Annotated in this window: 47 protein-coding genes and 2 riboswitches (2 of these 49 only partly in view); of the genes, 17 read left to right on the top strand and 30 right to left on the bottom strand. The window is 63.0% G+C overall.

What is annotated here, in order from left to right; genetic code table 11:
- The 8 genes from ACH2DG_RS04545 to ACH2DG_RS04580 form a co-directional block, all read left to right on the top strand.
- On the top strand, positions 1 to 608 hold the 3' portion of the coding sequence (locus ACH2DG_RS04545; protein WP_395024505.1) for a sterol desaturase family protein. Its footprint begins 451 nt before the window's first position; the window shows 608 of its 1059 coding nt (coding positions 452–1059); its start codon lies beyond the left edge, outside the window; the stop codon is at positions 606 to 608.
- Between the two features lie 122 nt (positions 609 to 730).
- Positions 731 to 1624, top strand: a complete 894-nt coding sequence (locus ACH2DG_RS04550; RefSeq protein WP_395024506.1) for an EI24 domain-containing protein — start codon at positions 731 to 733, stop codon at positions 1622 to 1624.
- Positions 1625 to 1953: 329 nt separating this feature from the next.
- Positions 1954 to 3369 carry a type I glutamate--ammonia ligase gene (gene glnA, locus ACH2DG_RS04555; RefSeq protein WP_224149274.1) on the top strand — a complete coding sequence of 472 codons (1416 nt, stop codon included), beginning with the start codon at positions 1954 to 1956 and terminating at the stop codon, positions 3367 to 3369.
- A 345-nt stretch (positions 3370 to 3714) separates the two neighbouring features.
- Positions 3715 to 4242, top strand: coding sequence for a hypothetical protein (locus ACH2DG_RS04560; RefSeq protein WP_395024507.1), 528 nt, complete (start codon positions 3715 to 3717; stop codon positions 4240 to 4242).
- Between the two features lie 27 nt (positions 4243 to 4269).
- A complete protein-coding gene (gene glnL, locus ACH2DG_RS04565; protein WP_395024508.1) occupies positions 4270 to 5352 on the top strand; it encodes a nitrogen regulation protein NR(II) in 1083 nt (360 codons plus the stop codon).
- A 67-nt stretch (positions 5353 to 5419) separates the two neighbouring features.
- Positions 5420 to 6982: a nitrogen regulation protein NR(I) gene (gene ntrC, locus ACH2DG_RS04570; protein WP_395024509.1), complete on the top strand. Its 1563-nt coding sequence runs from the start codon at positions 5420 to 5422 to the stop codon at positions 6980 to 6982.
- A gap of 158 nt (positions 6983 to 7140) precedes the next feature.
- Positions 7141 to 8067: a hypothetical protein gene (locus tag ACH2DG_RS04575; protein WP_395024510.1), complete on the top strand. Its 927-nt coding sequence runs from the start codon at positions 7141 to 7143 to the stop codon at positions 8065 to 8067.
- 387 nt (positions 8068 to 8454) lie between these two features.
- Entirely contained in the window at positions 8455 to 9783 is a 1329-nt protein-coding gene (locus ACH2DG_RS04580) for a dicarboxylate/amino acid:cation symporter (protein WP_395024511.1), read from the top strand.
- Between the two features lie 209 nt (positions 9784 to 9992).
- Here the strand turns inward: ACH2DG_RS04580 and xth are convergent, their stop codons facing one another.
- Positions 9993 to 10769: an exodeoxyribonuclease III gene (gene xth, locus ACH2DG_RS04585; protein ID WP_395024512.1), complete on the bottom strand. Its 777-nt coding sequence runs from the start codon at positions 10767 to 10769 to the stop codon at positions 9993 to 9995.
- A gap of 631 nt (positions 10770 to 11400) precedes the next feature.
- Between xth and ACH2DG_RS04590 the strand changes: the two genes are divergently transcribed.
- Complete coding sequence (locus ACH2DG_RS04590; RefSeq protein WP_395024513.1) at positions 11401 to 12114, top strand: nitroreductase; 714 nt, start codon at positions 11401 to 11403, stop codon at positions 12112 to 12114.
- Positions 12115 to 12264: 150 nt separating this feature from the next.
- Here ACH2DG_RS04590 and ACH2DG_RS04595 read toward each other — a convergent pair whose 3' ends face one another.
- From ACH2DG_RS04595 to ACH2DG_RS04620, 6 genes are all read right to left on the bottom strand, one after another.
- Positions 12265 to 13443, bottom strand: a complete 1179-nt coding sequence (locus ACH2DG_RS04595) for an acetyl-CoA C-acyltransferase (protein ID WP_395024514.1) — start codon at positions 13441 to 13443, stop codon at positions 12265 to 12267.
- Between the two features lie 89 nt (positions 13444 to 13532).
- On the bottom strand, positions 13533 to 15086 hold the full coding sequence (locus ACH2DG_RS04600; protein ID WP_395024515.1) for an AMP-binding protein: 1554 nt from the start codon (positions 15084 to 15086) through the stop codon (positions 13533 to 13535).
- On the bottom strand, positions 15083 to 15694 hold the full coding sequence (locus ACH2DG_RS04605) for a biotin transporter BioY (RefSeq protein WP_395024516.1): 612 nt from the start codon (positions 15692 to 15694) through the stop codon (positions 15083 to 15085). The genes ACH2DG_RS04600 and ACH2DG_RS04605 overlap by 4 nt, the downstream gene beginning before the upstream one ends.
- A gap of 33 nt (positions 15695 to 15727) precedes the next feature.
- Complete coding sequence (locus ACH2DG_RS04610; protein ID WP_395024517.1) at positions 15728 to 16321, bottom strand: CbiQ family ECF transporter T component; 594 nt, start codon at positions 16319 to 16321, stop codon at positions 15728 to 15730.
- 5 nt (positions 16322 to 16326) lie between these two features.
- On the bottom strand, positions 16327 to 17109 hold the full coding sequence (locus ACH2DG_RS04615; RefSeq protein WP_395024518.1) for an energy-coupling factor ABC transporter ATP-binding protein: 783 nt from the start codon (positions 17107 to 17109) through the stop codon (positions 16327 to 16329).
- A gap of 102 nt (positions 17110 to 17211) precedes the next feature.
- A complete protein-coding gene (locus ACH2DG_RS04620; RefSeq protein ID WP_395024519.1) occupies positions 17212 to 17607 on the bottom strand; it encodes a hypothetical protein in 396 nt (131 codons plus the stop codon).
- Positions 17608 to 17645: 38 nt separating this feature from the next.
- On the opposite strand from ACH2DG_RS04620, the gene ACH2DG_RS04625 reads away from it, so the two are divergent.
- The 4 genes from ACH2DG_RS04625 (at position 17646) to ACH2DG_RS04640 (ending at position 23806) form a co-directional block, all read left to right on the top strand.
- Positions 17646 to 17816, top strand: a complete 171-nt coding sequence (locus ACH2DG_RS04625; RefSeq protein ID WP_224149264.1) for a hypothetical protein — start codon at positions 17646 to 17648, stop codon at positions 17814 to 17816.
- Positions 17817 to 18063: 247 nt separating this feature from the next.
- Positions 18064 to 18693 carry a hypothetical protein gene (locus ACH2DG_RS04630; RefSeq protein ID WP_395024520.1) on the top strand — a complete coding sequence of 210 codons (630 nt, stop codon included), beginning with the start codon at positions 18064 to 18066 and terminating at the stop codon, positions 18691 to 18693.
- A gap of 238 nt (positions 18694 to 18931) precedes the next feature.
- Entirely contained in the window at positions 18932 to 19762 is an 831-nt protein-coding gene (locus tag ACH2DG_RS04635; RefSeq protein ID WP_395024521.1) for a MetQ/NlpA family ABC transporter substrate-binding protein, read from the top strand.
- Positions 19763 to 19954: 192 nt separating this feature from the next.
- Complete coding sequence (locus ACH2DG_RS04640; protein ID WP_395024522.1) at positions 19955 to 23806, top strand: ExeM/NucH family extracellular endonuclease; 3852 nt, start codon at positions 19955 to 19957, stop codon at positions 23804 to 23806.
- Positions 23807 to 23859: 53 nt separating this feature from the next.
- On the opposite strand, the gene ACH2DG_RS04645 is transcribed toward ACH2DG_RS04640, so the two are convergent.
- The 20 genes from ACH2DG_RS04645 to ACH2DG_RS04740 form a co-directional block, all read right to left on the bottom strand.
- Positions 23860 to 25074: a leucine-rich repeat-containing protein kinase family protein gene (locus ACH2DG_RS04645; RefSeq protein ID WP_395024523.1), complete on the bottom strand. Its 1215-nt coding sequence runs from the start codon at positions 25072 to 25074 to the stop codon at positions 23860 to 23862.
- Between the two features lie 56 nt (positions 25075 to 25130).
- Positions 25131 to 25496, bottom strand: a complete 366-nt coding sequence (locus tag ACH2DG_RS04650) for a copper-binding protein (protein WP_395024524.1) — start codon at positions 25494 to 25496, stop codon at positions 25131 to 25133.
- 29 nt (positions 25497 to 25525) lie between these two features.
- On the bottom strand, positions 25526 to 26020 hold the full coding sequence (locus tag ACH2DG_RS04655; RefSeq protein WP_395024525.1) for a DUF411 domain-containing protein: 495 nt from the start codon (positions 26018 to 26020) through the stop codon (positions 25526 to 25528).
- A gap of 19 nt (positions 26021 to 26039) precedes the next feature.
- Entirely contained in the window at positions 26040 to 26522 is a 483-nt protein-coding gene (locus ACH2DG_RS04660; protein ID WP_395024526.1) for a plastocyanin/azurin family copper-binding protein, read from the bottom strand.
- Positions 26523 to 26538: 16 nt separating this feature from the next.
- Positions 26539 to 27936, bottom strand: a complete 1398-nt coding sequence (locus ACH2DG_RS04665; protein WP_395024527.1) for a multicopper oxidase family protein — start codon at positions 27934 to 27936, stop codon at positions 26539 to 26541.
- 1 nt (position 27937) lies between these two features.
- Positions 27938 to 29371 (bottom strand): TolC family protein, encoded by a 1434-nt coding sequence (locus tag ACH2DG_RS04670; RefSeq protein WP_395024528.1) that lies wholly within the window; start codon positions 29369 to 29371, stop codon positions 27938 to 27940.
- A complete protein-coding gene (locus tag ACH2DG_RS04675; protein WP_395024529.1) occupies positions 29368 to 29748 on the bottom strand; it encodes a hypothetical protein in 381 nt (126 codons plus the stop codon). Before ACH2DG_RS04675 ends, ACH2DG_RS04670 begins: the two co-directional genes overlap by 4 nt.
- 112 nt (positions 29749 to 29860) lie before the next feature.
- Entirely contained in the window at positions 29861 to 30307 is a 447-nt protein-coding gene (locus ACH2DG_RS04680; protein ID WP_395024530.1) for a hypothetical protein, read from the bottom strand.
- A 140-nt stretch (positions 30308 to 30447) separates the two neighbouring features.
- Positions 30448 to 32466 carry a diguanylate cyclase domain-containing protein gene (locus ACH2DG_RS04685; RefSeq protein WP_395024531.1) on the bottom strand — a complete coding sequence of 673 codons (2019 nt, stop codon included), beginning with the start codon at positions 32464 to 32466 and terminating at the stop codon, positions 30448 to 30450.
- A gap of 257 nt (positions 32467 to 32723) precedes the next feature.
- The gene (locus tag ACH2DG_RS04690) at positions 32724 to 33479 is read right to left on the bottom strand and encodes a sulfite exporter TauE/SafE family protein (RefSeq protein ID WP_395024532.1); all 756 of its coding nucleotides are present in this window, start codon (positions 33477 to 33479) and stop codon (positions 32724 to 32726) included.
- A gap of 135 nt (positions 33480 to 33614) precedes the next feature.
- Positions 33615 to 36509, bottom strand: coding sequence for an aminomethyl-transferring glycine dehydrogenase (gcvP, locus tag ACH2DG_RS04695; protein WP_395024533.1), 2895 nt, complete (start codon positions 36507 to 36509; stop codon positions 33615 to 33617).
- A 128-nt stretch (positions 36510 to 36637) separates the two neighbouring features.
- Positions 36638 to 37012 carry a glycine cleavage system protein GcvH gene (gene gcvH, locus ACH2DG_RS04700; protein ID WP_224149249.1) on the bottom strand — a complete coding sequence of 125 codons (375 nt, stop codon included), beginning with the start codon at positions 37010 to 37012 and terminating at the stop codon, positions 36638 to 36640.
- A 72-nt stretch (positions 37013 to 37084) separates the two neighbouring features.
- On the bottom strand, positions 37085 to 38221 hold the full coding sequence (gcvT, locus tag ACH2DG_RS04705) for a glycine cleavage system aminomethyltransferase GcvT (protein ID WP_395024534.1): 1137 nt from the start codon (positions 38219 to 38221) through the stop codon (positions 37085 to 37087).
- A gap of 52 nt (positions 38222 to 38273) precedes the next feature.
- Positions 38274 to 38387: riboswitch (glycine riboswitch) on the bottom strand.
- Between the two features lie 22 nt (positions 38388 to 38409).
- A riboswitch (glycine riboswitch) is annotated at positions 38410 to 38512 on the bottom strand.
- Positions 38513 to 38618: 106 nt separating this feature from the next.
- The gene (locus ACH2DG_RS04710; protein WP_395024535.1) at positions 38619 to 40910 is read right to left on the bottom strand and encodes a hypothetical protein; all 2292 of its coding nucleotides are present in this window, start codon (positions 40908 to 40910) and stop codon (positions 38619 to 38621) included.
- 223 nt (positions 40911 to 41133) lie between these two features.
- Complete coding sequence (locus ACH2DG_RS04715) at positions 41134 to 42408, bottom strand: TRAP transporter large permease (protein WP_395024536.1); 1275 nt, start codon at positions 42406 to 42408, stop codon at positions 41134 to 41136.
- Positions 42405 to 42899, bottom strand: coding sequence for a TRAP transporter small permease (locus tag ACH2DG_RS04720; protein ID WP_395024537.1), 495 nt, complete (start codon positions 42897 to 42899; stop codon positions 42405 to 42407). Before ACH2DG_RS04720 ends, ACH2DG_RS04715 begins: the two co-directional genes overlap by 4 nt.
- A gap of 165 nt (positions 42900 to 43064) precedes the next feature.
- Positions 43065 to 44042: a TRAP transporter substrate-binding protein gene (locus ACH2DG_RS04725; RefSeq protein ID WP_395024538.1), complete on the bottom strand. Its 978-nt coding sequence runs from the start codon at positions 44040 to 44042 to the stop codon at positions 43065 to 43067.
- A 313-nt stretch (positions 44043 to 44355) separates the two neighbouring features.
- Positions 44356 to 45615: a glutamate carboxypeptidase gene (locus tag ACH2DG_RS04730; protein ID WP_395024539.1), complete on the bottom strand. Its 1260-nt coding sequence runs from the start codon at positions 45613 to 45615 to the stop codon at positions 44356 to 44358.
- A gap of 134 nt (positions 45616 to 45749) precedes the next feature.
- Entirely contained in the window at positions 45750 to 46496 is a 747-nt protein-coding gene (locus ACH2DG_RS04735; protein ID WP_395024540.1) for a nucleotidyltransferase family protein, read from the bottom strand.
- Between the two features lie 105 nt (positions 46497 to 46601).
- Positions 46602 to 47726 carry a sterol desaturase family protein gene (locus ACH2DG_RS04740; protein ID WP_395024541.1) on the bottom strand — a complete coding sequence of 375 codons (1125 nt, stop codon included), beginning with the start codon at positions 47724 to 47726 and terminating at the stop codon, positions 46602 to 46604.
- Between the two features lie 366 nt (positions 47727 to 48092).
- On the opposite strand from ACH2DG_RS04740, the gene ACH2DG_RS04745 reads away from it, so the two are divergent.
- Entirely contained in the window at positions 48093 to 48554 is a 462-nt protein-coding gene (locus ACH2DG_RS04745) for an Lrp/AsnC family transcriptional regulator (protein ID WP_395024542.1), read from the top strand.
- A 731-nt stretch (positions 48555 to 49285) separates the two neighbouring features.
- Positions 49286 to 52363: a DUF5979 domain-containing protein gene (locus ACH2DG_RS04750; protein WP_395024543.1), complete on the top strand. Its 3078-nt coding sequence runs from the start codon at positions 49286 to 49288 to the stop codon at positions 52361 to 52363.
- 83 nt (positions 52364 to 52446) lie between these two features.
- Here the strand turns inward: ACH2DG_RS04750 and ACH2DG_RS04755 are convergent, their stop codons facing one another.
- A complete protein-coding gene (locus ACH2DG_RS04755; RefSeq protein ID WP_395024544.1) occupies positions 52447 to 53361 on the bottom strand; it encodes a LysR substrate-binding domain-containing protein in 915 nt (304 codons plus the stop codon).
- Between the two features lie 153 nt (positions 53362 to 53514).
- Here ACH2DG_RS04755 and dkgB point away from each other — a divergent pair, with 153 nt between their 5' ends.
- Positions 53515 to 54321 (top strand): 2,5-didehydrogluconate reductase DkgB, encoded by an 807-nt coding sequence (gene dkgB / locus ACH2DG_RS04760; RefSeq protein ID WP_395024545.1) that lies wholly within the window; start codon positions 53515 to 53517, stop codon positions 54319 to 54321.
- Positions 54322 to 54424: 103 nt separating this feature from the next.
- Here the strand turns inward: dkgB and wrbA are convergent, their stop codons facing one another.
- Together wrbA and ACH2DG_RS04770 are read right to left on the bottom strand one after the other, a co-directional pair.
- Positions 54425 to 55024, bottom strand: coding sequence for an NAD(P)H:quinone oxidoreductase (gene wrbA / locus ACH2DG_RS04765; protein ID WP_224149236.1), 600 nt, complete (start codon positions 55022 to 55024; stop codon positions 54425 to 54427).
- Between the two features lie 319 nt (positions 55025 to 55343).
- Positions 55344 to 56234: a LysR family transcriptional regulator gene (locus tag ACH2DG_RS04770; protein ID WP_395024546.1), complete on the bottom strand. Its 891-nt coding sequence runs from the start codon at positions 56232 to 56234 to the stop codon at positions 55344 to 55346.
- A 182-nt stretch (positions 56235 to 56416) separates the two neighbouring features.
- On the opposite strand from ACH2DG_RS04770, the gene ACH2DG_RS04775 reads away from it, so the two are divergent.
- Positions 56417 to 57671 carry the 5' portion of an MFS transporter gene (locus ACH2DG_RS04775; RefSeq protein WP_395024547.1) on the top strand. Its footprint extends 206 nt past the window's final position, so the window shows 1255 of its 1461 coding nt (coding positions 1–1255); the start codon lies at positions 56417 to 56419; its stop codon lies beyond the right edge, outside the window.

The following is a 57671-nucleotide window of genomic DNA, read 5'->3' on the forward strand; positions in this document are numbered from 1 at the left end:
GCCAGCACAGCTTCGTCTGGTGGTGGAAGCTGCATGCGCTGCACCATTCGCAACGCCAGATGACGATGTGGAGCGACAACCGCAACCACCTGCTGGACGATATCCTGACCGATAGCATTCTGGTGCTGGTCGCCGTGCTGATCGGAGTGGCCCCGAGCCAGTTTGTGGCCATCGTCGCCATCACCCAGTTGAGCGAGAGCTTGCAACATGCCAATCTGCGCGTATGGTTTGGCAGGGTGGGCGAGCGCCTGTGGATCAGCCCGCGCTTTCACCGCCGCCACCACGCGATTGGCATTGGGCATGAGTCGCCAGCCAAGGGTGTAGAAGGAAATGTGCCTGCAGCTCAAGACAGTCAAGCGCAGACAGCTATCAAAACAGAAGTAGGCAACACTGCAAAAGCCCGCCCGCGCCTGGGAGGCTGCAACTTCGGTGTGCTGCTGCCCTGGTGGGACATGCTGTTTGGCACTGCCAATTTTGAGCTGCGCTACGACCCCACCGGCATCCGCGACCAGGTGCAGCCCAACAGGCAAGGCCAGTTGCGCGACTACGGCAGCGGTTTCTGGAGCCAGCAATGGCGCGGGGTGCTCCGGCTGCTGAACAAGGCCTGATACCTGCCCCGGTGCTTATGGGCGCGCGCCGGGGGAGTGGGGCTGCGGGCCGCTGAATCGACAGGCATGGCCGTTGCCGGTTAGCATGGCCATTCGTTTTTGAAGCATAAGGAATCTCTCCCATGTCCCAAGGCTCCAGCCTGATGCTTGATTCTTTCTGGCGCGCTGCAGCGTACTGCTTTCGCCCCAAGGTGATTGCGCTGTCTCTGGTGCCGCTGGTCGTGATGCTGCTGGTGCTGGGTGGCTGGAGCTACTTCTACTGGACGGCCAGCGTAGCAGCGGTGCAGCACTGGGTGGAGACCATTGGCTGGCTGCGCACCATGTTCAGCTGGTTTGGCGGTAGTGGTACGGAGGGCTTTGCCGCTGGCGTGGCGCCATTTGTGGTGCTGGTGCTGATGACCCCGATGGCGGCCGTGCTGGCACTGCTCATCATCGCCTTGCTGATGACACCGGCGCTGGTGCGCATGGTGACGGAGCAGCGATTTGCCACGCTGGCCAAAAAGCACGGCACGGGCCTCGTGGCCAGCGTAGGGTGGGCCCTGGGCACCTCGGCCGTGGCCGTGGTTGCCTTTGTCGTCACGATGCCGCTATGGCTGATTCCTCCGCTGGTGCTGGTGGTGCCACCCGTCATCTGGGGCTGGCTGACCTACCGGGTCATGAGTGTGGATGCACTGGCTGAGCACGCCAGCAAGCCTGAGCGCGATGCGCTGCTGCAGCGCCACCGCTGGCCGCTCCTGCTGATGGGGGTGATCAGCGGCTATATCGGCATTGCGCCCAGCATCGTCTGGGCCTCGGGCATCGTCTTCACCATCGGCTTTGTGGTGCTGGTGCCGCTGGCGGTATGGATCTACGCCATCACCTTTGCATTCTCGTCGCTGTGGTTCATCCATTTCGGGCTGGCTGCCCTGCAGGCCTTGCGTGCAGAGCAGGGCGAAATGCCGGTGGTGGAGGCACACTCGGGCGATGACAAGGTCTTGGAAGGCGCGCCTCCTGCAGGCGAGCAGCCTGAGAAGTGACCAACCTGGTGCGCGGTAGAATGCGTCATTGCACCAATTTGGTGCATTAATGCATCAAAATCGTGCATCCTGCCGAGGCTTTTGCGTTGGCGGCAAATTGCACCGAGGTGGTGCGATAGAAGGGCAGGAGCCAGCCTGGACGTTGTACAAATTCCCTTGCAATGGCTGTTCCAGGCTGGCAAAGCGCGGTACAGTCACGCTCGGTACGGTGGCAGGCCGGGCCGGGTAGTCGCTGGCAATATGGACCGGGCAGATGTCATAAAACTGGCACGCAATCTGCTTTAGTCTTGCCACAGTCTTTTTATTGATGTTTTTCTTTGGAGCTATAGATGGCCAAGAGCGTTGCAGATGTGATGAGCATGTTGGACGAGAACGAGGTCAAGTTCGTTGACCTGCGTTTCACCGATACCCGTGGCAAGGAGCAACACGTCACGGTGCCAATCTCGCACTTTGACGAAGACAAGTTCGCCTCGGGCCACGCTTTCGACGGATCTTCGGTTGCCGGCTGGAAGGGTATCGAAGCTTCGGACATGCTGCTGATGCCCGATCCGAACACCGCCAACATCGATCCATTCTTTGACGAGACCACGCTGTTCCTGCAGTGCGACGTGATCGAGCCGGGCGACGGCAAGGCCTATGACCGCGATCCCCGCTCCATCGCCAAGCGCGCCGAAGCCTACCTGAAGGCCTCCGGTCTGGGCGACACGGCCTACTTCGGACCCGAGCCAGAATTCTTCATCTTTGATGGCGTGCGTTGGAGCACCGAACCCAACAACCCGTTCTACGACATCGAAGAATACGAAGCCCCCTGGAACAGCGGCACCAAGTTCGACTCCGGCAACCGTGGCCACCGCCCACGCGTCAAGGGCGGCTACTTCCCCGTTCCTCCTGTCGACAGCACGCAGGACATGCGCGCTGAAATGTCCCTGCTGCTCGAATCGCTGGGCATCCCCGTCGAAGTGTTCCACCACGAAGTGGCAGGCGCCGGCCAGAACGAGCTGGGCACCCGTTTCTCGACCCTGGTCGAGCGCGCTGACTGGACGCAGGTACAAAAGTACGTGATCTGGAACGTGGCCGACACCTATGGCAAGACGGCGACCTTCATGCCCAAGCCTTACGCTGGCGACAATGGCTCCGGCATGCACGTGCACCAGTCTGTCTGGAAAGACGGCAAGAACCTGTTTGCTGGCGACGGCTACGCGGGTCTGTCGGATTTCGCGCTGTATTACATCGGCGGCATCATCAAGCACGCACGTGCCTTGAACGCCATCACCAACCCTGGCACCAACAGCTACAAGCGCCTGGTACCTGGTTACGAGGCACCGGTGAAGCTGGCGTACTCGGCCAAGAACCGCTCGGCATCGATCCGCATTCCTTACGTGAGCAACCCCAAGGGCCGCCGCGTGGAAGCACGCTTCCCCGATCCGCTGATGAACCCATACCTGGGCTTTGCTGCGCTGCTGATGGCTGGCCTTGATGGCGTGGAAAACAAAATTCACCCAGGCGAAGCAGCTACCAAGGATCTGTACCACCTGCCTCCCGAAGAAGACAAGCTGGTGCCTACCGTGTGCCACAGCCTGGATCAGGCGCTGGAAGCCCTGGATGCAGACCGCGCCTTCCTGACCAAGGGTGGCGTATTCAGCGACAGCATGCTTGACGCCTACATCGAGCTGAAGATGAGCGAGGTGACCCGCTTCCGCCAGGCGGTGCATCCTGTCGAGTTCGACATGTACTATTCGCTGTAAAGCATCAAGGGGCAAGGGCGGCATTGTTGCTGTCCTGCTGCAAAACGGCCTGTATTGCACAGGCCGTTTTTTCTGTCCCATTTTGATATAAAGTTGATAGCAAAACTATGGCGTGGGCCGTACGATGTGTGGTCAAGGTGCTGCGAATCTGTAACAGTAGGAACTGTTATTCATGGTCAGCCTCTGTTTGTCTATACACTGCCTGTGCACGCCGCAGCAGTTGCCCGCGTTATGAAACGTGATTGCAGCGGGTATTTGTTTGCTGTTGCAATGGGGTGCTGAAATCTTTGATGTACAGATTGGCGTGATACTTGCCACTGTGGAGTGAATGGGCGAATCGAGGTTATGCATATCAAGTGGTTGTTTTTGGCGGTTGCAATGGCGGGTGCGCAGGGCGCTGTGGCGCAGGATCGCATCTATCGCTGTGGCAATGAATACACCAATGACGCGGCCAAGGCGCGCCAGCGGGGGTGTGCCCAGATCGAGGCTGCCAATGTGACCATCGTGCAGGGCACGCGCCCGCAAGGGGGCGCAGGGGCGGCCAGCCCGGCTCCTGCACCGTCTGCAGCCGCTCCTCGCCCGGCCCGTGCACCGGCAGCCGCAACGCCTGCGCCACGTTCCACCTCGGCGGAGGGCCGTGCGCGCGATTCCGATGCACGGCTGATCCTGGAGACAGAACTGAAGAAGGCCGAAACCCGCAAGGCGGATCTGGCCCGTGAGTACAACAACGGCGAGCCGCAAAAAAATGCGCTGGAGATGCGCAACCCGGCCTTCTACAACAAGCGTGTGGAAGACCTGAAGGCGGAGATGACCCGCATGGATAGCGATATCGCCGGTATTCAGAGAGAATTGCAGCGTCTGCCTGCACCTTGATCCCACTTTCTTCCTGCTGCCCAACCCATGCCTGACCTGACCGCAGCCGACCGCGAATGGCGCGAGTGGCAAGCGCTGGAGCACATCGCAACCCTGGTGGCGGTCATCCGGCTCGATGGCGCTGCCGTGCGGGTCAACGCTGCACTGGAAAATGCGCTGGGCGTATCGCGCAAGAGCATTCTGGGCCACGAACTGGGTGTTTTCTTTCAGGACGATGAGCTCCTGCACAAGGCTCTGGTGGATGCGCGGGCGCAGCGCTTTTCGTCCTTGAGGTTCGAGGCGCAGTTGCGTCGCAGCCTGCAGGATGCCTTTCCGGTGCACGTGAACCTGTCATGGTGGCAGGAAGATGCCGAAATTCTGGTGGAGCTGTGGCCTCTGGAGCAGCAGGTGCGCCAGGACCGGGAAGAGCGCGTGCGCGAGCAGGCCCTGGCCAACAAGGAGTTGATCCGCAACCTCGCCCACGAGATCAAGAACCCGCTGGGCGGCATTCGCGGCGCAGCGCAATTGCTGGATATGGAGCTGCCGGACCGCCAGCTCAAGGAATACACCGACGTCATCATCCATGAGGCTGACCGCCTGCAGGCCCTGGTGGACCGGCTGCTCGCGCCGCACCGCCACCCGCACACCGTGGGTGATGTGAACATCCATGAGGTATGCGAGCGCGTGTGCCAGCTGGTACTGCTGGAATACCCAGGCGGGCTCAAGATCGAGCGCGATTACGATATCTCGCTGCCCGAGATCCGGGGCGACCGTGAGCAGCTCATCCAGGCGCTACTCAACATTGTGCAGAATGCCGCGCAGGTGCTGGAGCCGCAGATGACGCAGGGAACGGCGCGCATCATTCTGCGCACGCGCATTGCGCGCCAGCTCACCCTGGGCCGCAAGCGCCACAAGTTGGCATTGGAATTGCATGTCATCGACAATGGTCCTGGCATCGAGCCGGACATCAAGGAGCGGATCTTCTACCCCTTGGTGACCGGACGCGATGGTGGCACGGGCCTGGGCTTGCCGCTGGCACAGACCTTTGTACAAAGGCACGAAGGTTTGATCGAATGCGAGAGCGAGCCCGGGCGCACGGACTTTCGCATCATGCTGCCGTTGACGGATTAGCTTGCATGGCGCAGCCCGGCCAGGACCACGATTCATGGTTTGTAGATTTGGAAGGGCGATAGCGACAATGAAACCCATCTGGATAGTGGACGACGACCCTTCGATCCGGTTCGTACTCGAGAAGGCGCTGGCGCGCGAGCAACTGCCCACGCGCAGCTTTGTGCATCCGCAGGAGGTACTGGAGGCGCTCGCCTCGAACGAGGACCCGTCTCAGGCACCGTCCGTGCTGGTCAGCGACATCCGCATGCCGGGCGGCAACGGCCTGCAGTTGCTGGAGCAGCTGCATGCTGCCCAGCCCGAACTGCCGGTCATCATCATGACGGCGTACTCCGACCTCGACAGCGCGGTGTCTGCCTTTCAGCGCGGTGCTTTCGAGTACCTGCCCAAGCCATTTGACGTACCCAAGGCGGTGGAGCTGATCCAGCGCGCCGTGCAGCAAAGCCAGAGCCAGATGCCGGACCCGGCCCAGTCGGCCGGCAATGGCGAGATGCTGGGCCAGGCGCCCGCCATGCAGGACGTCTTTCGTGCCATCGGGCGCCTGTCGCAAAGCAATGTGACCGTGATGGTGACCGGCGAATCGGGCTCGGGCAAGGAGCTGGTGGCGCGCGCGCTGCACAAGCACTCACCGGTTGCGGGCGGGCCGTTTGTGGCCATCAACACTGCAGCCATTCCCAAGGATCTGCTCGAATCCGAATTGTTCGGCCATGAACGCGGCGCCTTCACCGGCGCGCAGACCCAGCGCAGGGGCCGCTTTGAGCAGGCCGAGGGCGGCACGCTGTTTCTGGACGAAATCGGCGACATGCCGTTCGATCTGCAGACCCGTCTGCTGCGCGTGCTCTCCGATGGACATTTTTACCGGGTGGGTGGCCATGTGCCGGTCAAATCGCATGTGCGGGTGATTGCCGCCACGCACCAGAACCTGGAAGAACGCGTGCAAAAGGGCGTGTTCCGCGAAGACCTGTTCCACCGCCTGAATGTGATCCGCCTGCGGCTGCCGCCGCTGCGCGAACGCAGGGAAGACATTCCGATGTTGGCCCGCCACTTTCTGGCCGCCAGTGCCCGCCAGCTGGGGGTCGAGCCCAAGCAGCTGTCCGAAGGCGCGCTGGCGAGGCTGGCGCAGTTCGGCTTTCCTGGCAACGTGCGTCAGCTCGAGAACATCTGCCACTGGATCACCGTGATGGCGCCAGCCCAGCGCGTGTCCGAGCAGGATTTGCCACCCGAAGTGCTGCAAAGCACGGCTGGGGCTGGCGTATCCACTGCACCGGTACCGCAGGCCTTGGTGCCGGATACGCCTATTGCGTCTGTTCCACAAGTGCCAGTAGCTATTAATTCAGTAGCAAATGGCAATGCTGTACCGCTTGCAGAAGCACCTCGCCCCTCCATGGCACCCGCCCCAGGCTCCGCAGCGCCATGGGAATCCGATCTGGCCCGGGAGGCCGATGCGCTGCTGCAGTCGGGCAGCACCGAGGTATGGGACATTCTCAGCCGCCGGTTTGAATCCCAGCTGATCCGATCAGCCCTGGCTGCTACGCACGGCAAACGTATCGAAGCTGCGCAGCGCCTGGGCATCGGCCGCAACACCATCACCCGCAAAATCCAGGAACTGGGTCTCGCAGCAGGCGACGAGTAGGAGGCTTGGTGGTTTGAAGTACAGCCCGCAGCATGCGGGCTGTATTGCCTTTAGGCCTACTGTGGTGAACGATGAAGCCAGCGGAGGCAGCGGGCCGTGGGCGGCTCTCGTTGGAGCATGTCACAATGGGCTGAAACAGCTTTCCTACGTGTACAAGCATGCAAAAAATGTCTTCGGTGTTCACGGCCCAGGCCTACCGCAACTCGCCGGAGCGGGTCGGGCGGCAGCGCTCGGCCATGCTCAATACTGTGCGGCTGGCGGTGTCCACAGCCAATGGCATGGCCCATGTGGCGGGCGATGCGGTGCACAGCCTGCTGGCCGGGGGCCTGCCGCCCAAGGCCAAGGGGCAGTGGGGCAATCCCGCGCGGGAAGAGGCCTATTGGCGCAGCCACTATCAGGGCATGGATTTTTACGTGGTGGGCCAGCCGTTTGAGACATACCGCCTCGCGCTGTCGCTTGGCTGGTTTGCTGCGCAGCGCAATCCGCAGGGCTTTGACGAGGTGGCACCGCAACTGGAAGTGCAGTGGCAGCATGTGCGCGGCAGCAGCACGCTCACCTGGCCACAGGCGCGCGAAATTGCCAGCGCCGCGTATGAGCACGCGCTGCAAGGCATTCGCGGTGAGGAGCTGTCGGCCGCGCAAGTACAGCATGCGCTGCGGGTGCTGCAGACAGGCCTGAAGGACTGCGAGGAATGCCTGGTGGCAGGCAGCGAGCAGGCCCGTGCCATCGCGCTGCGCACCTATCTGTATGCACTGGCCGAGCAGTTTCGTGCGCTGAACTGGCAATTGCAGGAGGTGCTGTTGGCCCAGCCCGAAAGCGGCCCGCTGGTGGAGCGTCCCGGCCAGAGCGCAGCCGGTCGCCTGCACCGGCGCTGGACGGATTTCAAGCAGCGCGCCAACATGGTGACCGACCGCGACCTCATCGCCGAATGCAGCCTGTGCCTGGTGCTGGCCGCCGAACGCTACCAGCGTGTGCTGGAATCTGCCCTGCCGCTGGAATTACGCCCGCTTCTGCAGGGCCAGGCCCAGCAGTTGCGCCGTTATATCGATGAGTTGCAGCACATGCAGGATGCACGGGCCCGCTGATCTTGTTGCTATTGAATTTGAAGTTTATGCGCCTACCAGCTGGGCGATTGCGGCCATTTATACCTGATTCTTTTCTGTAGAGCGCATGCGCATTCCGGCTGGCAAGATACCTGCTGGGCGCACGGGAATTCGGCCCCCCTGCGCCGTGGGAGGCGGGAGGTTGCGATTACAATCGCACCCGCAGAATATTGCATTCCTGCTGTCAAAAGCGGGCTCATGGTTTCCCTCCTGCTGGCGCCCTGCATGCGCCTTGGCGCGCCAGACTGCGCGGCGTCGGAGAGGAATGTGCACATCCGGATCACGAGAACAACAACCGCCGATGTGCATCAAGAGCCCCGCTAGGAGCGTTGATGGCACCAACAACCGCTCTGATTGAAGGTAATCGTTATGGCTCTAACGGGCAAAAAGGGCATGTCGTCGGCCCTGGTCATTCTGGCCGCCATGGTGCTGGGTATCGTGGTGGGCTATATCGTCCATGCCAGCGTGCCGGACCCGGCCGAGGTCAAGGAAGTCGCCGGCTATATCTCCCTGGTCTCCGATATCTTTCTGCGCCTGATCAAGATGCTGATCGGGCCGCTGGTGTTCTCCACCCTGGTCGTGGGCATTGCGCATATGGGCGATGCCGCTTCGGTTGGCCGGGTGTTCTTCAAGGCCATGCTATGGTTTCTGACGGCATCGCTGGTGTCGCTGCTGCTGGGCATGGTGCTGGCCAATGTGCTGCAACCGGGCCACAACCTGGGATTGCCCCTGCCGGATGTGAGCGCCGCCACCAACCTGGCCACGGGCAAGTTCACGCTGCGTGAGTTCATCAACCACACGGTGCCCAAATCCTTTGCCGAAGCCATGTCGAACAACGAGATCCTGCAGATCGTGGTGTTCTCGATGTTCTTTGGCGTGGCGATGGCGGCGCTGGGCGACAAGGCCAGGACCTTGCTTGCAGCCATCGACGAGCTGTCGCACGTCATGCTCAAGATCACCGGCTATGTAATGAAGCTCGCGCCTCTGGCGGTGTTGTCGGCCATGGCTTCGACCGTGGCGGTCAACGGACTGGGCATCCTGCTGAAATTTGCGGTCTTCATGGGCGAGTTCTATCTGGGCCTGTTCATCCTGTGGTCGATTCTGGTGCTGGCGGGCCTCGCCTTCCTTGGCAAGCGCGTGTTCAAGTTGTTGGCGCTCATCAAGGAGGCCTTCATGGTGTCGTTTGCCACCGCTAGTTCGGAGGCTGCGTACCCCAAGATTCTTGACGCACTCGACCGTTTTGGCGTCAAGCGCAAGATTTCGAGCTTTGTCATGCCCATGGGCTACTCGTTCAACCTGGACGGCTCGATGATGTACTGCACGTTTGCAACGCTGTTCATCGCACAGGCCTACGGCATCGAGCTGTCGCTGGCCACCCAGGTGACCATGCTGCTCGTGCTGATGCTGACCTCCAAGGGGATTGCCGGGGTGCCGCGTGCATCGCTGGTGGTGATTGCTGCCACCCTGGGCCATTTCAATATTCCAGAAGCAGGCTTGCTCCTGATTCTGGGCGTGGACACTTTCCTTGACATGGGCCGCTCGGCCACCAATGCGGTTGGCAATTCGCTGGCATCGGCCGTGGTTGCCAAGTGGGAAGGCGAATTGCTGTCGGAGGCAGATGCCGAGGCGCTGGCGCGCAAGCTCGATGAGGAAGCTGCGCTGGCCATGCACGCGGTGCAGGAGCCTGAGAAGGCCTGATGCAGGCCGGGGCAGCTCGGCTGCGATTGATCAAGAGATCAAGATCAAGTGATCTAACGGGCGCGTGCAGCGCCCGTTTTTCATTGCCAGTCTGTTTTTTTCAGGGGCTGCGCTGCCGTTCAGGTGGTGCTGAAAAACCGCAGTTTGCAGCGTTGGCGCCATCAAGCGCCTGCGGAGGGCGTCTCCACGGCCTTGGGTCTTGGTCTTGGTCACCCCAGGGTGATCACCACCGGTGCATGGTCGCTCGGCTGCTTGTTCTTGCGTGGCACGCGGTCGATCATGCAGGCGCTCACGCTGCCCTTGAGCGCCTCGCTCACGAGGATGTGGTCAATGCGCAGGCCACGGTTCTTCTGGAAGCCCAGCATGCGGTAATCCCACCAGCTATAGCTTTTTTCGGGTTGCTCGAACATGCGATAGGCATCCGTCAGGCCCAGGGCCAGCAGGCCCCGGAAGTGGTTGCGTTCTTCGGTCGTGTGGTGGATGGTTTCCCGTAGGCCATCGGGGTCGTAGCTGTCGCGGTCTTCCGGTGCCACATTGAAGTCCCCGACCAGCACGAGGCGCGGGTGTGCGGCCAGTTCGGCCTTGATATAGGCCTCCAGCCCGCCCAGCCAGCGCATCTTGTAGGCAAATTTCTCCGATCCTGGCTCCTGGCCATTGACGAAATAGCAGTTGACCACGCGGATGTCGCCTGAGGGGCTGGAGATGGTGCCTGCAATGACGCGCGCCTGCTCGTCCTCGAAGTGCGGGTTGGCGCGCACCACATCGGCAATGGCGCTGCGGGCCAGCAGGGCCACGCCGTTGTAGGTTTTCTGGCCAAAGCTCACCGCCTGGTAGCCGGCAGCCGCAAAGGCATCGTGCGGAAACTTGTCATCCGTGAGCTTGAGTTCCTGCAGCCCCAGCACATCGACCGGATTGGCTGCCAGCCAGTCCAGCACCTGCGGCAGGCGGACGGAGAGGGAGTTGACATTCCAGGTGGCAATTTGCATATCTCAAAAATTCCGTTTCTTCCGTTTCCATGGCGAGGCCATGGATGGGCAACGCACAGCGCATTGCTATGGGCTAAGTGTAGAGCACGTATGCCGGATGAACGACGCAAAGGCTGTTGCTGGCAGGGTACCGGCGCAGGCGTGCTCCCGATGGCAAAAAAAAGCCACCGCAAGGGTGGCTGAACGACGCTCAGTAAGCGCTGGCGCCGAAGGAGAAGGGGAGCTACTCGCTGCATCCGGCGCACCAGCATCCGCTTTCGCTCAAAAAAATTCATCCGGGCCGCATGCACATGCGGGCAGGGGTACAAGGCCGGGGCAGACAGGTTGCAACGCGAACATGACACGGGTATTTCGAGTGTCTTGCGTGTCTGAAGCGGCTTGTGTCGAAGAACTGATGGTCTTTATATGGATTGCAGCGTGCCTTTGGTGCCGTGGATGCGGTTGTTGATACTGTATGAAAAAACAGTATAGCAAAGAAATACTGTATGGATGAACAGTTTTATTATTCGGAATGCGTCAGATGTTGTCGTTTCCTCGCTTCCGTAGGGTGAAGCGTAGGGGCAAGGATAGGCGCGAAAAGCGGGCCGTTGAAAAGGATTGCTGGCCCATCACTACAATGGCGCCCACTGCCATGAACCAGCCTGATCTTCTTTCTTTTGCCCCCGCAGAGGGGGCTGCCTCACAAGCCGCCATGGTGCGCCGCTCGGTGCGCGCCTTCACTCCGCAGCCGGTGGCCGATGCAGTGCTGCACACCGTGTTGCAGGAGGCCCGCCGCGCGCCTAGTGGCGCCAACCTGCAGCCGGGCTATTTCTGGCAGGTATGCGGCGATCTGCGCGAACAACTGTCCGTCCGTCTGCAGCGGGCCTATGCGGCAGGTGCGCAGGAGGCGGAAGACTACGGCTATTTCCCCAACCCGCTGCCCATGTCGCTGCGCAAGCGCCAGGTGGCAGCGGCGCAGGCCTTGTATGGCGCGCTGGGCGTGGAGCGGGGTGATACCGCCGGTCGCGCAGCGCAGTTTGGCCGCAACTTTCAGTTCTTCCAGGCGCCGGTGGCGCTCATCATCACCATCGACAGTGGTTTTGGCCCCGGTGGCTACATGGACCTGGGCATGGCGATCTACGGGTTGATGCTGGCTGCCCAGTCGCGCGGTCTGGCAACCTGCGCCATTGGCGCGATGGCCTCGTACCCAGGCCTGATCCGCGATGTGCTGCAACTGCCGGCATCGCAGACGGTGGTGTGCGGCATGGCCATGGGGTATGAAGACACCGATGCGCCAGTGAACCAGACGGTGACTGCGCGGGCAGCCCTTGGCGAATACTTTCAGCGCTTAGGGGACGGTTGCTGAGTCGCCAATGGCTGTGCGCTTTTTCCAGTGGAGTTTTTTCCAGTACCGTTGATTGGAAGCCTATGACTCGGGGCGAATCACTTTCAGCGCGAGGCTGGTGGCCGAACTCGGGACTATTGCAAACGCGGTGGCGGGGTGTCAATAAAGGCATCAGCCCATCTGCTGCACCAGGCTTGCGCTCCCCAGTCCGCCAGCACCTGCTATTGCTGCCAATCCCAACCCTCTGGGTGGCGCCAATTCCAGCTCCGCCAGCACCCGCACCAGGGCAACGGCGGCCGACGCGCCAATCGGGTGTCCGCGCGCAATACCGCTGCCGTGCCGGTTCAGCACATCCGCGTCCGCACCTTCGGACTGCAGCAGAGCCTGCCACTGCAGGCCTTGCACGGCAAAGGCGTCGTGCAGCTCGATGGCGGCCAGATCCGCCCAGCGGCGTTGGTGGGCCTGCAACAGGCTGCGGGCTGCCTCTGCAGCCAGCACCAGGGGCATGGCAGGCGTGCCGCCCACCGATTGATGGCCCAGCCACCGGGCGCGGGGCCTTGTGTGGAGGCGCGAGCAGGCAGCATCGCTCATCAGCAGCACCAGTGCCGCGCCATCGGCCTTGGGCGAGATGGCCACACTGCTGACGGCATATTCTGCGCGTGTGGCGGTGTCCACATCGGCATCGGTGTGGGCAATGGCGGGCAGGCGAGCCAGCTGCCTTGCTCCCAACCCGCGCGCAAAAGCATCCTGCGCCACTCCCTGGATGGGCACGATCTCTGCGGCCAGTACGTTCGCGCCCTGCAGCGCACGGGCGTGGCTGGCAGCGGCGTAGGCATCCTGTGCGGCGCGGGTGTGGCCCTGGCTTGCCGCATAGCGGGCGGCGGCCAGCAGCAGGTCTGGATCGTCATGCGGATGCGGCGCAAAAGCGGGGCGCTCGTAGGGCACGGGCGCATCACCGGCATGCAAAGGGCGCGTGGCGCGCATGGGCGCGCGGCTCCAGGCTTCTGCGCCGCCCGCCACCACCACATCGGCCTGGCCGCTGGCAATCAGGTTGGCGGCAAGCGCTACCGCATCCAGCCCGGAACAACACTGGGTGTCGACCGTGTAGGATGCGCAGGTGTGGGGCAGGCCCGCAGCCAGGGCCAGCATGCGTGCCGGGTTGCCGCCAGCGCCAAGCGCATTGCCCAATACCACCGTCTGCACCAGGCTGGCGGGCACGCCTGCCTTGGTCAGCAGGGCACGCAGTACGGGCGCGCCGATGTCATGCGCATGCAGTGCTTTGAAGGCGCCGCCCACCGGAACCACGGCGCTGCGGGCGTAGCTGGCAATGTAGACGGGGTGTGCAGGCATTTTTGGAGAAAACAGCCGTCAGCGCTTTGCAGAAGGACGCTGGCAGCTTTCATTTTGATAGCGCCTTTCGCAGCGCGACAGGGGCTACTTTAACGTGTCGCCGTGTTTGCTGTTGCAACCACAGATGCCATGGGTGGATCCATGCTGCTTTGCAGCAATGTGGCAATCGCCGTGTGGTCGGTCTTTCCGCTGGCCGTTTGCGGCCACGGCGCAGCGGGAGCGGCTGCGAACCAGCCCAGCCAGCGGCGCGGGCATTTGTAGGCCTCGAGCCGGTTGCGGCACCAGGCGGAGAGTTCTGCGGCCAGTGCGGCATCGAGCGTGTCCAGCGCCTGTTGTACCTGCCGTGGTGTGCCGCTCGCAGAGGGAGTAGGCGCTGCATCCTTGAGTTGCACCGCCACCCATACCTGTTTGCCACGCAGTGCGTCGTCAACGCCGTGTACCGATGCGGCGGCGATGCGCGGGTGCTCGCACAGCAGGTTTTCCACTTCTTCGGGGAACAGGTTCTTGCCCTGGGTGACGATCATGCGCTTTTCGCGGCCCACCAGGGTGAGCTGGCCATGCGCGTCCAGGCTGCCCATGTCGCGCACGCTCAACCACTCGCCATCCTGCAGCGCGGCGGTGGCGTCATGGCTGTCGCCCACGTAATCCATAAAGAGCATCGGGCTCTTGATCCAGATCTGGCCGATCTGGCCTCCGGCCAGGGCGGCGCCGGTCTCGCTGCGAATCTGCAGTTGCACATTGCTGAAGGCCCGGCCCACCACCTGCGGGGGTGCTGCCGCGTCGGCATCCATCCAGGCGATGAAGCTGGCTTCAGAGGCTCCGTAGAACTCCACGATTCGCGCATTGGGAAACAGCGCTTGCAGCGCAGGGGTGTGCTGGCGCATCCAGCGCGCGCCGCTGATCAGGATGAGTTGCAGCGACGCGATGGGCGCCAGCGCGCGGCGCTCGGCCAGTTGCAGCATCACCAGCAACTGGCTGGGCACGGCTACCAGGCATGGCGTGGCGTTCTGCTGCAGGCCGTGCAAGCACTGGCTGGCCGAAAAGCGCGGCTGCAATTGAACGCCGCCGCCCGTCCACAGCCCCAGAAGCGCACCAAACAGAAAGAGCGAATGTGACAGGTTGCCCGGCGCCATTACGGGGCCGTGCGCTGCCGTGCCGAATGTATCCACGCAGACGCGAAAGCTCTCGGCCCATGACTGGTGGTGCCGCCGGAACCCCTTGGGCTTTCCGGTGCTGCCCGAGGTGAAACCAATATAAAAAGGATAGCGGTCTGCACTTTGTGCATCTATGCAAAGCGGTGTTTTTGCTGCTAAGTCGGCAATCCATTGCGCCGCCGTTGCGTGCTGGGCGGCGGGCCAGGCGGCATCGCCCAGCGCAGCGCAGCGGCCGCTGGCAGTGGTGGCCAGAAAATCGGTGATGAGTGCGATGGGAGACTGAGTGGCATCCAGCAGCCGTGTGCTGGGTACAGCGCTGGCGTTCAGTTGATCGGCACCCGCCTGCACAGCGGCATGCAACTGGGCAAAGCGGATGCGCTGTAAGCCGTCGTCAACGGCCACGGCGTCGGGCTGCAACTGCGCCCAGTGGGCCAGCGGGCCGTGGACGAGGCGTTGCCAATCCTGCAGGGGCAGCACAGGCTGGCTCACAGCGCCCGGCCGCCAAAGCGCCAGTCGGGCAGGCCACGGGCCACGGTATGCACGATGACGGCCACCAGCACGCACTTGATGAGATCGCCCGGCACGAACACCAGGGTGCCGATGGCCGCCTGCACCAGGCTCAGCTTGGCCAGCAGCATCAGGCCCACCACGCCAAACACATGGATCACCAGCACACCGCCCACCACCGAGGCCGCAAACGCGGCCAGTGCGAGGCGCTTGGGCGAAGCAGGCACAGTGCCAGCGGGCCGCGACAGCGCACGCATGACCAGACCCGTCACGATGGCGGCAAACGGCCACGACACCAGATAGCCGGCCGAAGGCAGAAAGAACACGCCCATGCCGCCGCGTCCGCCCGACAGCAGCGGCAAGCCCAGTGCCACGGCCAGCAGGAACAGCGCCATCGCCTGAAAGCCCATGCTGGCGCCCAGCATGCAGCCGGCCAGCATCACGCCCATGGTCTGTGCGGTGATCGGCACGCCGAGAGGCAGGTCGATCTTGGGAATCATGCCGAACGCGGCCATCAGCGCGGCAAACAGTGCTACCAGTGCAATGCGCTGGGCGCGGGATTCGCGGTGAGAGGAGGAGGTCATGGTCATGAACAGGCTTTCATCAATCAAATCGGGGCGGCGTCACAGCTTGAGCCGTATCGCCAGCGCATCGGCCACCTTGCGGGCAGTCACCAGCATGTGGATGGCCAGCGGCGCAAACAGGCGCAGGCCTCCGGCGCGGCCGGTGCGCACGCGGTAGGCATCTGCCAGGCGTTGCCACTGCACAAAAAACTGCTCGGCAAACCGCATCATCAGGCCCAACTGCAACGCCAGCCGCTCCACGGGAACGCCAAAGCGGGCCAGAGGGGCCAGCAGCCACTCAGCCACATCCAGCAGATCGCCAAAGCGCGTAGTCGCCGTCAGCATGGCACCCAGCATGGTGGCACTCATCAGGCGCAGGCCGCTGGCCAGGCCCACCAGCGGTTGGCCAGTGGCGGCATGCAGCGCGCCTACCAGTACCGAGGCCACCAGCGCGGCCACCACCAGGCGCCGCGTGGGGCGTGATGCGGCCCCCAGGCTTGCGTACAGCACCAGCACCACGGCAAAGGCCGCAGCCTGGCCGCGTGTATCGACGACAAACAGCAGGCCCAGGCCACACAGGGCCAGTGCCAGCAGTTTGGCACCGGCAGGCACGCGGTGCAGCCAGCTGGGAATGTCGCTGTAGAGCGTGCCCATGCCGGTCAGCCCTGTACCGCAACAGCGGTTTTGCTACTGTTTTCGAAGCTGTCTGCGCTCTCTGTCTGTGCGCTAGAGCGTGTTTTCACATCCAGTTCGTAGGCTGCGCACACGGCCTCGCCCGGGCCATCGCCGCGCACCAGGCCGCCAGCGAGCCACACCACGCGCTCGAAGTGGCGTACATGGCTGAGCACATGGGTCGACACCACGATCTGTGCAGTGGTGCGGTCCAGATCGGCTGCCAGCCGCGCCTGGCCGGGCAGGTCAAGGCTGGCAAAGGGCTCGTCAAGCAGCATCACCCGGGGCGCAGCCATCAGCATGGCCAGAAAGCAGACTTGCTGGCGCTGGCCCTGGCTCAGGCTGCTGACGGCGCGTGGCGCCCATTCGGCCAGGCCCCGCTCGGCCAGAAATTGCCGGGCCCGCACCATGGCTGCCTTGCGCGCAATGCCCTGGTACTGCAGGCTCAAGCCCAGCTCTTCTTCCACGGTGGGGAAGATGATCTGGTCATCCGGGTTCTGAAACATCATGCCCACCAAGCCGGGCAACTGTTCGCGGTGCTTTTGCACATCATGGCCTGCGATGTGTACCTGTCCCTGGCTTGCAATTTCGAGCCCGCACAGCAGACGGAAAAGGCTGGTCTTGCCTGCGCCGTTGTCACCGATCAAGCCAACGCGCCGCTCGGTGAGCGACAGGCTCAGTCCGGCAAACACGGGCCGGGCGCCGCGCGTCAGGTGCACGTCTTGCAGGTGGATGCCCGTATCTGGCGGGGCGGGCGCAATGGCAGTCATGGCAAGGTGGAAAGCGGAAAGCAATAGCTTGGTTTGGCAGTTTTGGAACCCTTTGAAGCCTTGGCGTATGCGGGGCGAATGCACTGCAGAAAGCGCTTTGCTTCACGGCAGGCGTGCGGCAGCGCCAGGCTTGCGGGGTTGCCGAGTATTGTCGCACCTGCGCCATCTTGCAAGCTGGCGGGTGCATCCATCGACAATGAAATGCATGCCTGAAGATGGCTGCCAGATGCCGGTGAAATGCCAGAAGTTAGATGGATTTGCAAGGAAGCGGTGCGCATCCGGCAGGAAATTGCAGCCATCTTTCATGGCCAGCGTACTACCGAAGCTGCCCTGAAACGGAATGATTGCTTCCAAATTGATAGCTTGATGTGCTTGTTTTGTAAGGTGTTGCGTGGTTTTTAATCTCAATATGAGAAAAAACTCCCAAAAACTGCCAAATGGGCTATGGGGGCTTTGTCGATTTCGGCTGACATCACAAGGCAGGCTGCTGGGTTCCAATGATGGGTAACACGCAACCTGCACGAAAGGAGGCCTCCATGTTGGAACATCCGCATTACCACTGGCAAGATTTCGCCACTTTCGTTGGATTGATCGTTGCAGTGGCCCTGGCTTTTTCGGTATTGGTCTGGCCCCACACCACGGCGCAGGCCGCCGACTCGTTCGCTCACATGCTCAAAGGCTTGCAGCTGGTGCTGCGGGGGAGGTAGATGCCGCTTGGGTACATCCAAGCCGCGCTTTGGCAATTTTTGGCCGCCTTCGGGCGGCCTTCTTTTTGGGCGGACGGTCTGACGCTTGCAGCGTGTGCGCAACGCCTCACAAAAAATTGATGGGTAAAAAGATTCGGTTTTGCCTCGTCGATTCATAATTTCTATGGTTTGCCGTTGTGCTGCTGCGAGTGGCAAGCGGGCTTTCCTTCATATCCGGCTCGGCGAGGGCCAATTACCTGAGGTCTCTATGAAACGACTGAATCCACTCGGCGCTACCAGCGCGCTGTTGGCGGCGCTGCTGTTGGCAGGCTGCGCATCCGGCCCATCCAAAGAAGAACAGGCTGCAGCGGCCAAGGCTGAGGAAGCCAAGGCGGAAGACGCCAAGGCTGCAGAAGCGGCCAAGGCCGCAGCTGCGCCTGTAGTGCCTCAAGCCACGGCCCAGTTCGCCGATGCCAAGGCCAACAAGTTCGTGCAGCAGAGCTATGCCACTGCCAACGGCGAAGGCAACAGCAACTTCAGCGTCCAATTTCTCAAGGGGGGGCGTGTGGTCTACAAGGCCAAGGCCGACGACGGCAAGCAGGTGCTCTACCGTGGTACCTGGAAGCGCACCGGCAACCAGATCGATGTGACGGCCAAGGACCCCAAGTCCGACGGTACGGTGAACCTGAGTTACGAAGTGCGTCCTGAGCTGACCAGCCCCGCCGAACAGTACAAGGAATGCAAGAAGTTTGCACCTGGTCTCTACCCGCTGAACGTGAACGGCAGCACCGACGAAGACCTGAGCTACAGCCTGTGGCCTGAGCACATGGTCAAAACCAATGCTGCCCCCTGCGAGCCGGAGCGCAAGCAAGGCGGCAAGAAGCGCAAGCACAAATAAGCAAAACGATAGCCCTGCATAGGGCCGGTACGGGAGCCAGCGCATGCGCTGGCTTTTTTTTGTGGAAAAGCGAAGGCGGAGATTGTTGATGAGGCAGCTTCGGAAGGTGTCAAAGCCTTCATGCCCTGGCGGTATAAGAATGGGAGAAATTATTCGTTGGGATTGTGAAGCGCTGCGCAGATACTGTGCCCCATTCCCAAACCATGACAAGGTGCGCAGCACCAGGAGCGTAGTAGACATGACGACCTTTTTCTCCACCCGCCGCTCGTTGATCGCCGCCGCCGTGCTGGCAGCGGCATCCGTGGGTCTGGCAGGCCCTGCGCTGGCGCAGGATGCCTCCAAGAAGCAGCTGGTGATCGGCGGTACGGCGGGCTCTAACATCGATCAGCTGCAGGCAGGCATCGTGCCGCTGCTGCAGAAAAAGGGCTACAAGGTCAAGCTGGTGGAGTTCAATGACTATGTGCAGCCCAATCTGGCACTGGCCGATGGCTCGCTGGACGCCAATTTCTTCCAGCACGAGGTGTATTTCAACCAGTTCAAGGGCGACCGCAAGCTCGATCTGACGGCGCTGGTGCAAGGCCCGATCGCACCGATGGGGGTGTACAGCAAGCAGCGCAAATCGCTGGCCGATCTGAAGGAAGGCGACAAGGTGTCGCTGCCCAATGATCCGAGCAACCTCGCGCGCGGCCTGTTGCTGCTGCAGCAGGCGGGTCTGGTCAAGCTCAAGACCGGCGTGAATCCGCTGCGCGTGTCGGAGCTCGATCTGGCCGAGAACCCCAAGAAGATCAAGCTGCTGCCCCTGGATGCAGCGCACCTGCCGCGCTCGCTCGATGACGCGCAGTTCGCCATCATCAACGGCAACTTCGCCATCTCCTCGGGCCTCAAGCTGCAGGATGCCGTGCTGCTGGAGAAGACGCCGGAGCATTATCTGAACATCGCCGCAGTCAAGACCAAGGACAAGGATGCACAGTGGGCCAAGGACCTGGCTGAGGCCTTCCGCTCCAATGAATTCAAGACGGTGGTAGATACCAAGTTTGCCGGCTACGCCAAGCCTGCATTCCTGCAGTAAGTGGTAGCGCCCATGCGTGGCGCGAGAACCAGGGCCGCATTTGCGGCCCTTTTCTTTTGGGTGGGAATCTACCGAATCTTCCGTGCCATGAAACTGTCTGCGAGCGGTCATCACGCGGTCATGTGATTTGCCAAGAATCGCCGGGATCTCACCCGGAGAGGGTGGGGCGTTCTTCGAACAGATCACACACCCATGGCACTCCAACCAAATACACCATCTTCCTCACGCCTGCGTCTTCCATTTCCGTTGAATGCCTTGTGCAGCGGCCTGGTGCTCGGCCTAGTTTGCGCCAGCGCATGGGCTGCGCCGGTGCCGTTTGGCGGCAGCTACGCCCAGGACTTCAATACGCTCGCCAATACCGGCACTACCGCGCCCTGGGCCAATGACAGCACGCTGGCGGGTTGGTCGCTGTTCAACAAGGATGGTGCGGCCATCACGCAGATTGCAGTGGGCAGCGGCGGTGGCAACGGTGGCAGCTTCTACAGCTTTGGGGCCGATGCGTCAGACCGTGCACTGGGCGTGCTGGCTTCCAGCGGTACCTATTTCGGCTCTCCGGGATCCGGTGCCATTGCGGGCTGGATTGCGCTGGCGCTGGTCAACAGCACCGGCGCGGCCATCGATGCAGTGAACCTGCGCTTCAATGGCGAGCAATGGCGCAATGGCGGCAGCACGGCGGGGCAGGGCATGACCCTGGAGTGGGGCCTGGGCGATAGCTTTGGCGCCGTACAAACCTGGAACCCCGCTGGCGATCTGTTCGGCTGGGTTGCGCCGGTAACCGGCGGCACCGCTGGCGCCGTGGCAGGCAATATGCAGGGCGGCGGTGGAGGCCTGGTGCCCCTGGTGGGCGGCGATCTGCATGGCCTGGGTTGGGGCGCGGGCCAGACGCTGTGGCTGCGCTGGGTGCAAAAGCGCACGGCCAGCGGGTCAAGCAACGGGCTGGCCATTGATGACGTGGTGATCAAGACGGCCGGGCCGGACACTGCAGCGCCCACCCTGCAGTCCAGCGTGCCCGCCAGCGATGCCACCGGCGTGGCAACCACGACGAGCAGCTTCTCGTTGACCTTCTCCGAGGCAGTGCAGGCGGGTAACGGACGTTTTGAACTGCGGCAGGGCGCCACTGTGCTCGCCACGATGTCTGCGCAGGACGCAGCCAAGGTGGTGTTCGGCGGGCAGACGGTCACGCTCAATCCCGGTGTGGCGCTGGCGCCCGATACCGCCTACCGCATCGTTGCCGTGGGCACGCCGGTGCAGGATGCATCGGGCAATGCCTGGGTTACGGGCGATCTGGGCTTCACGACCGGGGCTGCGCCCACGGTCACGCGCATCCACACCATCCAGGGCATTGGCGAGGTATCGCCGCTGCTGGGAAAGCCCGTCACCATCAACGGAGTGGTGACCGGCATCGCACCGGGGCTGAGCGGTTTCTATGTGCAGGAAGAAGAGGCCAATTACGACAGCGATGCCGGCACATCGGAAGGCATCTTTGTCTACTATGGCGGCCAAAACCCCGGTGTGGACGACAGCACGGTGGGCAAGCGTGTGCAGGTGAGTGCCACGGTGGACGAATACAACAAGCAGACGCAGCTCAAGAACCTGACATCCTTCCAGGTGCAGGGCGCAGGCGTGCTGCCGACTCCGATCTCCATCACGCTGCCGGTCGCCGACATGGCAAGCTGGGAGCGTTACGAAGGCATGCTGGTAAAGGTGGCATCGGCTACTGCAGGCGGCAAGCTCGTGGTGTCGGACAACTACACGCTCGGCCGCTTTGGCGATGTGACCTTGTCGGCCGACAAGGTTCTGCCGCAGTTCACCGACGAGAACGTCCCCAGCGTGAGCGGCTATGCGCAGTATGCCAACACCATGCAGCGCAGCCAGATCATTCTGGATGACCTGAGCAGCAAGCAGAATCCGGTGGTGGTGCGGGGCCGTGGCGGTAACGATCTGTCTGCATCGAACACGCTGCGCGCGGGCGATGGGGTGGATGCCGTCGTGGGCGTGCTCGACCAGTTCTACCAGGCATCGTCTCCGCCGGAAATCTACCAGACCAGCTACCGCGTGCAGCCGACGCAGAAGCTGAGCTTCACGGGCGCAGCGCGCCCTACCGTGGCCGACCTGCAGGCGGCAGTGGGAGCGGCTGGGGTCAAGGTGGCATCGGCCAATGTGCTCAATTTCTTCAGCAAGGTGGGCGATACCAGCACCAATACCAAGGATGTGTTCACCACCCCGCTGGGCAACAGCATCGGCATTCGCGGCGCCAACAACCCGGCAGAGCTGGAGCGGCAGAAGGCCAAGGTCGTGGCCAATCTGATTGGCCTGCAGGCCGATGTGTATGGCCTGATGGAGGTGCAGAACAACGGCTTTGGCAGCGACAGCGCGCTGGCACTGCTGGTGGACGCCATGAATGCGAGCGCTGACAAGCCCGCTGGCGCCACCTATGCCTACGTGAAGGCGCCTTTCAACCAAGGAGGCAGCGCGACGATTGCCGGGGCGGGCACGGATGCGATCACGGTGGCCATTGTCTACCGCAGCGACCGCGTCACGCCTGTGGGGGCGGCGGCGGTTCCCAACGTCGGTACTTACGACGCTTTCACGCCGGGCGTGGGCGGCGCGCGTGTGCCGATTGCGCAGACCTTCTCGGTACCTACCGCGTCAGGTTCCGAGCAACTTACCTTGGTGGTGAACCACTTCAAGTCGAAGGGTTCGCTGCTGACCACGGGCGGGAACGAAGACAAGCTGGACGGCCAGGGCAACAACAATCCCGCGCGGGTCAAGACGGCCATGCAGCTCAAGGACTGGCTGGCAACGCGGCCCACCGGCTCGGACACCGACAAGGTGATTCTGGTGGGAGACTTTAACGCCTATGCCAAGGAAGACCCGGTCACCTATCTGGAGTTAAACGGCTTCACCAAGGTGACGCACGGCTATTCGTACTCCTTTGACGGGCTGTGGGGCTCGCTTGACCATATCTTCGTGAGCCCGACCCTGGTCTCCAAGGTGGGCAAGGCGGTGAAGTGGGCCATCAATGCCGAAGAACCGACGGTACTCGACTACAACACCGAGTACGGCAAGCCCGAGTCCTTCTATGCCGCAACGGCCTACCGCTCCAGCGACCACAACCCGATCGTGCTGGGCCTGAACCTGGATGCGCTGCCAGTCAACCAGCCGCCGGTGATCAAGGGCGTTCCAGGCAGTGCGGTAACGATTTCGGTGGGACAGGGCGCAACGCTTGCTGCGCTGAGCGTGGAAGACGCAGACAGCGAGCAGCTCACACTCACGCTGACGGCTGCCAACGGAAGCGTGCAGGGCGTTGCCGACGCCGATGCGCAGCAGGCGGGAACGCAGCTCAAGGGCACCGCAGCGCAGATCAATGGCGAGCTGGCCAAGGCGCGCTTTGTGGCACAGGCGCCGGGAGATGCGGGAGTAGGCCTGAGCCTGAGCGACGGCGTGAACACGGCAGTCACCGCGCGCTACGCATTCACGGTATCGGCCAGCGGCAATCCTGATACCAGCTTTGCGCTCACGCCGGGCGCAGGCGGTAGCGTGACGGGGACATTGCAGGGCGCCGGATGCAAACTGGCTGGGCCTGCGCAGTATGTCAGCGCCCAAAGCCTGGGTATTACTGCGATGCCAAGCCCTGGCGCCACCTTGCCCGATGGCTTGCTGGTGCTGAATGCCACCGGTTGCGAGCAGGGTGGCAAGCTCTCCGTCACCATGAACTACGCGCAGCCGCTGCCGCAGGGCGCACAGCTGTGGAAATGGGGCCGCACATCCGACAGGCAGGAAAAGCACTGGTACCGTGTGCCGTCGGAAGTGAGCGGGCAGGTGGTGCGCTTTGAGCTGCAAGACGGCGGGCTGGGCGATGATGACCTGGTGGCCGATGGCAATATTGCCGACCCGACGGCACTGGTGGTGCCACAGGCGGCCACAGCCACGGCAACGCCGGTGCCAACCCTCAGCGCATGGGGCTTGCTGGCGCTGGCACTCTCGTTCCTGCCATTCCTGCGCCACACATCCATCGTGCGTCGCGGAAAGACGCAGCGCTGAAGCAGCCAGAGGGCGGCGCGTACCACCGTGAGTCGTGGTACGCGCCTGCACCGTCAGGCGGTACGGGCCTGGACTTCGCTTTGGAGGATATTCATGGCGCGCTGCTCGATGTGCAGCAACTGCTGCACCTGCGCTTGCGGCAAGCCATGCAGCAGCGCGGCAGCGCCCAGGTCACTCAGCACCGAATCACCGGTTGCCGGATCCCACAACACGTTGTGTGCATACAGATCGCCATGCAGAATGCCGCGCGCATGCAGGTGGCCGACGGCGCCTTCGATGCCCTGCAGCAGGCGCTGCGCGACGTCTCGCGAAAAACGGGTGGCAGGCGCATACACGTCGCGCGTACAACTGTCCATGCTGGGCGGGCCGGCCAGAGCCTGCAGACCTGGTGGCAGCAGTGGCAAGGCCATGGCCAGCTTGCCTTGCGGGTGGTCTGAAACCGGGCCGAGCGGCGTCAACAGGTGGGGGTGCAGGCCTGCAGACAGGCCGGCGGCCAGTTCGGACGCAGGGGTGCCATCGCTGGTCTGACCCGCCTTGAAGACCTTGAGCGCCACATCCCCATCGCCGATGCGGGAAGCCCGGTAGATGTGCCCGCTGGCACCTTCGCCCAGCAGTTCATGCGGCTCCAGGCTTTGGTAGGGAATGGCCGGTTGCACAGATTGCGCAGATCCGGAAAGCACAAGCTGCTCATTTTTTTGAGTCAATGGGTTGCCTGCAATGGCCAGCCACGCCAGAGCCGGCAGTGCAAACACCACTTCCGGAATCTGTGCAAACGCGTTGCCGGAGATGCGCAGCAGCTCCAGCTTGGTGCATTGCGCCAGGCTGGCGGGCAGACTCTGCAATTGGTTGCAGGCCAGCATGAGCTTTTGCAGGCGCGGGCGCTCGCCCAGCGTGCCCGGGAGGTGGCGAATCTGGTTGTCCGTGAGGATGAGCCAGCGCAAGGCTGGCGGCAGGCTTTCTGCTGGCACTTCCCGGATGCGGCAGGCCTTGAAGCCGATCATCTCCAGTTGCGGCAAGCGGCCCAGCACGCTTGGCAGCGCGGTAAACGGGTTGTTGGACGCAAACAGGATGCGCAGCCGGGTGAAACGGGTGAGGTCATCCGGCAGCGTGCTGAGCTGGTTGCCCGAGAGATCAAGCACTTCGAGCGTGTCTGCGAGCGCAAAAAGTTCGCGCGGAAACGCGCGCAGGCCCGCAGACAGCTTGATCTGGCGCGCGCCGAGCAGGGCGCCGCTGCGCAGTTGTTCGTGAAAGGCTTGAAGGCTTTGCATGGCTGCACAGTGTAGGTGCTGGCAGCGCATGCATGGCACATGTCACGCCGCAAGTGCTATTTGGCGCGCTCGATACGGGTGATGGTCAAGGTGCCGCCTTCATCCTGCACATGAAAGCGCACCTTGTCGCCCGCATTGAACTGGGCGGCCTGCGCCGGGTCCTTCAAGGCGAAAACCATGGTCATGGCGGGCATCTCCAGGTTCTTGATGTCTTCGTGGCGAATGGTCAGCTTGCCGCCGCGTGCATCGACACGGGTGATTTCTCCAGCGGTCATTACAGCGTCGGCATTGGTGGCGGCTGTTGCAGATGCTTTTTCGGTAGATCCAGCAGGGCTGCCGTGGGCAGCGTGCTCCTGTGCCAGCGCGGGTGCCATGGCGCAGGCCAGTGCCAGTGCAGCGAGGGTGGTAGTGATGCTTTTCATAAAATTCTCCAGATGGGTGATAACGGGGATCAGCTGCGGTAGCTGGTAAAAACCGTGGTCGAGACATCGCTATTCATCCGATTCTTGGTGACCAGCAGAACATCGAACGGATCCTTGCGGCCGCCGTATTCGGGGCCATCCATGCCTGGGCTGCCCACGGGCATGCCGGGCACCGCAATCCCCAGCGCCTTGGGTTTTTGCTGCAGCAGCTTGCGCACATCGGCTGCGGGAACATGGCCTTCAACGACATAGCCGTCCACCAATGCGGTGTGGCAGGAGCCCAGGCGCGCTGGCAGGCCCAGCTTGGCGCGCATGGCGCTGTTGCCGGTGTCATGCACGGTGACGGCAAAGCCTGCCTTTTCCATCAGCACGACCCAGTCCTTGCAGCAGCCGCAGTTCGGGTCTTTCCAGACTTCGATGGGCGTCTGGGCGGGGCTGGCAGCGAGGGCGGGCAATCCCGCAGCCATGCCAACGGCGGTGACCAGCATGTGCAATGCGTGGCGGCGGGTGTGGGGGTGTTTCATGGTGTTTCCTTGGTAGGCGTCAATCGGTGACGGTGAAAGTGCCCGTCATGCCTGCCTGGTAGTGGCCTGCAATCAGGCAGGCAAAATCAAAGCTGCCCGTGCGGTTGAAGTTCCAGACCAGGTCTTCGCTTTTCTGGGGGGCGACATGGGCCATGTAGGGCTCGGCATGTTCCATGCCGGGGAACTTGAGCATCAGTTGCGCATGCTGGTCGAGCGAGGCCTTGGTGCCCAGCACCACTTCGTGCATCACCTGGCCACGGTTGACCACGCGCAGGCGCACGGTTTCGCCCTTCTTGACGTTGAAGTGCGAGGGGGTAAAGCGCATGTCGTCCGTCATGCTCAGGGTGATGGTGCGTTTGGCGTCCTTGGCATCTCCGCCAATGCCCCATTCCTTCTGCTCCTTGGTGGCCGGGACGGACGCATGGCTTTCATTGCCATGCGCAAATACGGTGCTGGCGCCCGACAGAAGAGTGCAAGCAGCTATGAATTTGATAATTTTCATGGTGTCAATCCTGTGTTCAGTGGTTGGCGTGGCCTGATGCATTGGCTGGCTTGTGCACCGTGGGTGCGCCGGAGGCCGCGCCCGGCAGGGTCTGGCGTGGCGCCTGCGCGTCCAGGGGCGGGCCCTGCCATTCATAGGCCACGGTCCCCCGGGGTTGGGCATACCAGCCGGGGTTCTGGTAGTCGCCAGCGGCGAGGTTGCTGCGCACCTTGAAGGTGGTGAACATGCCGCCCATCTCGATGTTCCCGAACGGTCCCTTGCCGGTCATCATGGGAAAGGTGTTGTCGGGCAGGGGCATCTGCATGGCGCCCATGTCGCCCATGCCGCGCTCGCCCATCAGCATGTAGTCGGGCACGATCTTCTGGATCCTGCCGACGAGGCCCCGGTGGTCGACGCCGATCATGGTCGGCACCTCGTGCCCCATGGCGCCCATGGTGTGGTGGCTTTTGTGGCAGTGAAAGGCCCAGTCGCCGGGTTCGTCCGCCATCAGCTCCACCTGCCGCATCTGGCCCACGGCCACATCGGTCGTCACCTCGGGCCAGCGTGCAGACCGTGGCACGGGGCCGCCATCGGTGCCGGTCACCTCGAACTCGTGGCCGTGGATGTGGATCGGGTGGTTGGTCATGGTCAGGTTGCCCACGCGGATGCGCACGCGGTCGCCTTGTCTTGCCACCAGCGGAGTGATGGCGGGAAACGCGCGGCTGTTGAAGGTCCAGATGTTGAAATCCGTCATCTCGCCCACCCGAGGCGTCATGGCACCGGGCTCGACCGCGTAGGCGCTGAGCAGGAACGCATAGTCGCGCTGCACATCGGCGATCAGCGGGTGCCTTGCCTTGGGGTGGGTAATCCACAGCCCCATCATGCCCATGGCCATCTGCACCATTTCATCGGAGTGCGGGTGGTACATGAAGGTGCCGGGGCGGCGCGCCTCGAACTCATAGACGAAGGTCTTGCCCGGCGGGATGTGGGGCTGGTTCAGACCGCCCACACCGTCCATGCCATTGGGCAGACGCTGGCCATGCCAGTGGATGGTGGTGCTCTCGGGCAGGCGGTTGGTGACGAAGATGCGTACCCTGTCGCCCTCGACGACCTCGATGGTCGGCCCGGGCGACTGTCCGTTGTAGCCCCACATGTTGACGAAAAAGCCGGGTGCCACCTCGCGCACCACGGGCTCGGCCACCAGGTGGAATTCCTTGACGCCGGCGTTCATGCGCCATGGCGTGGTCCAGCCATTCAGGGTGACGACCGGGTGGTAGGGCCTGCCGTTGGGCGGGCTCAGTGGCGCAGCCGTATCGGCGCTGGCCTGAGAGACCGGCTCGGGCAGGGCAGCCATGGCGACCCTGCTGACGGCTGCGGACGCAGTGGCGGCGGCCACTGCGGTGGCCGCGCCGGTGAAGAATTGGCGGCGTTGCATATCAATGGCCTTGTTCATTGCTGGCAGCGGGCGCTGCGGTGTTGAGGGTGGGCGCCGTGCCGGGCGATGTGCCGGTGAGCGCCAGTTGCAGATCGGTCTCGGCCAGCCAGAAGTCGCGCTGGGTTTCTGTAGCCGTCACCACCGCCTGCGTGGTGGCGCGTGCCTGGGCCAGAAGCTGCCATACGCTCACGAACATGCCGTTGTAGCGGTAGACGGTCTCTTCCTGCACCAGCCGCGCAAGCGGCAGTACTTCTGCCTGCTGCTGCTGGGCCAGGTCGTAGGCGGTGCGGTAGGCCAGCCACTGGCTGCGCGCCTCGCTGCGGGCTCGGATGGCGTTGTCACGCAGCACCGCCGCGCTGCGCAGGGCCTCGTTCTGCGCCATGCCGCGTGCGGCAAAGCCCCAGTCGAACAGCGGCAGCGGCATATCGAACTCCCAGCCCTGGGTCTTGTCGCTGTGCCCGCCGTCCCGCTCGGTACTGGTGTTGTTGCTGTAGGTGGCGCCAATGTCGCCAAAGATGGAGCCAATCGCGGCCCAACCCTCGCGGCCTGCGCTCACATCGAGGTCGCGGCGCAGTGCGCCCAGGTCGAGCCGCTGGCGCAGCGCGGTGGCCTCTGCGTCCTCGCCGCTGCGCAGGTCGCCAGCGCTCTTGGGGAGCGCAGGCAATTGCGCGGGCAGCTGGAAGGCCAGTTGCTGGCCCCACAGGCCCATGCGACGGGCCAGTTGCTCGCGTTCGAGCTGGGCATTCAGCCGGGCACGCGCCAGCTGCGCGGCGGCCTGCTGCTGCAGGGCCAATTCGCGCGCCTGATCCATCTTGCTGAAGTTACCCACCTGCGCCATGCGTGCAGCCAGCTCGCCGCCCAGTGCGGCGGCTTCGTGCATGCGCTCGTTGGCGGCCAGTGCCTGTTCGGCGGCGACAGCGCGCAGCCAGGTGCGGCGCGTATCGGCGGCCAGCAGCACCACCTGCTGTGCAGCGGTCAGCGTGGCCTGCTCCATCTGCCAGCCCTGCCAGCGGCTGCGCCACGGCAGGGTGATCAGTTGTACCAGTCCAAAGCTGAACTGGCGTTCGATCTCGCGTTCCTGGCTGTTGCGAAAGCGGCCAAAGGTAAAGCTGGGATTGGGCAGCGTGAGGGTCTGCACGCGCTGCGCGTCTGCAATACCCAGCTGAGCGAGCTGGCCCTGCAAGCCAGGGTTGTTCAGCAGGGCAATGCGCACGGCGGTATCGGCGTCGACGGGTCCCTCCAGCCAGCGGTTGATCTGCGCCTGGGCCTCCTGGCGGGCCTTGGCATCGACGGGCGGGAGCTGCGCCCCCGGCGGCAGGCGGCCTTCGGTGCGCTGGGCGACATCGCTGCGCAGGCCGTCGGGCGATACGCTTGCGCAGCCGGCCAGCACCAGGGCGGCGAGCAGCGGCGAGAGACGGAGGATGGCGCGTTTCATGGCTGGCCTCCGTGTTGGTGGTGCGGGCTGGCGGGCTTCTCGCCAGGTGCCTGGCCCTGCGGGGTGGCCTGGGCCTTTTCCCAGCGAATGACATCTGCATGGCCGCGCGGGAAGGCCGCCGCTACGGCTGCATTGGCTTCTTTCCAATCGCCTGGTTGGGGCACGATGGTGCCACTTAAAGCCATGGCCTGGTGGCGCAGGGGGGCCGTGGGCGCTTGGGGCGAGGCGGGGTCGCTCAGAGTGGGCGCAGATTCAGCCGGGTTGGCGGTGGGCTGGCTCGGATGTGCCAGGCTGTAGGAAGCCATGGCGCAGGCCGCTGCGGCAATGCCGGCGGCCAGGCACCTTCGGGTGCCGAATGGGGGACGCGCGTAGCGCATGAGAAATTCCTGTCGTTGAAACCATGTTCACGACCGCAGGGCCAAAGCCTTGGCTTTTGGCGCAGACAGCAGGCACATGGGCTGCCGTCAAATTGCGGACGCACCTAGGGTGTCAGGCGACAGAAATGGGAGGCTTGGTGATGGAGGCGGGCAAGGTGCTGGCAAAGCGGGTGGCCCCGTCTGCCAGTTGCTGAGGTGCAGTGGGTGGCTGTACCAGCGCAGCAATCGCGGGCAGGCCTACGGCAGAGTGGCAGATGCCACAGGCCGAGCAGTTGGCGCCATGTGCAGCGCTGTCACCGCAGTGTGCGGGCTCGGAGGCGGTGCAATGGGCCGCCGCTGCCTCGTGCGCTTGCTGGTCGGCAAGCGCTGCGTTGCCATGGGTGGCGCTGCTGCCGTGGTGGCTCTCGTGCTGCTCGGCCGGGGGGGCGCTGCGCGCTGCATGCGCTGCGTGTGTTCCCGCCTGGGCAACGGGCGCCACGATGCCCATGGCCATAGCATCGCCCAGCAGGCCGCGCAGGACCAGCGTGAGAACGAGCAGCAGGGACAGGCAGGAGCGCATGGTGAGAGTGGAGTGGCAATTCGCACAGAAGTTCCGCTTCGATGGGAGGCCATCGACGCTACGAATCAGTCCCCAGTGTACGCCATGTACCCTGGTCCGGGGCATTGTCCGGCAGTCTCGGACAGTTGCAGCGGCTGGGCTCATGCGGAAAGTTCGGGCGTGTAGAACACGTAGCGCCCGCGGCCCTGTTTCTTGGCCTCGTAGAGGGCGATGTCCGCTTCGCGCAGCAGCCGGTCCGGATCGAGTGTCTGTGTCTGTCCCAGGTGCATGGTGATGCCGACCGAGGCGCCGATGTTGACGCGCCGACCTTCCAGAAAATAGTCCGCGCTCAGCACATCGATCACGCGCTGGGCCAGGCTGGCGGCGGCGTGTGGGGAGGAGGCCTTTTGCACGATGCAGAATTCGTCTCCGCCCAGGCGCACCACCAGATCGGTGTCGCGCAGCAGGCCACGCAGGCGTTCGGCCACCGAGCACAGCAGTGCGTCGCCTGCTGCGTGGCCCAGGGTATCGTTGACCTGCTTGAACCGGTCCAGATCGAGATAGAGCAGGGCGCCATAGGCCCGGGCGCTGCCAACACTGTGGATATGGGTCTGCAGCAGGCTGCGGTTGGGCAGGCCTGTGAGGGGATCGTGGTGGGCGAGGTAGGCAACGGCAGCCTGGGCGCGTTTGCGGTCGTCCACGTCTTCGAGAACGCCCAGCCATTCGTGGATGTTTCGGCCTGGACCCAGGATGGCAGCGCCGCGCGCGCGCATCCAGCGCCACTGGCCGTCATGGGTGCGCAGCCGGAATTCCACATCCAGCGCGTGTTCGCTGTCTGCCAACAGGTCGGGGGCCTGCCGGCGAAGATCGGCGACATCTGCTGGGTGGATGCGGCGCAACCAGCCAAAGCCCAGGGCCGTATCGTCAGGCGTGCCCGCAAGCACCTCCCAGCCGACCATGGAGGTGGCACGCCCCTGGGCATCCAGTGTCCACAGCACGGCAGCGCCGGCGTGTGCGAGCGTGCGGCTGCGCTGTTCGCTGACCGACAGGGCGTGGGCGATCTGGCGCTGGTGGCCGAGCGCGGATTCAAGCTGCGCTCGCGCGTTGGCGAGGCTTTGGCGCAGGCTTTCATATTCCTTCACCATCAGCACCTGGCTGTCATCGGTCACGGGCATCTCGTAGGCGGAACCCGTGCGTGATGCATCCGTCAACTGGCGGATGGGTCGCAGCAGCTGGCGCGATACCCAGGTGCTCAGCAGCACGGCCACCGTGAGAGCCAAGGTGCCCACCAAGGCAATATTGAACATGGGCTTCTGCCAGCGGGCATTGAAAGCGCCCAGTGACTCGCCGGCAACAATGACCCAGCCCGGCGTGCCCTTGATTTCATGGAAGGCGAAGATGACGCTGCCCTTGTCGGCGCGTTCGGCCTCGAAGGTGCCGCTGGAGGCTCCCACTTCCTTGAGTTTTTTCCAGTCCGGTACCGGGGTGCCGATATACCGCTCCGGCTGCACCGAGCGGGCAAGCATGCGGCCATTGCCGTCGGTGACCGCGATCAGCGCACCCTCGTCAGATGTGTCCTGCGCGGCGCTGACGAGGTTCTGTGGCGTAGTGGTCAGCATCATTACCTTGCCGCTGTCTTTTTGCATGCGCACGGCGATGGCGATGCGTGGCTTGTCGTCGTGAAAGAACAGTTGGGAAAACACCGGCGTCTTGCCTTCCAGTGCCTGCTGCACCAGCCCCGGTGGGACGTAGCCTTTGATGCTCGAATGGGCGGAGACCAGGATCGGCGAAGCGGTGCTGGCGGTGGTAACGAAGAGGGTGCTGTCGGAGCCCATGTCCGTCAGGGTCAGCCACCTGGCCAGTGCCTCTGCGTCCTCTGACTGTGCGTTGGCCGCATAGGCCTGAAGCATGGCTGCGCGGCTGGCCAGATCGCTCTCGATGATGTGTCCCAGGTTCTTGGTGGTGTCCAACATGTGCCGCAGACTGTTGTCGCGGTAGGAGCGGGCCACGTGCTGCACGGTGTAGATGCTGGCAATCAAGACCGGCAGCGCCGCCGCAAGCATCATCACTATCAGGTAGGTGCGCAGGCTGCGCGCACGCCATCGCGAGGCGGCCGGGCCGCGTGCGGCGACAGGCTCCTGCAAAGGGGCGGCGAAGGATCGAGCGACGGGGGAGGACATCCGGGCGCAGCAATATTGCGGCTATGAAGAACAGTGTAGAGGGCTATGAAACGCTATTATCCAATTTGTCTCTATTTGTTTCGATGCGCGTCAGAGGTTCTTACATTTGTTGAAGAAGTTTGTGCTTATTCACCTGGCAGATGTGGCATTGCGTGGAGACAGTGCGTGCAGATGCCTTCCGCCTGCGGGCAATGGCAGCGAGCTTTCATCAGGCAATCCGCGTCCATTCCAGGTGGCGAGGGCTCTGCACAGCACCGCTAGCGGTGCTGCAGCGAAGACACCAGCATGGCAAGTCCGGCGAGGGTCAACAGGCCCAGCACCACCCTGCGGAAGGCCGCATCGCTGATGCGCTGGTAGAGCCGCCCGCCCCAGATGGAAGGCAGCAGCATGGCGGGTAACGCGACGGCCAACAGTGGCAGCATCCGAACAGTGACGAAGCCGGTGGCCACATAGCTGGCAAAGGTGACGGACAGCATGGTGAGGTTGAAGTTCTGGATCACCTGGCGCTGCCGATCGCGGGCCATGCCCAGCAACTGGCACCACAGCGTAGGCACGACCCCCGAGAAGCCACCCAGGGCGGCCATCACGCCCCCTGCCAGTCCCGCTGCTCCGTTGGCGATGTGCAGCACGACTCCCTGCATGCAGCGCCAGTCGGCGATGCGTGGCAGCCGGTGTGCAAAAGCCATGAGGGGGCAGAAAACCACCAGTAGCACGCCCAGGACGGTCTTGAACAGCTGTGCATCCAGCAGCGGCAGAAGGCGCAGCCCGAGCGGCAGTCCGCACAGCCCGCCCAGTACAAAGGGCCACAGCATGCGCCAGTCAAAGCCGCGCCGCACACTGAAGGCCTGGATGATCTGTCCAGTGAGACCGCCAAAGACGGCCAGCGCAGCGGCAAGCGTGGGCTCCAGCGTCCATGCCCACAGCGCCATCGCCGTCATGCTGTAGCCAAAGCCGGACAGGCCCTGCACAAAGCCCGCGAGGGCCGCTCCCAGGATGATGACTATGATTTCCATAGCTGGTGGCGCTTGTCAGGTAGGCGCCAGAGGCTTATTTTGTTGAGAGCAGTAAAAGAAAACGGCCCACAGGGCGTGTGGGCCGTTCGTCCTCTTAATAGCTGGCACGCAGGAGCGCTGTAGCTACTGTAACCATCAGGACTCGTAATCGGCCAGCGGCACGCAGCTGCAGAACAGGTTGCGGTCGCCGTAGACGTTGTCCACCCGGCCCACGGGGCTCCAGTACTTGGCGCGGCGCAGGTGGGGTACCGGGTAGGCGGCGGCTTCGCGGCTGTAGCTGTGGTTCCACTCGGCAGTCAGCAGGGTCTCGGCGGTGTGAGGCGCGTTCTTGAGCGGGTTGTCGTCCTGCGGCAGCTGGCCTGCTTCGATCTGGGCGATTTCGCCGCGGATGGCGATCATCGCGTTGATGAAACGGTCCAGCTCGTGCAGGCTTTCGCTTTCGGTCGGCTCCACCATCAAGGTGTTGGGAACGGGGAACGACAGCGTTGGCGCGTGGAAGCCATAGTCGATCAGGCGCTTGGCCACGTCTTCGGCCATCACGCCGCAGGTTTCCTTGAAGTGGCGCAGATCCAGAATGCACTCGTGCGCCACGTGGCCGTTCTCGCCTGCGTACAGCGTGGGGAAATGGTCCTTGAGGCGCGCGCTGATGTAATTGGCGTTCAGGATGGCGGTTTCGGTGGCCAGCTTCAGGCCGGGCTCACCCATCATGCGGATGTACATCCAGCTGATGGGCAGCACGGCAGCATTGCCCAGCGGCGCGGCGCTGACGGCGCCCACCTTGCCGGGAATGCCCGCCGTGGCGTGGCCTGGCAGGAAGGGAACCAGGTCTTCCACCACGCAGACAGGGCCGACACCGGGGCCGCCACCGCCATGCGGAATGCAGAAGGTTTTGTGCAGGTTCAGGTGGCTCACGTCGCCACCGAACTCTCCGGGAGCCGCCAGGCCCACCTGGGCATTCATGTTGGCGCCGTCCACATAGACGCGGCCACCATGGCTGTGCACCAGCTCGCACAGCTCCTTCACCTGGGTCTCGAACACGCCGTGCGTGCTGGGGTAGGTGATCATGATGCAGGCCAGGTTGGCGCTGTGCTTTTCGCAGGCCAGCTTCAGGTCTGCCATGTCCACGTTGCCGTTGTCGTCGCACTTGGTGACGACCACCTGCAGGCCCACCATCTGCGCGCTGGCAGGGTTGGTGCCGTGGGCGCTGCTGGGAATCAGGCAGATATTGCGGTGCGCTTCGCCCTTGGATGCGTGGTAGGCCTTGATGGCCAGCAAGCCGGCGTATTCGCCCTGCGAGCCCGCATTGGGCTGCAGGCTGATGCCCGCATAGCCGGTGGCCTGGCACAGCCATTGGCGCAGTTGCGCGTCCAGCTCGGCATAGCCTTGCAGCTGGGTGGCGGGCGCGAAGGGGTGCACGTTGGCGAACTCGGGCCAGGTGATGGGGATCATCTCGCTGGTGGCGTTGAGCTTCATGGTGCACGAGCCCAGCGGAATCATGCTGCGGTCCAGCGCCAGATCCTTGTCGCTCAGGCTGCGGATGTAGCGCAGCATGGCGGTTTCGGAATGGTGGGCGTTGAAGACCGGGTGCGTCAGGTAGCTGCTCGTGCGCTGCAATTCCTGCGGGATCAGCGAGGTGGCGCCCTGGTCCATGGCGTCGATGGAGGGCAGGGCGGTGCCTTCCTGGGCGAAGATGCTCCAGATCAGCTCCACATCGGCGCGCGTCGTGGTTTCGTCCAGGCTGATGCAGATGTATTCGTTCCAGGCCTTGCGCAGGTTGGTACCCTTGGCGAGGGCTCGGGCCACGATGGCATCCGTGGCGTCCTTGGTGTGCAGCGACAGCGTGTCAAAGGCAGTGTCGTGGTGGTGGGCGCTGAAGCCCAGCTGCGCCAGGCCGCGGCTCAGGATCGCCGTGAAGCGCGCCACGCGCTGGGCGATGCGCTTCAAGCCCGCCGGGCCGTGGTAGACCGCATACATGCTGGCGATGACGGCCGGCAGCACCTGCGCCGTACAGATGTTGGAGGTGGCCTTTTCGCGGCGGATGTGCTGTTCGCGCGTCTGCAGTGCCAGGCGGTAGGCGGGTTTGCCGTGCACATCGACGCTGACGCCCACAAGGCGACCGGGCAGCGAGCGCTTGTAGTCGTCTCGGCAGGCCATGAAAGCGGCGTGCGGGCCGCCGGCGCCCATGGGCATGCCAAAGCGCTGGCTGTTGCCCACCACGATATCGGCACCCCATTCGCCGGGTGGCGTGAGCAGGGTGAGTGCCAGCAGGTCGGTGGCCACAATCGCGGCAGCCTGCTTGGCGTGGATGGCATCCACATCGGCCTTCCAGTCGACAATCCAGCCGCTGGAGGCAGGGTACTGGATCACGGCAGCGAAGAAGTCGCCTGCCATCGCGGCTTCCCACTCTTCCTTGCTGTTGGCCACGAGCACTTCGATGCCCAGCGGCTGGGCGCGGGTGTGGATGACTTCGATGGTCTGCGGGTGCACGTCACCCGCCAGCACGATGCGGTTGCTCTTGGACTTGACCGAACGCTTGGCCAGGGTCATGGCTTCTGCTGCGGCGGTGGCCTCGTCGAGCATCGACGCATTGGCGATCGGCATGCCGGTGAGGTCGCACACCATCGTCTGGAAATTGACCAGCGCTTCCATGCGGCCCTGCGAGATTTCGGCCTGGTAAGGCGTGTAGGCGGTGTACCAGGCGGGGTTCTCCAGGATGTTGCGCAGAATCACGCCGGGCGTGAAGGTGCCGTAGTAGCCCTGGCCGATGAAGCTCTTGAGCACCTGGTTCTTGCCTGCGATGGCCTTGAGTTCGGCAAGCGCCGCCGCTTCGGTCACGGGGGCAGGCAGGTCCATGGGCTTGGCGCGGGCGATGGAGGCCGGCACCACGTCGCGGATCAAGGCGTCCAGGCTGGGCTTGCCGATGACCGACAGCATGGTCTGCTGGTCATTGGCGTCAGGGCCGATGTGGCGGGGGATGAATTCGGTGGCGTTTTCCAGCGCGGCCAGCGGCTCTTTGGAGGACATCAGCATGGTGGGAATCCAGGTGTTTGTGCTTGAAAGTGCCACTAGCGCAGGATAGGTGGGCGGAAGCAGCTATGAATATGTGAGTGAAAGCATTGGCAGCATGCGCGCATGCCGCCAATGCAAGTGGCCAGGGTTTACGAGTTAGCCGCGAAGTCGTTATAGGCGGTTTCGTCCAGCAGGGCGTCGAGCTGCGATGCATCGGCAAGCTTGACCTTGAAGAACCAGCCTGCGCCCAGCGGGTCACTGTTGGCGAGCGACGGGTCGTTGCGCAGCTCTTCGTTCACTTCGACGATTTCGCCGGTCACCGGCATGTACACATCGGCGGCGGCCTTCACGGACTCGACCACACCGGCCACGTCGCCCTGGTTGAACGATGCACCCACTTCGGGCAACTCGACAAACACCACATCGCCCAGCGCGTCCTGGGCGTGCACGGTGATGCCGACAACAGCGGCGCCAGCGTCAGCGGCGTTGATCCATTCGTGGTCGCGGGAGAACTTGATCGTCATAGGAAAACTCCAGTTGGTATGCGTGAATCTGATGTCCGGAACGGCGCGCAACAGCGCACGCCAGCAGCTACTTTAGCCGCGGAAATAGTTGGGGGCCACGAACGGCATCGCCACCACCTCAACCGGCACCGGCTTGCCGCGCACCATGGCGTTCAGGCGGGTGCCGATGGCCGCAAAGGCTGGCTCCACATAGGCCATGGCAATGGGCTTGTCGATGGTGGGGCCGAGCAGGCCGCTGGTGGTGGCACCGATGGCCTTGCCATCGGGCGTGCAGATTTCCACCTGCTCGCGCACGGGAATGCGCTCCTGCGCAATCAGGCCCACGCGCTTGCGGGGCAGGGTGGCCGGGGTGTCGATCTGGGCCAGCACCTTGTCCGCGCCGGGAAAGCCGCCAGCGCGTGCGCCACCGGTGCGGCGAACCTTCTGAATCGCCCAGTTCAGACCCGCCTCGGGGGGCGTGGTGGTGGTGTCCAGATCGCTGCCGTACAGGCACAGGCCGGCTTCCAGGCGCAGCGAGTTGCGGGCCCCCAGGCCAATCGGCTTGACCTCGGGCTGGGCGAGCAGCAGGCGCGCCAGCGCCTGGGCCTGGTCGCCTGCAACCGAGATTTCAAAACCGTCTTCGCCGGTATAGCCGCTGCGGGTGATGAAGCAGGGGATGCCTTCCACATCGAAGTTGCCCCCCGTCATGAAGACCAGCTTTTCAACGCCGGGCGCCAGACGCGAGAGGGCGGTCACCGCCTGTGGCCCCTGCAGTGCCAGCAGGCCGTGGCTGGGCATGGGCTCGACCTGGCAGCGGTTGCCGATACGGGCCTGAATGTGAGCAATGTCGGCCACCTTGCAGGCGCCGTTGACGATGACGAACAGCTCATCCTGCGAGACGCGGAAGAACATCAGGTCGTCCAGGATACCGCCATCATCGTTCAGCAGCAGGCCGTAGCGCTGCTTGCCGACCGCCAGATCGATCACATCCACGGGCATCAGGGTCTCAAAGGCGGCTGCGGCGTCGGGGCCAACCAGGCGTAGCTGACCCATGTGCGACACATCGAAGAGGCCTGCGGCACTGCGCGTGTGCTTGTGCTCGGCAATCAGGCCATCGGGGTACTGCACAGGCATGGAATAGCCGGCAAACGGCACCATGCGGGCGCCCAGCTCAAGGTGCAGGGCATTCAATGGCGTGGAGAGCAGAGCGGCGGAAGCAGAGGCGGACATGAAAACTCCAGGGCAAATAACAATGCCACGCAGCTGTTGCCAGCTGCATGCTGTTTGCCCTGCTGTCCGCTTTACCTGAGAGATTCACCCCGCACCTTCGAGGCGTGGGGGGCTTGCTCCTTCGGTGGATGGTGTCTGGGCACCATCTCTCTCCAGCTGGGGACGCTGGCAGGCGCAAAGGCCTGCATCAGCGTGTGCCAGTCCTTTTGCCTGAGCGTTCGGCATCGAAGCCTGCGCCTTCGGCGGCCTTGCTGCCCGGTTGGGGCGAAGACTCTCTCCTGACTGCCGCGATTTTACCGGTAAACGCGGCATATCCCCAAAGCACGCCGATAAATTTGTCGCCAAACGCGTGCATGTGTCGGGAGCATGAAAAACCGGCAGGCGGGCGGTCTTTCGATCAGACGCGCCTGCGTCTGCGCCAGGCCAGTGCTGCAATGGCTGCGGTGAGGCTTGCCAGACTCCACAGTGCGTTGGCTGGCACGGGAGCTGGAGGGGGCGGGTCCGGGTTGGGCGGGACAGGCGTGGCACCGGCCGTCATGTAGTTGACGGTGGCGACATCGTCTTCCGCCATCACATCCTTTGCGGCGACTTCCGTGACTCCGTCGTTCAGCAGGGCCTTGGCGGGCGAGCCCTGCAGCGCGATCGAGGCGACATTCTGGAATGAGCCCGTCTGCAGCAGGTGGCCGGTGATGCTGCAGTTGACGATGGCACCGCGCTCCAGGTTGCTGATCGGCAGTTGAAGTTCGTTGTTGGCCCCTGTGATGCTGCCCAGCAGCGAGCCGGCGGGCACGGTGGCGTTACCGGCGCTGACATGGCAGGAGGCGGCCGTGGCCTTGAAATCCGGGCCCAGGGTGTCCTTGGCAATGGCCTGACGCACCAGCTTGGGACCGTCTGCGGCGGTGTTGTTGGTGAACTGCAGGTCAAACACCACCGGTGTGGCGAGGTCGGGCACCTGCATGGGCGTCACCCGCTTGTTGGTGGTGAGGTTGACGCAATACGGGGCGTCGGGCAGCACATCGATCTGGGTGGACAGCAGGTTGGCGTTGCTCGGCGACTGGATGTAGGAAGGCCCGAAGGTGTATCCATCCGTGGAGACGGATACCACGCTGAATGCCGCCTGGTTCTGCAGCGCGTCGTTCTGCTGCATGCACTGCAGTTTGCTATCGATCTTGAAGCGCAATGCGATCTGCATCACAGCCTTGGTGCCCCATTTCACATGGATGTTCTGGCTGACCGACGGTGTGAAGTAGGGGCGGTAGGACTGGATCGGGTTGTTGGGCGGAATGCAGTTGCCATTGCCGTCCTGGCAACTGAGCCATTCCATCTGCAGCTGCAGGGCATCGGCAGGAGCGGCCACCGGCATGACGCCATGGGCCAGCAGGACGGTGTCGTAGACATTGAAGTCGATGCCATCGCGGCTCGAGCCGGGGGGCGCCGTGTCCTGGCTCAGGTCCACGGTCAGCTCGTAGACGGCGACATCGCCATCCTGCTCGATGCGTTTGCTGGCCTTGGCAGCCCCCGATTTGTCCTGCACATACAAGAGCCTCTTGTCTGCGGTCGCATTCAGGCCGACAGCCGTGCAGTCCCTGGCCTGGGTGGAGAGTGCCGCGGGAAACGAGAACGAAGCCGTGCTGCTGTCGCTGCCCGACCCATCCCACTGCAGATGGATGCTGTCTGCCGTGACGGCCCAGGCGGCGGTGTCGGCAAGCGCGGGGCTGCCGCACAATGGCGCCTTGAACGAGCGCCAGTACTTGATGGTGACACTCTCGCCAGCCTGCATGACTTCATTGGTAAAGCCCGAGGGGTTGGCGTTGAGGAAGGTATTGACATTGGTGCCCGCTTGCGAGGCAACCCCGGAGAAGTCCAGCGCCTGGCAGATGGCGCTCGTGGCCCCTTCCACGCTGCTGGTGCAACTGGTCAGGCCGCCTGCAGCGCCGCTGGGCACGATCTGCGGGGACCAGCTGCCTTCCCAGTCGTTCCAGCTGCTGGCAATGGCGCCCAGCGACACCGGGATGGACGATTTGTTGGTGTAGGTCACCGTGAACTCAATGGGCGCGTTATAGGCGTTGCCGATCCAGTGCGTTGCATCGCTGGGGTCCTGCGTGGCACCGCCGGTGATCCGCTTGTCCACTGCGAGCGTGATGGTCGATTGCGTCACTGCAAACGGGTTTTCGCTGGTGTTGGTGAGCGGTGTGGTTTCGGTATCTCCGGCACCGGCTGCCACCGTGGAGCGCATCAGATAGGCCGATCCCGCTTGCGTGGGCGTGACACTGAGCAGGTAGTTGCATTCCTGCTTGCTCTGCAACTGCGAAATGGTGGCGCTCATGGTTTCGCCGCCAGCCGTGACGCCCGAGGGCATGGGGCTGAAGGACGACGCTGCCGGGCAGCTGGGCGCATTGCTGCTCGAAGCCGTCAGCACAATGGCGGTGACATTGGCCGGGAAGACGATGCTGCCCTTGGCGTTGGTGGCGGTACCGCTGATGTTGGAGAAGTTCACGCGGAGCTGGTAAGGCGCAAAGCTGGGCACCGGAATGCCCGGGGCGACCGGCTCGATATTGGTCACCAGATCGACGTTGGCCGCATGTGCAGCGGGCGCAAGCACGCTCGCCGAGGCCAGCAAACCCCAGGCAAGCCATTGCGCAGGCAAGGGGGCAAACACGCTGCTGCGGTGTGCGAGATTGGCTTTCATCCGTCCCTCTCTTTTTGATAGTTAATATCGAATAAAAACAATAATTCGATATCTAAAAATTATATTGAACAAATGAAATGCAGCAAGCGTTGACACAAATTCATACTTTCTGTGAAAGATTTTTTGACAATTCCTCCCGGGTATCGGGCAAGGCGGGCATGAAAAAAGCCGCGTCCAGGACGCGGCTTGTGGCTTGGGGAGGGTGCGCGGCCGGGAGCGCTGGCTAGCGGTACACGAGGTCGCGCAGGCCCAGGGAGATACCGGGCACATAGGTGATGACCATCAGGCACAGCAGGATCACCCCCACAAACGGCAACAGGTACTTGATGATCTGGTCGAGCGAGATCCTGGCCACGGTGCAGGCGGCAAACAGGTTCACGCCAAAGGGCGGCGTGATCATGCCCAGCGCCAGGTTCACCACCATGATCAGGCCGAAGTGCACCGGGTCGATGCCAAAGTGCTGGGCAACGGGCGCCAGGATGGGCGCAAGCACGATGATGGCCGCGCTGGTCTCGATGAACATGCCGATGACGAAGAGGGCGGCATTCACGCCCAGCAGGAACATGGCAGGGCTTTGCAGCACCTGTTCCAGCCAGTGGCCGATGATTTCGGGAACGCCGGCGCGCGTGATCAGAAAGGCAAACAGCCCCGCGTTGGCGATGATGAACATGATGATGGCCGACGAGATGGCCGATTTGCGGAAGATGGCGAACAGGTCCTTGATCTTGATTTCACGGTAGATCAGCATGCCCACCACCAGCGCGTAGAACACCGCCACCGCCGATGCCTCGGTCGGCGTGAATACGCCGCCGTAGATGCCGCCCAGAATGATGACCGGCATCAAGAGCGCCCAACCTGCCTGCAGCGTGGCCTTGCCAAAGCCCAGGCGGCCTTCGCCGTCGTTCTTGCCCCAGCCCTTGTACTTGCAATACGCCCAGACAAAGACCATCAGCGCAGCGCTGATGAGCAGGCCCGGGCCGAAGCCGGCGATGAACAACTCGCCAATCGATACCTCGGCGCTCACGCCGTACAGAATCATCGGGATCGAAGGCGGGATGATCACCCCCAACTCGGCGCTGGTTGCCTGCAGCGCTGCGGCGTAGTTCCTGGGGTAGCCGTGCTTGATGAGGGCGGGGATCAGGATGGCGCCAATGGCAAACGTGGTGGCGACCGATGAGCCCGAGACCGCGGCAAAGATCATGCAGGTCAGCACGCAGGTCATGGGCAGGCCGCCCTGCACGCCGCCGACGATGCTCTTGGCAAACTCCACCAGTCGGCGCGAGATGCCGCCGGTCTCCATCAGGTTGCCGGCCAGAATGAAAAACGGAATGGCCGCCAGCGGAAACTTGTTGATCGCGCCGAACATCTCCTTGACCGAGATGAGCATGTTGGCGTTGCTGGCCTGGATGCCCAGGATCGAGGCAAGGCCGATCGAGACGGCGACGGAGACGGTGAGCGCAAAGCACAGCACCATCGTGGAAAGCATCACGGCGGTCATTGCGCGTTCTCCAGTTCGGTATTCTTGGGGTCCAGCAGGTTGCCAATGACGCCGATCACAGCAAACACGCCGCCGATCGGCATGGCCACATAGGCCCAGAACATCGACAGCGATTCGAGCCCGGCCATGGTCTGCACGCCGCCGCGCCGCGCGTAATCCCAGCCCCACCAGATGATCACCGCCAGAAGTGCCAGCGTGGCAATGCACACCAGCCAGTCCAGCACGCGGCCGAAGGCGGGCGGACTCCAGCGGCGCAGAACATCAACGCTTACCATGGCGCCCTGGCGAAACGCCATGGGAATGGCCAGGAACACCATCCATATCAAGCTGAAGCGGATCAGTACCTCGGTCCATTCGGCGGGTTCTTCCAGCACAAAACGGGTCAGGATCTGGAACATGCCGAGGGTGGAGGCAACGGCGAGCATCAGGCAGGCGACCGCCATCGCAAAACCTGATGTCCAGCGCTCGAGGGTGAGAAATGCATTTTTCATGGTGTTCGAAAGCGCAGGTCTGCAGGCGCAGTGGGAGGGCTTTCTCCTCCAGTTTCTTGAAAAAACAGCTGTTTGCGCTCAACAGTCAAGCGCAAGCAGCTATCAAAATAAGAGTAATTGATGGGAGCCGCTGGCCTGTGCACAGGAGCGGCCCCCGGCCCGGGCTTACTTGTAGTCGCGGATACGGTCGAGGTTGGCCTTACCGAACTGCTTTTCGAAGTCTGCGTTGGTCTTGGTGAGTGCGGCGACAAACTTGGCCTTGTCCACGTTCTCGATCACCTGCATGCCCTTGCTGCGCAGTTCGGCCACGCCATTGGCGTCATCCTGGTCCACCCGGGCGCGGTTGGCCTTGGTCGCTTCCTGGGCGGCTTCAACAAAGGCTTTCTTGTCGTCGGCGCTCAGCTTGTCGTAAACACCCTTGTTCATCACCAGGATGCAGGGCGAGTAGACGTGGCCGGTGAGCGACAGGTGCTTTTGCACCTGGTCGAACTTGGCCGAGGTGATCACCGGCAGCGGGTTCTCCTGGCCGTCCACCGTGCCTTGCTGCAGGGCGGTAAACACTTCCGGAAAGGCCATCGGCGTGGTGATGATGCCCAGCGCCTTGTAGGCCTGGATGTGCACCGGGTTTTCCATGGTGCGCATCTTCAGGCCCTTCGTGTCGTCGGGGCTGTTGATGGCGCGCTTGGAGTTGGTCATGTGGCGAAAGCCGTTTTCCGCCCAGGCCAGGGCCTTGAAGCCCTTGGAATCAAACTTGCCGAGCAGCTCCTGCCCGATGGGGCCGTCGAGCACGGCACGGGCGTGCGCCTTGTCGCGGAAGAGGAAGGGCACGTCGAGGATCTTGGTCTCGGGCACAAAATTGGGCACGGGGCCGCTGGAGCTAAAGGCCAGCTCCTGCGTGCCCAGTTGCACGGCTTCGATGGATTCGCGCTCGCCACCCAGCGAACCGTTGTAGAAGGTCTGCACCTTGTAGCGACCGCCAGTGCGTTTTTCCACCTCCTTGGCGAAGGTGTCGATGGCCACGCCCTGGTGCGAATTCTGCGCCACCGAGATGCTGATGCGCATGGTGGTCTGTGCGCTGGCAATGCTGCCGGCCATCAGGCCCACGGCCAATCCCACACCCCAAGCCAGTTTCTTCATCTGCATGATCTTGTCTCCTCGGCTCTGCCGAATCATTGTTGTTGCCACTTGCGGAAAGCCCGCGCGAGCTTTGCATTGTGGACAAAGCAACGTGAATCCATATTGGGGTTTTTATGATGCAGCGCCGCTGTGCGGAGCGGGTTCACCGCTGGAGATGCCGCTAAGTGCTTGATAGCAGGGCGTTTGGGCTCTGCGCCGTCTCAAACGAGGCCATCCGTGCTGTCGCAGGGTGGACAGCAGCTTGCGATGACGCCAGGGAATGAGAAAGGCGCCAGTGTCTGCTGGCGCCTGAAGGAGGGGGAAGGAAGTGCAGGGGCGATTACATGCCCTGGCCCAGATCGGAGATGAGCTGTGCCGACAGGTACAGGCGGCGCGCGATGGGCTCGGTCAGCACGTATTCGGCCAGGTTGGAGTGGTAGTTGGCTCCGGGCAGGCCCAGGCCTTCGATCACCGGCTTGCCCGAGAGTGCGGCGTAGGCCGCGTCGGATCCGCCGCCGCCGCGCGTAGTGTACATCTGCGATTTGCCGCCGACGTCGGCATAGATGGTGATGGCCTTCTGGATGAGCTTGACGCCGTCATCGGTGGCATTGAAGGCCGGGCGGCCGCGGGTCAGGTTGATGTCGATGGTGGCACCGGGCACGTGGGGCGCGGCAGCTGCCTTGTCCAGCATGCCCTTCATCAGTTCCAGATCCTCGTTCTTGCCGTAGCGCACATCGGCGTTGACAACGGCCTTGTCCGGGATGATGTTGGTGGCGGTGCCGCCGGCGGTCATGGTGGTCCAGTTGAAGCCGCGCTCCTTGGATTTGTCCTGAACGTCCTGCGTACGCAGCACCAGGGCCGAGGCTTCGGTCAGTGCGTTGATGCCCGCTTCTGGCGCAACGCCCGCGTGCGATGCCTTGCCGTGCACCACGGCCTGCACATAGGCAATGCCCGAGGTGGCCGTGCCAAAGCCTTCTTCGAGGCCCGAGGGCTCGTACGACAGCACATAGTCGTGTGCCGCTGCCAGCTTCTGGATCAGGTCGCGCGAGCCGAAGGAGCCTTTTTCCTCATCGGTGTTGAACATCACGGTGATGGTTTTGAACTTGCTGAAGTTCTGCGCCTTGAGCAGGCCCAGGCTGTGAAGGATGACGGCGATGCCTCCCTTGGCATCGGCAATGCCTGCACCATAGGCCTTGTCGCCTTCGACCTTGAACGGGGCCGTGGCCAGGATGCCGCGCGCGTACACGGTATCCATATGGGCCATCAAAAGCAGGCTCTTGGTGCCGCTGCCCTGGAAGGTGCCGACGATGTTGTCGCCCACCACGCCTGCTTCCGCCTTGTGGCGCACGACGTTGGCACCCAGCGCCTGCAGGCGGGCTTCGAGGTAGTTGCCCATCTGCGGAATGCCGACCGCGTCATTGGTGCCGGTTTCGATGTTGACCAGTTCCTGCAGTGTCTTGAGGACCGCTGCCTTCTCGGCCTGCGACGCCTGGTCGAGCGTGGCGTTGTAGCTGATGGAGGCGGCGCTGCTGTCGGAGCAGCCCGATACGGTCAAGGAAAGCGCCGCTGCAGCGGCGATGGCCAGCAAGGTTTTTTTCATGGCAATCAAAAGGGTGGGGAAGGGGGCGCGGTGAGCGCGCTGCGTTTACCACCCAATTGTTGCTGGAATGTGAACTACGCCAAGCCAAGGCTGTCACGGCAGAGACCGCCAGCGCTGTCTGCGTGCTGGTGCTTTCACCCCCCGATGGCCGCCAGACGCTCGGGCGTGCCCACATCCACCCAGACCCCGTCGTAGCGGCTGGCGCTGCAACGCCCCGCCAGCATGGCCGCACGCAACTGGTTGACCAGGGGCATCTTCACGCCCTGTGGGTTGCCGGGCGGTATGTCGCAGAACGGAGGCGCGAACAGCTCCTTTTTCAGCAGGGCGACAGAGCAGTAGGTCAAACGCGGCCGGGTATCGTCTGCGGCGGGGGTCTCGGCGCGGTCATCCTCCGTCAGCACAAAGTCCCCCTTGGGGTGGTGGGGCGCATTGGGCACCAGCCACAGGTGGGCCAGGTCACCCGATTGGACAAAGCGCTGGCGCAGCGTCTCATCAAACGGGAAGCCCGGGATGAATACGTCGCCCGATACCAGCCAGAATGCGTCATCGAGCAGCGGCAGCGCCCGGCTGATGCCGCCGGTGGTCTCAATGCCGCCGCCAAAATCCAGGTCTTCGCGCGAGTAGCGGATCTGCACGGCCTGCCCGCCCATGTCTGCCTTGGCGGGCCAGGCATCCGCCACCTGCTGGCCCAGCCAGCCGGTATTGATGACGATGCGGCCCACACCGGCTGCAGCCAGCTGCTCCAGGCTGTGCTGCAACAGCGGTTTGCCGCGCACCGGCAAAAGCGGCTTGGGCGTGTGATCGGTGAGCGGACGCATGCGCTCGCCACGGCCAGCGGCCAGCACCATGGCCTGGGCACGGAATTCGGTGGTGGATGACATGGTTATCTGCAAAAGTGGCTCTGGCGCTTGCCTGTAGGGCGCAGCAAGCTATCAAAATTATAGAGCCTCCGGTGGGGAGGCTCTGTGTGGACGGGGGGATGGCGCTCAGCCTTTCCAGGTGAAAGGAAACTTCAGCTGCTTGAGGAACCCGTTGGGCACATAGTCGCCCAGCACGCCGTAGGCCTGGGGCCAGAGCTTGTCGCTCTTGACTGCGGTGCCAAACAGGTAGTCCAGAAAGGCAAAGTGCGCCGCATAGTTCTTGTCCAGCGCCTCCTGGTCCTGACTGTGGTGCCAGTGGTGGAAGTTGGGCGTGACGATGATGTAGCGCAGCGGCCCCAGGCGCACGCTCACGTTCGCGTGGTTGAACACGGCCTGGAAGCCGACGATGATGATGTAGGCATCAATCACTTCCTTCGCAAAGCCCAGCACATAGATGGGGGCCAGCACCAGCGTGCGGGTGATCAGCAGCTCCAGGATGTGCTGGCGCGAACCGGCCAGCCAGTCCATGCTCTTGACGCTGTGGTGCACGGCGTGGATGCGCCACAAGAGCGGCACCTCGTGGTAGGCACGGTGCGTCCAGTACTGCACCAGATCGGCCACGAGGATGATCAGGAACAGCGACACCCAGAAGTTCAGGTTGGCCACCCAGCCACGGATACCGTCGTTGGCGGCCCAGCCAAACAGCTTGTGCACCATCAGATTGGTGGCCAGCAGGATGAAGCCCACCACCATGTGGTTGACGAGAAAGTGATGGAAGTCGGTCTGCCATTCGGGACGAAACACCGGCTGGTCCTTGCGCAGTGCAAACAGCTTCTCGATGAAGATGAAGATCAGCGAACTGCCCAGCAGATCGAGGATGAACCAGTCCAGGCCAATGTAGGGGGTGTTGGTGGCAAATTCGCCCACCGGCACCTTGTGGCCGCCCAGCAGCGCCGACAGCACCACCAGCCCGAAGGCCGACGCAGCCAGCCAGCGCACGCGGCCCAGCACGATCAGTGCCACCGACAGGCCGCCTGCGATCACCATGCACCAGAACAGCAACTGCCGCATCACATCCACGTTGTAGCTGCGGCGCAGCTCGGGGGTCGTCAGGTACTGCGGAAAGTGAAATGCCATCACCCCCAGAAAACACAGTGCCGCCAGGATGAGGGCGATCACCCCTGCCACCATCCCCTTGCCTGCCTGCAGGGATCCGTGGCTTTCAGACAGATCATTGAGTCGCTTGAACATAGCTGCTTCGTTGTCGTTTGTGATTTGGCGCCACTATGCCACGGGCAGCAGCTGTAGGACAGAATGCCGTGGCTCTCTAATTGCAACAGTTCTGTTACGCCTGGGGAGGGACGAGGAGCTTCAGGCGGCCACTGTTGAAGCCGTGCAACAGCTGTAAAACAACCCGCCCCCATGGCAGCGGTAACTGCCTGGGGGCGGGCGGTGAGAGGGGCTGCCGGTAAGCAGGCTCTGCAAGAAAGCGGCTTCGGTAAAAGTGTTTCGATGCCCAAAGTATGGGCCCGGGCCACTGGGAAGAAATTTTGTTTTATCTGATAATTTTCCTAAAATCAGATGAAAATTCTTATCAATGGAAAATGGTGGAAAAATATGCTGCTTGATCGTCTTGACCGAAAAATTCTTGCGGTGCTGCAGGCCAACAGCCGCGCCAGTCTGCAGGACATCGGCCATGCCGTGGGATTGAGCCCCTCGCCGTGCTGGGGTCGAATCAAGAAGCTGGAGGAGGCGGGGGTGATCGAAGGCTATACCGTGCGGCTGAACTCGCAGGCTCTGGGCTTGGGTGACACGGTGCTGGTACAGGTCACGCTCGACAGCCACTCGGACAACACGCTGGAGAAGTTTGGCGAAATGCTGGCCACCATCCCCGAGGTGGTGGAGGCGCACCTTGTCTCCGGCGAGTACGACTACCTGTTGCGGGTGGTGGTGAAGGACACGCGTGATTACGAGCGCCTGCTGCGCGAGAAGCTCTACAAGATCAAGGGCATTCGTCACAGCCAGTCGAGCTTTGTGCTGCGGACGCTGAAAAAGGCGGATCTGCCGCTGGGCGTGTGAACAAACCCATGGCGGCTTGAGGGCCGCCAACGCCACCCGGCAAATGGCAGCCTTGCGGTGGCGACGGGTGCCGGGCCACGTCAGGTGGTGCCGCAGGCAATACGAACGTATGACGGGGCTTGGCGTCCCCAACTAGGCGTCCCCAACGAAGCAAGGGAATATCGGGGGTAGTGCGGGGTCTCCATGGCAAGTCCTTTTCATTGCTTCAGTCTTGCTGCGCGCAAGAAATTCCGAGAATTTGAATAATGCGATTTTCTTTTTCTAAAGAGAATTTCTGAGAATATCCACAATCCATTTTCAAGAGCAATAATATGTGGTTGGTCTGAACTGATTGGGTTGCCATGCGCCATATTGGTGCTTTATATCTACGCTCTATTAAGCTATTGCCTGTTCAAATGAACATTGCGATTTTTTTCATTGTGTGCTAGGCGGAGGGAAACGTCGCAAGGTTTATTGAGTGTGAGTGTAAACAAATGTTGTTTTAAGATTTTTTAAAATTACTAAGTCTTCTCGTGAAGACTATTGATTTGGATAATTGTGCTTCCTGGGGAGACTGTGAGGGGATCTTCGGGCAGCGCACTTCCATCGGGCCGGTTGGTATGTATTTCTGCACCCAGTGAATTTATGCGGAAATCGTGGATTGTGCATTTGTATTCATTTTTGGAGAGGCCTTTATACAAAGATAAAGGATAGTTTCCATGGCACAAAAAAATCCACTTTTCAGTATCTTGTTGACTGCTGTCCAATATATGGTTGCCGCGCTGGTGTTGGCAACATCACCTTTGCATGCCTGGGCACAGACAGCCGATGTGCAAATCACCAAGTTCGGCCCTTCGTCGGGTATAGGTGGTACAGGTTTTACCTATATTCTGGAAATGGATAACAATGGCCAGGACGCCGCCAATGGCGCGAGCTTCCAGGATCCATTGCCGGCTGGGGTCACCAATGTGCAGGCGACATGTACATTGGCAACCGGTGGCGCGGTATGCCCCGCTGATTTGTCGGTCGTCAACGGAACGGTGTCCGGCACGCTGTCGACCTTTCCCAACCTGGGCAAGGTGCGGGTGCAGATCACCGGCCGGTTTGGCGTGACCGGCCCGACCACGTTGACGAACACGGCCACCATCAGCCCGCCCGCCGGTGTGACGGACCCCTTGCCCAATTCGAACACCAGCTCCGTCAGTACCGCCATGCGCTACGACGTGGACCTGGGGGTCACCAAGTCGCAGAGCACCGACACCTACCAATCCGGCGTGCCCCTGACCTACACCATCAGTCTCACCAACAACGGGCCGGGAGCCGCAGACGGCGTGGTGTTGTGGGATACGCTCTCCAACAGCTTCATCAGCCATATTGCGGCCGATCTGGTGTTCAACCAGTGCACGGCAACGGGCGGCGCGCAGTGCCCGGACAACGCGAGCTTTCCCAACCGCTCGGGGCAGAGCAGCTACAGCCCGGTGTTCAACGCCACCATTCCGGCGCTGCCACCGGGCGGCGCCGTGACGGTGAGCTACACCATGACGCCCTATCTGGTGCCGAATGCAGCCTGCGGCAGGCCTGCCGGGCAGCTGTTCAACACCGCCTCGATCCAGTTGCTCGATGGGATGAATGACACCAGCCCCAACAACAACCAGCAAGCGGCCATCCTGCAGGTGCCCGGCACGCCCCCTTGCCGGCAGACGGACCTGCAGGTGCTCAAGACCCAGGACCCGGTCACGCCACAGATGGGAGACCTCGTCACCTACACCATGGTGCTGACCAATGCGGGGCCGGAAGCTGCCGACGGCGCCTACATCTCCGACGTGATCAGGACCCACGGCGGCTCTGCCGCATATTTCGATGCCGCAGCCCAGTTCCAGAGCTGCGTGGCGGATTTCGGTGCGGTATGCCCTGCGAATTCCGAGTTTCTCAATCCATCGGGCAATGCGTCGGGCGCCACGCTGTTCAATACCCAGGTGCCGGTCCTGCCGGTCAACGGGCGCCTCACCATCGTCTACGAGGTGCAGACGCGCATCAACGCACCGATTCCATGCGGCAGAACGCTTGGGGGGCTGAACAACGAGTTTGCCACCAATCCGCCAGACGGCCTGGAGGACTCCATTACCGGCAACAATTTCGTGTCAGTGCCCATCATCGTCCCAGCAACGGCGGATTGCCCCAGAACCGATCTGGCAGTGACCAAGACGCAAAGCTCCGATGCCTACCAGCCGGGCGTTCCGGTCACCTACACCGTGACGGTAACCAACAAGGGCCCGAACCCGGCCGATGGCGCCAGCATCGCCGATCGCCTGATCACCTTTGAGCTGGGTGCGAGCCTCGATGTGCAGTCATCGGTGATCAATTGCTCGGCGGCCAATGGCGCCGTGTGCCCGGATGCATCGGCCTTTCCTGCGCCTTATTCAGGCAGCATCAGCGGCTTTTCCTGGCCCTTCCAGGCGGTGGTTCCCAAGCTGCCCGTCGGTGGCTCGCTGACGATCACCTATTCGCTGACCTATGGCTACTCGCAAAGCGGCTGCAACTGGCCTTCGGGTTATCTGGTCAATGAATTTTCTGCAGGACCGCCCGATGGCACGGATGAACAGACTCCGTGGGACAACACTGCGACCGTGACCATGTCGCGTTTCAGCTGCTCCAACGTCTCGGTCAACAAATCGGTGGCGCCGGTCACGGCCAATCGCGGCGGCATGGTGACGTATTCCGTGGATGTCTACAACGCCGGCCCCTCCGATACCGCCAATGTGCTGTTCTCCGATCCGCTGCCCCAGGGCGTGACTTTTGTCGACGCAGCATGCTCTGTGCTGACGGCCCCGGCTGTCTGCGGTGCTTCGGTGAACTACGACCCAGCAACGCGCTCGGTCAGCAGCACCATTGCATCACTGGGCAACGGGGGAGCGGTGCAGTTCGTGATCCGCACCACCGCAGGCTATCTGCCCGGAACCTACACCAATACCGGCTATGCCGCCGTGGCTTCTGGCGTGGTCGATCCCATCCTGGCCTCTAACGAGAGCCATGTGAATCTGCAGATATTCAACACCACTACGGCCCGGACGGTGACCAAGGTGATCGACGGTCTGGCCACGGGCCTGTCCAGCCCCATGACCTTTACCGGCACCATGGTCTGCGGCTCGCAGCCCGCGCAGGCCTGGTCGGCCACGGTGCCCGCTGGGGCGACCACCGGTACCAGCGCCCCGGTCCTCTTCTACGACGGCGACACCTGCACCGCAACCGAAGACACCCCGCCAGCAGCACCTGCAGGCTACACCTGGGTGGGAACGCCCGAGGTCAGCGCTCAGGATGCAGGCTTTACGGTCACCAACCGGGTGCAGCGCCAGACCGGTGGGCTGCAACTGACCAAGCGGATCACCGGAGATGCGGCAGCCGTGGCCCTTGTCAATGGCACATTTGATTTTTCGCTGGACTGCGGTGTGGATGGGGTGCGCACTGCCAGCATTGCCGTGGTCAATGGCCAGACGGCATCGGTCACCCTGGCGGCGCTGCCCGCCCATGCTTCCTGCACAGTCACCGAAACCGGCAAGGCCGCTGCGCCAGCCAAGTTCAACTGGGGCGCACCCAGCTACACCGGCAATCCGGTTGTCGTTCCCACAGGGGGCAACGCACAGGTCGAAGTGCTCAACCCGCTGACTGGCGGTGGCGATGACGGCGGGGACAATGGCGACGGTGGAGGCGATGGCGGCAGCAAGCCCACGCCAAAGCCGGTTCCTGTAGGCGGGCCCTTGGGGTACCTGCTGCTGGCGCTGATGATGGGCTGGTTGGGGGCCTTCTGTGTCACACGCCAGCGCCGCATCTGATCGCTTGCCATAGAGGCTGCGGCACATTCCAGGCATGCCCGGCTGCGTCAGCACCCGGGCATGTTTGCCGATGAAGGGCGAATTCAGTTCTCGAACGCCTGCTGGCCCAGCGTCTGGGCCACGTAGTCTACAAAGCAGGTGATGCGCGCCGCCAGCGCCGTGTTGCGGTAGTAAACGGCATTGATGGACTGGCGCACGTCCAATGTCTGCGCTGCAAAGAGCTGCACGAGCTGGCCACTGCGGCGGTCTTCGCGTGTCATGAAATCCGACAGGCTGGCGATGCCCAGGCCTGCAAGTGCCATGTGCCTGAGCGTTTCTCCACTGGATGAGCTAATCGCGGGCTGGATGCGCAGGGCGTTGCCCTCCACACCGCGCAGCGGCCAGTCGTTCAGTGACTCGGGCTGGGTAAAGCCCAGCAAGGTGTGCGGCCCGCCCGCCTGGGTGAGCTGTGCGGGCTCGGCCGGCATGCCATGGCGATCCAGATAGGCAGGGCTCGCGAGCACCCGCACGCGGCTGGTGCCGATGGGGCGGGCGTGCAGGCTGGAGTCCTTCAGTACCCCGATGCGGAACGCCACATCGGTGCGCTTTTCGATCAGGTCGATGATGCCTTCGTTGGAGTTCAGCTCCAGCTCCACCTCGGGGTAGCGCGTGCTGAAGCCTTCGATCAGCGGCACCAGCACATGCAGCATGAAAGGGGTGGCCGCGTCCACCCGCAACCGCCCCGCAGGCCGCACGCGGCGCGCGGCCATCTGTTCTTCGGCTTCATCCACCAGGGACAGGATGACCCGGGCGCGCTGCAAAAAGGTGGCGCCTTCCTCGGTCAGTTCCAGCCTGCGCGTGGTGCGGCGCAGCAAGGTGGTCTGAAGCTTTTCCTCCAGCCGTCCCAGGGTGCGGCTCGTGGCAGAGATCGTCAGGCCGAGCAGTTCGGAGGCTGCCGTGATCGACCCCGTGTCCACCACGGCCGCAAAGGCCTGCAGTTCATCGAGGGTGGTTTTCATTATTGATTTTTAATCAAGAGATATTGGTTGATAAGGGGCTTAATCTGCAAATATTAACCGGGCACACTGTCATCCATCAAGCGCAACGGCCCAACTGCAGCATGGCTGCATTCTGTTCCTTGCGTTCCATTCACCTGTTTGAGGAGTCCTTTCATGAGCCCTATCCCTTCCTTCGGCGTCGGCACGTTCCGCCTGACCGGCCAGACCGTCATCGATTCGGTGCGCAATGCGCTGGACGTGGGTTACCGCGCCGTCGATACCGCGCAGATTTACGGCAACGAGGCCGAGGTTGGCCAGGCGATTGCCGAGAGCGGCGTGCCGCGTGCTGATCTTTTCGTGACCACCAAGATCTGGACCGACAACTACGCCAGGGCCAAGCTGGTGCCCAGCCTGCGTGAGAGCCTGAAAAAACTGCGCACCGACCATGTGGACTTGACGCTGATCCACTGGCCTGCGCCTGGCAACGGTGTGGAGCTGCCCGAATTCATGGAGGCGCTGGCCGAGGCCAAGGCGCTGGGCCTGACCCGCCAGATCGGCATCTCCAACTTCAACATCGAACTGACGCGCCAGGCGATTGCTGCGGTGGGCAAGGGCGAAATTGCCACCAACCAGATCGAGTTGAGCCCCTATCTGCAGGGCCACAAGCTGACGGCTGTCCTCCAGGAGCAGGGCATCCAGGTGACCTCCTACATGACCCTGGCCTATGGCAAGGTGCTCAAGGACCCGGTGCTGGCTCGTATTGCCGACAAGCACCAGGCCACGGTGGCGCAGGTGGCATTGGCCTGGGCGCTGCAACTGGGCTACGCGGTGATTCCGTCGTCGACCAAGCGCGAAAACCTGGCCAGCAACCTGCTGGCCCGCGACCTGAAACTGGATGCCCAAGACATGGCCCTGATCGCCACGCTGGAGCGCAATGGCCGCGAAGTCAACCCCGAAGGCCTGGCACCAGCCTGGGACTGAGCGTATGCAGGCGGGCCCACCCTCCAATGAGGGCGGGCCCGCCGGAACTCAACGCAATCGCTGCAACGAAGCAGACGGCAGCGTAGAGATCGTGAACACGCTCTTAAGCTGCGATCTTGGCAGCAAGGGTGGCGACCTTGGCGCCCTGGGCAAAGGCCAGATCCAGCTCGGGAGCGGAAGGCTGGCGCGAACCGTCAGCGCCTGCCACGGTGGCGGCACCGTAGGGCGAGCCGCCCTTGACTTGCGACAGGTCAAACTGCGAAGGCAGGCCAAAGCCGGCGGGCACGATCACCATGCCGTGGTGGGCCAGGGTGTTCCAGAACGAGGTGACGGTGGTTTCCTGGCCGCCCAGCGTGCCGGTGGAGGTGAACACGCTGCCCACCTTGCCTGCCAGCGCGCCCTTGGCCCAGAGGCCGCCGGTCTGGTCGAGAAAGCTGCGCATCTGGCCGCTCATGTTGCCAAAGCGGGTGGGGGTGCCGAAGATGATGGCATCGTAGTCGCCCAGCTCGGCAGGCGAAGCCACGGCGGCGGCCTGGTCCGTCTTTCCGCCGGCAGCCTTGAAAGCGTCTGCAGGCATGGTTTCGGGCACGCGCTTGACCGTCACCTCGGTGCCGGGCACGCTCTTGGCGCCTTCGGCAATCTTGGCGGCCATGGTTTCGATGTGACCGTACATGGAATGGTAGAGAACCAGAACTTTAGCCATTGCGATTTCCTTTGTATGAGTGAGTGGCCGGCCCGGGAAGCGAGCACGGTGCCAGAACATGAAAACCACATGGGCATGGACCTGTTTTGTGATGTCCGGCTCTGTGTGATTTCCTGAAACACAACTGTAGCCACATCCACTGCGCGCAGTAGATGCGCGATTTGAACGCAGCGTTGCATGAATTTGAACGACGCATGCGCGCTGGCACCACAACTCGTGCGTAAGAGGGCATCCAGTGGCTTCTGGTCAAGCACCTTCACTTATAAATTGATAGCAAAAAGAGGTGAGTTCCCTCCGGTGCGCTGCAGGGCCTAGGCTGCTACCAGTGGCTGTGTGCCAGAAGCAGCGCGCCCAGCGCCTTGATCTTGGGAGAGGCATGCCGTGTGCGGGGGTAGACCAGGGAAAGCTCGCGGCTGCGGCCTTCGAGCTGGGGCAGTACGCGCACCAGGCGCCCGCTGGCAATGTGTTCGCGCACGGCAAATTCCATGACCTGTGCAACGCCCAGCCCGGCCAAGGCGCCTTCAATCAGCGGGTCGCCGCTGTCAAAGCTGATGCTGACGGGCGGCAGCCAGTCTTCGGCCTTGCCTTCTGCCTGCTTGAACTGCCAGGGCACCAGAAAACCCCGGTAGTGGTTGTAGACGGAGAGGCACCGGTGTTCGGCCAGCGCCTCCTGCGTCTGCGGCGTTCCGTGCCGGGCCAGATACTGCGGAGAGGCCACCGTCACCCAGTGCAGCGGCGGCAGGCTGCGGGCGATCATGCGGCTGTCGGCCAGCGGGCCGATGCGCAGGGCCGCGTCAAAGCCCTCGTCCACCATGTCAACCAGCCGGTCGGTGAAGCTGGCGTCAATCTGCAAGGCAGGGTATTGCTCCAGCAGCTGGCCGAGGAGCGGTGTCAGCACCACCCGCCCCAGCACCGACGGCGCCGTCATGCGCAGCACACCCGTGGGCTCGCAGCGGCGGTCCAGCAGCAGCTTGCGGGCCTCGTCCAGGCCGGCAATCAATTCGGCGCTGCGGTCCACGAGCGTGCAGCCATCGGGGGTGAGCGAGACATTGCGCGTATTGCGGTGCAGCAGCCGGGTGCCCAGCTCAGCCTCCAGCTGTGCAATGGCGCGCGATATGCGCGACTGCGTCGTGCCCAGGCAGTGCGCAGCCTGGGTGAAGCTCTTCATCTCGGCCACCTTGACGAGCATGTGTACGGCATTCAGGTCCATGGCATCAGTCTCATCGTCTGTCTGGGAATTGATTGGTAATTGATTGATTCATTTTTGCATAAGTAAAAGATATTTTTCGTATTTATCTTTGCTGGTGAATTAAATACGATCCTGCCTGACCGGTCATCACTGCCTGCAGGGTGCCATGCCCTGCAGGCCTTTTCCTCCTGAGTGATGAAGCCATGCCTAGAGAATCTGTTTCAAGCAGCGCAGCACCAACCGTGCTGCGCCATCCCCGTGCCGCGCTTGCGCTGTTGTCGCTCGCGCAGTTCCTGATCGCGCTGGACGCGACCATCGTCTTCGTGGCGCTCGATGCCATGGGCAAGCAGCTGCAGCTCGATGCCCGCCACCTGCAGTGGGTGATCAGCAGCTACAGCGTGGCCTTTGGCGGCTGCCTGCTGCTGGGCGGGCGTTGCGCCGATCTGCTGGGCCAACGGCGCATGTATGTGGCTGCCATGGCGCTGTTCGGGCTCGCCTCATGGGCGGGTGGTTTTGCCGCCGAAGCCTGGCAACTGGTGGCTGCGCGCGCCGGGCAGGGCGTGGGGGCGGCCTTGCTGTTCCCGGCCACCTTGTCGATGATCAATACCCTGTACGCTGCTGGCGCTGCGCGCAACCGCGCGCTGGCCGTCTGGAGCATGGCCAGTGCTGCAGGCCTCGCCGCCGGGGCCTTGCTTGGCGGCGTGCTGACCGAAACCCTGGGCTGGCACTGGGTGCTGTGGGTACTGGTGCCGATTGCCTGGCCCTGCGCCGTGGCGGCGCTGCGCTATCTGCCTGCCATGCCCAGTGTGCCGCGTGCCCGGCGCCGGTTCGATGTGGCGGGCTGCATCAGTGTCACCGTGGGCAGCAGCCTGCTGGTGGCGGCGCTGGTGCAAGGCCCGCAGTGGGGGTGGACGGACTGGCGCACCGCCACAGTGCTACTGCTCGCCATCCTGGCTCTGGCGGCCTTTGTCGCCATTGAAAAGCGTGTCGCGGCACCCCTGATGCCGCTGGCCATGCTGCGTGTGCGCGGCCTGCAGACGGCCATGCTGCTGGCCATGCTTTTCATGGGCAGCTATGGCGTGCAGTACTACTTTCTGGGCCTGTACTTTCAGCAGGTGCTGGGCTGGAGCCCCATGCAGGCGGGTCTGGCCTTCGTGCTGCCCACCATCGTCTGCACGGTGGGCATCCGCCTGGCCGAGCGTGGTCTGGCACCGCACGGCGCGCGATCAGTGCTGCTGGCCGGTTGGGTGGCAGGTTTGTTGGGCATGGTGTGGACGGCAGCTGTGTTGCCACAGGCAGGCAACTACTGGTGGCTGGTGCCCGGCTTTGTGGTGATGAGCATCGGCCAGGGTGCCAGCTGGACGGGCATGTGGGTACTGGTGGGCGAGGGCATTGCGCCCGGGCAGCAGGGTGTGGCATCGGGCGTGGCCGCCACGGCCCAGCAGGTAGGTGCTGCCC

It is taken from the genome of Comamonas odontotermitis (assembly GCF_040396735.1).
Taxonomy (GTDB): domain Bacteria; phylum Pseudomonadota; class Gammaproteobacteria; order Burkholderiales; family Burkholderiaceae_C; genus Comamonas; species Comamonas odontotermitis_C.

Coding starts and splice junctions, on each gene's coding strand:
- gcvT (WP_395024534.1), bottom strand. CDS start 38,221: ATGTCCGCCTCTGCTTCCGCCGCTCTGCTCTCCACGCCATTGAATGCC.
- ACH2DG_RS04715 (WP_395024536.1), bottom strand. CDS start 42,408: ATGACCGCCGTGATGCTTTCCACGATGGTGCTGTGCTTTGCGCTCACC.
- ACH2DG_RS04550 (WP_395024506.1), top strand. CDS start 731: ATGTCCCAAGGCTCCAGCCTGATGCTTGATTCTTTCTGGCGCGCTGCA.
- glnL (WP_395024508.1), top strand. CDS start 4,270: ATGCCTGACCTGACCGCAGCCGACCGCGAATGGCGCGAGTGGCAAGCG.
- ACH2DG_RS04560 (WP_395024507.1), top strand. CDS start 3,715: ATGCATATCAAGTGGTTGTTTTTGGCGGTTGCAATGGCGGGTGCGCAG.
- ACH2DG_RS04615 (WP_395024518.1), bottom strand. CDS start 17,109: ATGACTGCCATTGCGCCCGCCCCGCCAGATACGGGCATCCACCTGCAA.
- ACH2DG_RS04745 (WP_395024542.1), top strand. CDS start 48,093: ATGCTGCTTGATCGTCTTGACCGAAAAATTCTTGCGGTGCTGCAGGCC.
- ACH2DG_RS04665 (WP_395024527.1), bottom strand. CDS start 27,936: ATGCAACGCCGCCAATTCTTCACCGGCGCGGCCACCGCAGTGGCCGCC.
- ACH2DG_RS04680 (WP_395024530.1), bottom strand. CDS start 30,307: ATGCGCTCCTGCCTGTCCCTGCTGCTCGTTCTCACGCTGGTCCTGCGC.
- glnA (WP_224149274.1), top strand. CDS start 1,954: ATGGCCAAGAGCGTTGCAGATGTGATGAGCATGTTGGACGAGAACGAG.
- ACH2DG_RS04575 (WP_395024510.1), top strand. CDS start 7,141: ATGCAAAAAATGTCTTCGGTGTTCACGGCCCAGGCCTACCGCAACTCG.
- ACH2DG_RS04675 (WP_395024529.1), bottom strand. CDS start 29,748: ATGCGCTACGCGCGTCCCCCATTCGGCACCCGAAGGTGCCTGGCCGCC.
- ACH2DG_RS04595 (WP_395024514.1), bottom strand. CDS start 13,443: ATGCCTGCACACCCCGTCTACATTGCCAGCTACGCCCGCAGCGCCGTG.
- ACH2DG_RS04690 (WP_395024532.1), bottom strand. CDS start 33,479: ATGGAAATCATAGTCATCATCCTGGGAGCGGCCCTCGCGGGCTTTGTG.
- ACH2DG_RS04645 (WP_395024523.1), bottom strand. CDS start 25,074: ATGCAAAGCCTTCAAGCCTTTCACGAACAACTGCGCAGCGGCGCCCTG.
- ACH2DG_RS04655 (WP_395024525.1), bottom strand. CDS start 26,020: ATGAAACACCCCCACACCCGCCGCCACGCATTGCACATGCTGGTCACC.
- ACH2DG_RS04725 (WP_395024538.1), bottom strand. CDS start 44,042: ATGCAGATGAAGAAACTGGCTTGGGGTGTGGGATTGGCCGTGGGCCTG.
- xth (WP_395024512.1), bottom strand. CDS start 10,769: ATGCAAATTGCCACCTGGAATGTCAACTCCCTCTCCGTCCGCCTGCCG.
- ACH2DG_RS04605 (WP_395024516.1), bottom strand. CDS start 15,694: ATGACCATGACCTCCTCCTCTCACCGCGAATCCCGCGCCCAGCGCATT.
- wrbA (WP_224149236.1), bottom strand. CDS start 55,024: ATGGCTAAAGTTCTGGTTCTCTACCATTCCATGTACGGTCACATCGAA.
- ACH2DG_RS04660 (WP_395024526.1), bottom strand. CDS start 26,522: ATGAAAATTATCAAATTCATAGCTGCTTGCACTCTTCTGTCGGGCGCC.
- ACH2DG_RS04685 (WP_395024531.1), bottom strand. CDS start 32,466: ATGTCCTCCCCCGTCGCTCGATCCTTCGCCGCCCCTTTGCAGGAGCCT.
- ACH2DG_RS04635 (WP_395024521.1), top strand. CDS start 18,932: ATGACGACCTTTTTCTCCACCCGCCGCTCGTTGATCGCCGCCGCCGTG.
- ACH2DG_RS04670 (WP_395024528.1), bottom strand. CDS start 29,371: ATGAAACGCGCCATCCTCCGTCTCTCGCCGCTGCTCGCCGCCCTGGTG.
- ACH2DG_RS04740 (WP_395024541.1), bottom strand. CDS start 47,726: ATGTTCAAGCGACTCAATGATCTGTCTGAAAGCCACGGATCCCTGCAG.
- ACH2DG_RS04640 (WP_395024522.1), top strand. CDS start 19,955: ATGGCACTCCAACCAAATACACCATCTTCCTCACGCCTGCGTCTTCCA.
- ACH2DG_RS04610 (WP_395024517.1), bottom strand. CDS start 16,321: ATGGGCACGCTCTACAGCGACATTCCCAGCTGGCTGCACCGCGTGCCT.
- gcvH (WP_224149249.1), bottom strand. CDS start 37,012: ATGACGATCAAGTTCTCCCGCGACCACGAATGGATCAACGCCGCTGAC.
- ACH2DG_RS04590 (WP_395024513.1), top strand. CDS start 11,401: ATGAACCAGCCTGATCTTCTTTCTTTTGCCCCCGCAGAGGGGGCTGCC.
- dkgB (WP_395024545.1), top strand. CDS start 53,515: ATGAGCCCTATCCCTTCCTTCGGCGTCGGCACGTTCCGCCTGACCGGC.
- gcvP (WP_395024533.1), bottom strand. CDS start 36,509: ATGCTGATGTCCTCCAAAGAGCCGCTGGCCGCGCTGGAAAACGCCACC.
- ACH2DG_RS04625 (WP_224149264.1), top strand. CDS start 17,646: ATGTTGGAACATCCGCATTACCACTGGCAAGATTTCGCCACTTTCGTT.
- ACH2DG_RS04630 (WP_395024520.1), top strand. CDS start 18,064: ATGAAACGACTGAATCCACTCGGCGCTACCAGCGCGCTGTTGGCGGCG.
- ACH2DG_RS04650 (WP_395024524.1), bottom strand. CDS start 25,496: ATGAAAAGCATCACTACCACCCTCGCTGCACTGGCACTGGCCTGCGCC.
- ACH2DG_RS04580 (WP_395024511.1), top strand. CDS start 8,455: ATGGCTCTAACGGGCAAAAAGGGCATGTCGTCGGCCCTGGTCATTCTG.
- ACH2DG_RS04730 (WP_395024539.1), bottom strand. CDS start 45,615: ATGAAAAAAACCTTGCTGGCCATCGCCGCTGCAGCGGCGCTTTCCTTG.
- ACH2DG_RS04755 (WP_395024544.1), bottom strand. CDS start 53,361: ATGAAAACCACCCTCGATGAACTGCAGGCCTTTGCGGCCGTGGTGGAC.
- ACH2DG_RS04735 (WP_395024540.1), bottom strand. CDS start 46,496: ATGTCATCCACCACCGAATTCCGTGCCCAGGCCATGGTGCTGGCCGCT.
- ACH2DG_RS04710 (WP_395024535.1), bottom strand. CDS start 40,910: ATGAAAGCCAATCTCGCACACCGCAGCAGCGTGTTTGCCCCCTTGCCT.
- ACH2DG_RS04770 (WP_395024546.1), bottom strand. CDS start 56,234: ATGGACCTGAATGCCGTACACATGCTCGTCAAGGTGGCCGAGATGAAG.
- ntrC (WP_395024509.1), top strand. CDS start 5,420: ATGAAACCCATCTGGATAGTGGACGACGACCCTTCGATCCGGTTCGTA.
- ACH2DG_RS04720 (WP_395024537.1), bottom strand. CDS start 42,899: ATGAAAAATGCATTTCTCACCCTCGAGCGCTGGACATCAGGTTTTGCG.